This window comes from Sanguibacter hominis ATCC BAA-789 (assembly GCF_012396185.1).
GTDB classification, from domain to species: Bacteria; Actinomycetota; Actinomycetes; order Actinomycetales; family Cellulomonadaceae; genus Flavimobilis; species Flavimobilis hominis.
The window spans coordinates 228,319-285,989 of sequence record NZ_JAAXOW010000003.1; the positions used below are offsets into that span (position 1 = coordinate 228,319).

At 72.6% G+C, this 57,671-nt stretch carries 50 protein-coding genes (1 of these 50 running past the window's edge); 29 read left to right on the forward strand and 21 right to left on the reverse strand.

Annotation, left to right across the window (positions count from 1 at the left end; genetic code table 11):
* Positions 1 to 12 precede the first annotated feature (12 nt).
* The 4 genes from HF995_RS10730 to HF995_RS10745 all read left to right on the forward strand — a co-directional run bounded on the left by HF995_RS10730 (position 13) and on the right by HF995_RS10745 (position 3,113).
* A complete protein-coding gene (locus HF995_RS10730) occupies positions 13 to 339 on the forward strand; it encodes a hypothetical protein (protein ID WP_168447793.1) in 327 nt (108 codons plus the stop codon).
* 49 nt (positions 340 to 388) lie between these two features.
* The gene (locus HF995_RS10735; RefSeq protein ID WP_434060855.1) at positions 389 to 1,843 is read left to right on the forward strand and encodes a phosphohexomutase domain-containing protein; all 1,455 of its coding nucleotides are present in this window, start codon (positions 389 to 391) and stop codon (positions 1,841 to 1,843) included.
* A gap of 11 nt (positions 1,844 to 1,854) precedes the next feature.
* Positions 1,855 to 2,064: a Trm112 family protein gene (locus HF995_RS10740; protein WP_168447794.1), complete on the forward strand. Its 210-nt coding sequence runs from the start codon at positions 1,855 to 1,857 to the stop codon at positions 2,062 to 2,064.
* Positions 2,065 to 2,189: 125 nt separating this feature from the next.
* Complete coding sequence (locus tag HF995_RS10745) at positions 2,190 to 3,113, forward strand: cation diffusion facilitator family transporter (protein WP_168447795.1); 924 nt, start codon at positions 2,190 to 2,192, stop codon at positions 3,111 to 3,113.
* Here the strand turns inward: HF995_RS10745 and HF995_RS10750 are convergent.
* Entirely contained in the window at positions 3,074 to 4,207 is a 1,134-nt protein-coding gene (locus HF995_RS10750; RefSeq protein WP_168447796.1) for an acyltransferase family protein, read from the reverse strand. The genes HF995_RS10745 and HF995_RS10750 overlap by 40 nt on opposite strands.
* Positions 4,208 to 4,351: 144 nt before the next feature.
* Here HF995_RS10750 and HF995_RS10755 point away from each other — a divergent pair, with 144 nt between their 5' ends.
* Together HF995_RS10755 and HF995_RS10760 are read left to right on the forward strand one after the other, a co-directional pair.
* The gene (locus HF995_RS10755; RefSeq protein ID WP_168447797.1) at positions 4,352 to 5,641 is read left to right on the forward strand and encodes a CHAP domain-containing protein; all 1,290 of its coding nucleotides are present in this window, start codon (positions 4,352 to 4,354) and stop codon (positions 5,639 to 5,641) included.
* A 58-nt stretch (positions 5,642 to 5,699) separates the two neighbouring features.
* A complete protein-coding gene (locus HF995_RS10760; protein WP_168447798.1) occupies positions 5,700 to 6,965 on the forward strand; it encodes a CHAP domain-containing protein in 1,266 nt (421 codons plus the stop codon).
* A gap of 30 nt (positions 6,966 to 6,995) precedes the next feature.
* Here HF995_RS10760 and HF995_RS10765 read toward each other — a convergent pair whose 3' ends face one another.
* Complete coding sequence (locus tag HF995_RS10765) at positions 6,996 to 8,087, reverse strand: glycosyltransferase family 2 protein (RefSeq protein WP_168447799.1); 1,092 nt, start codon at positions 8,085 to 8,087, stop codon at positions 6,996 to 6,998.
* A gap of 81 nt (positions 8,088 to 8,168) precedes the next feature.
* Between HF995_RS10765 and HF995_RS10770 the strand changes: the two genes are divergently transcribed.
* The 5 genes from HF995_RS10770 (at position 8,169) to HF995_RS10790 (ending at position 17,860) form a co-directional block, all read left to right on the forward strand.
* A complete protein-coding gene (locus tag HF995_RS10770) occupies positions 8,169 to 11,027 on the forward strand; it encodes a CDP-glycerol glycerophosphotransferase family protein (RefSeq protein WP_168447800.1) in 2,859 nt (952 codons plus the stop codon).
* A complete protein-coding gene (locus tag HF995_RS10775; protein ID WP_168447801.1) occupies positions 11,024 to 12,859 on the forward strand; it encodes a hypothetical protein in 1,836 nt (611 codons plus the stop codon). Before HF995_RS10770 ends, HF995_RS10775 begins: the two co-directional genes overlap by 4 nt.
* An 87-nt stretch (positions 12,860 to 12,946) precedes the next feature.
* A complete protein-coding gene (locus tag HF995_RS10780) occupies positions 12,947 to 16,462 on the forward strand; it encodes a CDP-glycerol glycerophosphotransferase family protein (RefSeq protein ID WP_168447802.1) in 3,516 nt (1,171 codons plus the stop codon).
* Between the two features lie 60 nt (positions 16,463 to 16,522).
* Positions 16,523 to 17,068, forward strand: a complete 546-nt coding sequence (locus tag HF995_RS10785; RefSeq protein ID WP_168447927.1) for a polysaccharide pyruvyl transferase family protein — start codon at positions 16,523 to 16,525, stop codon at positions 17,066 to 17,068.
* A 90-nt stretch (positions 17,069 to 17,158) separates the two neighbouring features.
* Complete coding sequence (locus HF995_RS10790; RefSeq protein WP_168447928.1) at positions 17,159 to 17,860, forward strand: phosphocholine cytidylyltransferase family protein; 702 nt, start codon at positions 17,159 to 17,161, stop codon at positions 17,858 to 17,860.
* Positions 17,861 to 17,912: 52 nt separating this feature from the next.
* Here HF995_RS10790 and HF995_RS10795 read toward each other — a convergent pair whose 3' ends face one another.
* Positions 17,913 to 20,162: a glycosyltransferase gene (locus tag HF995_RS10795; RefSeq protein ID WP_168447803.1), complete on the reverse strand. Its 2,250-nt coding sequence runs from the start codon at positions 20,160 to 20,162 to the stop codon at positions 17,913 to 17,915.
* Between the two features lies 1 nt (position 20,163).
* Positions 20,164 to 21,588 carry an SDR family NAD(P)-dependent oxidoreductase gene (locus tag HF995_RS10800; protein WP_350308849.1) on the reverse strand — a complete coding sequence of 475 codons (1,425 nt, stop codon included), beginning with the start codon at positions 21,586 to 21,588 and terminating at the stop codon, positions 20,164 to 20,166.
* A gap of 349 nt (positions 21,589 to 21,937) precedes the next feature.
* On the opposite strand from HF995_RS10800, the gene HF995_RS13640 reads away from it, so the two are divergent.
* Positions 21,938 to 22,840 (forward strand): ABC transporter permease, encoded by a 903-nt coding sequence (locus HF995_RS13640; RefSeq protein WP_210727395.1) that lies wholly within the window; start codon positions 21,938 to 21,940, stop codon positions 22,838 to 22,840.
* On the forward strand, positions 22,833 to 23,684 hold the full coding sequence (locus HF995_RS10805) for an ABC transporter ATP-binding protein (protein ID WP_350308850.1): 852 nt from the start codon (positions 22,833 to 22,835) through the stop codon (positions 23,682 to 23,684). Before HF995_RS13640 ends, HF995_RS10805 begins: the two co-directional genes overlap by 8 nt.
* Positions 23,685 to 23,705: 21 nt before the next feature.
* On the opposite strand, the gene HF995_RS10810 is transcribed toward HF995_RS10805, so the two are convergent.
* Positions 23,706 to 25,613, reverse strand: coding sequence for a SpoIID/LytB domain-containing protein (locus HF995_RS10810; RefSeq protein ID WP_168447806.1), 1,908 nt, complete (start codon positions 25,611 to 25,613; stop codon positions 23,706 to 23,708).
* A 232-nt stretch (positions 25,614 to 25,845) separates the two neighbouring features.
* Here HF995_RS10810 and ahcY point away from each other — a divergent pair, with 232 nt between their 5' ends.
* Positions 25,846 to 27,333, forward strand: a complete 1,488-nt coding sequence (gene ahcY / locus HF995_RS10815) for an adenosylhomocysteinase (protein ID WP_168447807.1) — start codon at positions 25,846 to 25,848, stop codon at positions 27,331 to 27,333.
* Between the two features lie 79 nt (positions 27,334 to 27,412).
* On the opposite strand, the gene HF995_RS10820 is transcribed toward ahcY, so the two are convergent.
* Entirely contained in the window at positions 27,413 to 28,231 is an 819-nt protein-coding gene (locus HF995_RS10820; RefSeq protein WP_168447808.1) for an RDD family protein, read from the reverse strand.
* A gap of 68 nt (positions 28,232 to 28,299) precedes the next feature.
* Here HF995_RS10820 and HF995_RS10825 point away from each other — a divergent pair, with 68 nt between their 5' ends.
* Positions 28,300 to 29,286, forward strand: coding sequence for a stage II sporulation protein M (locus HF995_RS10825; RefSeq protein WP_168447809.1), 987 nt, complete (start codon positions 28,300 to 28,302; stop codon positions 29,284 to 29,286).
* A 48-nt stretch (positions 29,287 to 29,334) separates the two neighbouring features.
* On the opposite strand, the gene HF995_RS13930 is transcribed toward HF995_RS10825, so the two are convergent.
* The 6 genes from HF995_RS13930 to HF995_RS10850 all read right to left on the reverse strand — a co-directional run bounded on the left by HF995_RS13930 (position 29,335) and on the right by HF995_RS10850 (position 35,263).
* Positions 29,335 to 29,457 (reverse strand): hypothetical protein, encoded by a 123-nt coding sequence (locus tag HF995_RS13930; protein ID WP_286189531.1) that lies wholly within the window; start codon positions 29,455 to 29,457, stop codon positions 29,335 to 29,337.
* A 104-nt stretch (positions 29,458 to 29,561) separates the two neighbouring features.
* On the reverse strand, positions 29,562 to 30,854 hold the full coding sequence (locus tag HF995_RS10830) for a DUF58 domain-containing protein (RefSeq protein WP_168447810.1): 1,293 nt from the start codon (positions 30,852 to 30,854) through the stop codon (positions 29,562 to 29,564).
* Between the two features lie 40 nt (positions 30,855 to 30,894).
* Positions 30,895 to 31,971: an AAA family ATPase gene (locus HF995_RS10835; RefSeq protein WP_168447811.1), complete on the reverse strand. Its 1,077-nt coding sequence runs from the start codon at positions 31,969 to 31,971 to the stop codon at positions 30,895 to 30,897.
* Positions 31,968 to 33,224, reverse strand: coding sequence for a DUF4350 domain-containing protein (locus tag HF995_RS10840; protein WP_168447812.1), 1,257 nt, complete (start codon positions 33,222 to 33,224; stop codon positions 31,968 to 31,970). The genes HF995_RS10835 and HF995_RS10840 overlap by 4 nt, the downstream gene beginning before the upstream one ends.
* Complete coding sequence (locus HF995_RS10845; protein WP_168447813.1) at positions 33,221 to 33,949, reverse strand: DUF4129 domain-containing protein; 729 nt, start codon at positions 33,947 to 33,949, stop codon at positions 33,221 to 33,223. The genes HF995_RS10840 and HF995_RS10845 overlap by 4 nt, the downstream gene beginning before the upstream one ends.
* A 3-nt stretch (positions 33,950 to 33,952) precedes the next feature.
* The gene (locus HF995_RS10850; protein WP_168447630.1) at positions 33,953 to 35,263 is read right to left on the reverse strand and encodes a DUF7847 domain-containing protein; all 1,311 of its coding nucleotides are present in this window, start codon (positions 35,261 to 35,263) and stop codon (positions 33,953 to 33,955) included.
* Between the two features lie 107 nt (positions 35,264 to 35,370).
* On the opposite strand from HF995_RS10850, the gene mtrA reads away from it, so the two are divergent.
* From mtrA to secA, 7 genes are all read left to right on the forward strand, one after another.
* On the forward strand, positions 35,371 to 36,054 hold the full coding sequence (gene mtrA, locus HF995_RS10855) for an MtrAB system response regulator MtrA (protein ID WP_168447814.1): 684 nt from the start codon (positions 35,371 to 35,373) through the stop codon (positions 36,052 to 36,054).
* Positions 36,055 to 36,058: 4 nt separating this feature from the next.
* The gene (mtrB, locus tag HF995_RS10860; RefSeq protein ID WP_350308851.1) at positions 36,059 to 37,819 is read left to right on the forward strand and encodes an MtrAB system histidine kinase MtrB; all 1,761 of its coding nucleotides are present in this window, start codon (positions 36,059 to 36,061) and stop codon (positions 37,817 to 37,819) included.
* Positions 37,816 to 39,627, forward strand: a complete 1,812-nt coding sequence (locus HF995_RS10865; protein WP_168447815.1) for an LpqB family beta-propeller domain-containing protein — start codon at positions 37,816 to 37,818, stop codon at positions 39,625 to 39,627. Before mtrB ends, HF995_RS10865 begins: the two co-directional genes overlap by 4 nt.
* Before the next feature lie 108 nt (positions 39,628 to 39,735).
* Complete coding sequence (locus HF995_RS10870) at positions 39,736 to 40,491, forward strand: ComF family protein (RefSeq protein WP_168447816.1); 756 nt, start codon at positions 39,736 to 39,738, stop codon at positions 40,489 to 40,491.
* A 179-nt stretch (positions 40,492 to 40,670) separates the two neighbouring features.
* On the forward strand, positions 40,671 to 41,291 hold the full coding sequence (gene hpf, locus HF995_RS10875; RefSeq protein WP_168447817.1) for a ribosome hibernation-promoting factor, HPF/YfiA family: 621 nt from the start codon (positions 40,671 to 40,673) through the stop codon (positions 41,289 to 41,291).
* Between the two features lie 136 nt (positions 41,292 to 41,427).
* Positions 41,428 to 42,690: a winged helix-turn-helix domain-containing protein gene (locus HF995_RS10880; RefSeq protein WP_168447818.1), complete on the forward strand. Its 1,263-nt coding sequence runs from the start codon at positions 41,428 to 41,430 to the stop codon at positions 42,688 to 42,690.
* 154 nt (positions 42,691 to 42,844) lie between these two features.
* A complete protein-coding gene (secA, locus tag HF995_RS10885; RefSeq protein ID WP_168447819.1) occupies positions 42,845 to 45,616 on the forward strand; it encodes a preprotein translocase subunit SecA in 2,772 nt (923 codons plus the stop codon).
* 75 nt (positions 45,617 to 45,691) lie between these two features.
* Here secA and HF995_RS10890 read toward each other — a convergent pair whose 3' ends face one another.
* The gene (locus HF995_RS10890) at positions 45,692 to 46,315 is read right to left on the reverse strand and encodes an Rv3235 family protein (protein ID WP_168447820.1); all 624 of its coding nucleotides are present in this window, start codon (positions 46,313 to 46,315) and stop codon (positions 45,692 to 45,694) included.
* A gap of 13 nt (positions 46,316 to 46,328) precedes the next feature.
* Positions 46,329 to 47,249 (reverse strand): LysM peptidoglycan-binding domain-containing protein, encoded by a 921-nt coding sequence (locus tag HF995_RS10895; protein WP_350308852.1) that lies wholly within the window; start codon positions 47,247 to 47,249, stop codon positions 46,329 to 46,331.
* A gap of 243 nt (positions 47,250 to 47,492) precedes the next feature.
* Here HF995_RS10895 and HF995_RS10900 point away from each other — a divergent pair, with 243 nt between their 5' ends.
* Positions 47,493 to 48,047 carry a hypothetical protein gene (locus HF995_RS10900; RefSeq protein WP_168447821.1) on the forward strand — a complete coding sequence of 185 codons (555 nt, stop codon included), beginning with the start codon at positions 47,493 to 47,495 and terminating at the stop codon, positions 48,045 to 48,047.
* A gap of 21 nt (positions 48,048 to 48,068) precedes the next feature.
* Here HF995_RS10900 and HF995_RS10905 read toward each other — a convergent pair whose 3' ends face one another.
* Positions 48,069 to 48,278 (reverse strand): helix-turn-helix domain-containing protein, encoded by a 210-nt coding sequence (locus HF995_RS10905; RefSeq protein WP_168447822.1) that lies wholly within the window; start codon positions 48,276 to 48,278, stop codon positions 48,069 to 48,071.
* A gap of 150 nt (positions 48,279 to 48,428) precedes the next feature.
* Here HF995_RS10905 and HF995_RS10910 point away from each other — a divergent pair, with 150 nt between their 5' ends.
* From HF995_RS10910 to HF995_RS10920, 3 genes are read left to right on the forward strand one after another with little or no spacing between them, the layout of a single operon-like run.
* On the forward strand, positions 48,429 to 49,088 hold the full coding sequence (locus HF995_RS10910; RefSeq protein ID WP_168447823.1) for a CpaB family protein: 660 nt from the start codon (positions 48,429 to 48,431) through the stop codon (positions 49,086 to 49,088).
* A 20-nt stretch (positions 49,089 to 49,108) separates the two neighbouring features.
* Positions 49,109 to 50,557 carry a CpaE/TadZ family protein gene (locus HF995_RS10915; protein WP_210727396.1) on the forward strand — a complete coding sequence of 483 codons (1,449 nt, stop codon included), beginning with the start codon at positions 49,109 to 49,111 and terminating at the stop codon, positions 50,555 to 50,557.
* Positions 50,558 to 50,561: 4 nt separating this feature from the next.
* Positions 50,562 to 51,053 carry a DUF6912 family protein gene (locus HF995_RS10920; protein WP_168447824.1) on the forward strand — a complete coding sequence of 164 codons (492 nt, stop codon included), beginning with the start codon at positions 50,562 to 50,564 and terminating at the stop codon, positions 51,051 to 51,053.
* 31 nt (positions 51,054 to 51,084) lie between these two features.
* Here the strand turns inward: HF995_RS10920 and HF995_RS10925 are convergent, their stop codons facing one another.
* The 4 genes from HF995_RS10925 to HF995_RS10940 all read right to left on the reverse strand — a co-directional run bounded on the left by HF995_RS10925 (position 51,085) and on the right by HF995_RS10940 (position 54,930).
* Entirely contained in the window at positions 51,085 to 51,879 is a 795-nt protein-coding gene (locus tag HF995_RS10925) for an inositol monophosphatase family protein (RefSeq protein ID WP_168447825.1), read from the reverse strand.
* An 82-nt stretch (positions 51,880 to 51,961) separates the two neighbouring features.
* Positions 51,962 to 53,011 carry a ribosome small subunit-dependent GTPase A gene (gene rsgA, locus HF995_RS10930; RefSeq protein WP_168447826.1) on the reverse strand — a complete coding sequence of 350 codons (1,050 nt, stop codon included), beginning with the start codon at positions 53,009 to 53,011 and terminating at the stop codon, positions 51,962 to 51,964.
* Positions 53,008 to 54,357, reverse strand: a complete 1,350-nt coding sequence (gene aroA, locus HF995_RS10935; protein WP_168447827.1) for a 3-phosphoshikimate 1-carboxyvinyltransferase — start codon at positions 54,355 to 54,357, stop codon at positions 53,008 to 53,010. Before aroA ends, rsgA begins: the two co-directional genes overlap by 4 nt.
* 42 nt (positions 54,358 to 54,399) lie before the next feature.
* Entirely contained in the window at positions 54,400 to 54,930 is a 531-nt protein-coding gene (locus HF995_RS10940) for a DoxX family protein (RefSeq protein ID WP_210727397.1), read from the reverse strand.
* 107 nt (positions 54,931 to 55,037) lie between these two features.
* Between HF995_RS10940 and HF995_RS10945 the strand changes: the two genes are divergently transcribed.
* Entirely contained in the window at positions 55,038 to 55,724 is a 687-nt protein-coding gene (locus tag HF995_RS10945) for a sigma-70 family RNA polymerase sigma factor (protein WP_434060856.1), read from the forward strand.
* On the forward strand, positions 55,721 to 56,029 hold the full coding sequence (locus HF995_RS10950) for an anti-sigma factor (protein ID WP_168447829.1): 309 nt from the start codon (positions 55,721 to 55,723) through the stop codon (positions 56,027 to 56,029). The genes HF995_RS10945 and HF995_RS10950 overlap by 4 nt, the downstream gene beginning before the upstream one ends.
* Before the next feature lie 113 nt (positions 56,030 to 56,142).
* Here HF995_RS10950 and HF995_RS14210 read toward each other — a convergent pair whose 3' ends face one another.
* On the reverse strand, positions 56,143 to 56,217 hold the full coding sequence (locus HF995_RS14210; RefSeq protein ID WP_098459088.1) for a 50S ribosomal protein bL37: 75 nt from the start codon (positions 56,215 to 56,217) through the stop codon (positions 56,143 to 56,145).
* A 214-nt stretch (positions 56,218 to 56,431) separates the two neighbouring features.
* Between HF995_RS14210 and HF995_RS10955 the strand changes: the two genes are divergently transcribed.
* On the forward strand, positions 56,432 to 57,496 hold the full coding sequence (locus HF995_RS10955) for a type IV pilus twitching motility protein PilT (RefSeq protein ID WP_350308853.1): 1,065 nt from the start codon (positions 56,432 to 56,434) through the stop codon (positions 57,494 to 57,496).
* 73 nt (positions 57,497 to 57,569) lie between these two features.
* Here the strand turns inward: HF995_RS10955 and HF995_RS10960 are convergent, their stop codons facing one another.
* Positions 57,570 to 57,671: the end of a GDSL-type esterase/lipase family protein gene (locus HF995_RS10960; RefSeq protein WP_350308854.1), read on the reverse strand. It continues 504 nt past the right edge of the window; only the last 102 of its 606 coding nucleotides appear in the window; its start codon lies beyond the right edge, outside the window — the gene reads right to left on this strand; the stop codon is at positions 57,570 to 57,572.

The following is a 57,671-nucleotide window of genomic DNA, read 5'->3' on the forward strand; positions in this document are numbered from 1 at the left end:
GGCGGTAGCTCGATGGCGCGCGGCACACCGGGAGAGCGGCCTGCCACGGGCGGGCCTGCCCAGAGCGCGAGCGCCCCGCGCGGGCGCCGGCGCTCCGCCAAGACCCCCGACGTGGCGCCGCTCGGCTCGCTGAGCCAGTCCGCCCCCGTCCCTGTCGGCACACGCGGTTGCGTGTCGTGCGGCTCGCGCGACCTCACGCGGGTGCCCCTGCGCCTGACGGACGGGTCCGAGGTCGTCTTCGTCTCGTGCCACGACTGCGAGTCGCGCGGCTGGGTCGACACCGAGGGTGCTGCCGTGGCCGACGAGTACGTCCACGCGCGGTCGGGGCGCAAGTCCTGACCTCGCGCCGGGCGACCGTGACCCGCCCTGCTGCGGCTAGGGTTGTCAGGTGAGCAGCGTGCCGAGAGACCTCTCCTCCGTCGTGAACGCCTACGACGTCCGCGGCCACGTACCCGGACAGCTCGACGCGACCGTCGCCGCAGCCCTCGGCGCCGCGTTCGCGACGACCGTCGTCCTCCCCGAGGTGCCGAACGGCGAGAAGCCGCGCGTCGTCGTCGGCTATGACATGCGCCGCTCGGGCCCCGGCCTCGCCGACGCGTACGCGGCTGCGCTGACGACCGCGGGGATCGACGTCGAGATCGTCGGCCCGTGCTCGACCGACATGCTCTACCACGCGTCCGGTGCGGCGGGGGTCCCGGGGACGATGGTCACGGCGAGCCGTGAGCCCCTCGACCTCAACGGCTTCAAGCTGTGCCGCGCCGGCGCCCGTCCCGTCGGGCAGGGCAGCGGTCTCGAGGAGCTGCAGGCTGCCGCCGAGGGTTTTCTCACGGGTGGCCCTGTGCCCACGGCGGACGTGCCGGGCGGCGTGACGCGCCGCAGCACGCTGACCGGGTATGCGACCTTCCTGCGCGGGCTCGTCGACGTCGAGCACGTCCGGCCGTTGCGCGTCGTCGTCGATGCCGGGCACGGCATGGCGGGCCTGACGGTCCCGGCCGTGCTCGGTCGCGCGGCTGACCTGCCGAGGGTGCCGATCAAGGTGCTGCCGCTGCGGCTCGAGCACGACGGGGATCCTGACCGGCCCGTGAACGACCCGTCGGCCGAGGGCGGTCTCGCCGCGCTGTGCGAGGAGGTCGTCGCCGAGGGTGCCGACATCGGTCTGGCGTTCGACGCCGACGCGGACCGCGTCATCGTCGTCGACGAGAACGGCGTCCCGGTGAGCGCGTCTGCGCTCACCGCGCTCATCGGGCTGCGGCTCGTCGCACGCGAGAGCATGGAGCGTCGCACCGCGACCGTCATCCACGACCTCGTGACGTCGCGCGTCGTCCCGGACCTCGTCTCGGCGACGGGTGCCACGGCCGTGCGCACGCGCGTCGGCCACTCGTACGTGAAGGCCGAGATGGCCGCGCACGACGCCGTGTTCGGCGGGGAGCACTCTGCGCACTACTACTTCCGCGACTTCTTCTTCGCGGACACGGGCATGCTCGCCGCGCTGCACGTGCTCGCGGCCCTCGGCAGCCAGCCCCACCCGATGTCCGCGCTCGCCGAGATGTACGAGCCGTACAGCGCGGACGCGATCGACCTGCCGATGACGCCCGAGCAGATGACGCGGGCGCGCGAGCGCGTGGTCGACGCGTACGTGCACCAGCGTGGCGCGGGCGACGTCGAGGTCGACGAGCTCGACGGCCTCACCGTCTCCCACTGGGCCTCGATGCCCCAGTGGTGGTTCAACCTGAGGCCTGCGAACACGGAGCCCGTGCTCCGGTTCGTGGTCGAGGCGGCCGACGAGGACATGCTGACCAAGGTGCGCGACGACGTGCTGACGCTCCTGCGCGCGCAGGACTGACCGGAGGAACGATGAACCAGCCCCAGACCCCCGCCCCCCTCTCCGTCGAGCCCTGGGTCCGCGACATCCTGCGCTGCCCCGTGACGGGCGCGACGCTCGTCGACGGCGTCGGCCCGGGCGGCGAGCCCGAGCTGCACTCGACCGACCCCGAGCGCCCGCTCGCGTACCCCGTGCGCGACGGCATCCCGGTGCTCCTCGAGGACGACGCGCGCCCCCTGTGACGTGCGCGCCGTCCGACGCCTGGTCGGGCTGGTGAACCGCCGCGCGTCGCGGGCGGTCACGGCTTTACACTGATCCGCGCCCGAGCAGCCGCTCGGGCGCGGGAGACAGTCAGTCGGGAGGCACCGTGGCGCACGGTGGAGGAAACAAGGCGATCATCGCGGCGCTCGCCGCCAACCTGGGTATCGCCGTGACGAAGTTCGTGGCATACCTGCTCACGCACTCGTCGTCGATGCTCGCCGAGTCCGTTCACTCGCTCGCCGACTCCGGCAACCAGCTGCTCCTGCTGGTCGGCGGGAAGCGCGCCCGCCGCGAGGCGACCCCCGAGCACCCGTTCGGCTACGGGCGCATGCGGTACGTGTACGCCTTCCTCGTCTCGATCATCCTCTTCACGCTCGGTGGCCTCTTCGCGCTCTACGAGGCGTACCACAAGTGGCACGACCCGCACCCGATCGAGTCGTGGCACTGGGTCCCGATCGTCGTCCTCGTCTCGGCGATCGTCATGGAGGGCTTCTCCTTCCGCACCGCCGTGCGCGAGTCCAACCCGTTGCGCGGCACGCGCTCGTGGTGGCAGTTCATCCGGACCGCGAAGGCGCCCGAGCTGCCCGTCGTGCTCCTCGAGGACTTCGGTGCGCTGGTCGGCCTCATCCTCGCCCTCGGCGGCGTCAGCATGACGCTCGTGACCGACAACGGTCTGTGGGACGCGGCGGGCACCGCCTCGATCGGCGTGCTGCTCATCGTCATCGCGGTCGTGCTCGCCCTCGAGATCAAGTCGCTCCTGCTGGGCGAGGCGGCCTCGCCCGAGCACGTCACCGCCGTGCGCACGTCGCTCGTCGGCGAGGGCGTCGTCTCGGTCATCCACCTGCGCACGATGCACCTCGGACCCGAGGAGATTCTCGTCGCGGCGAAGATCGAGGTCGACGCCGCTGAGACCGCCGCCGAGGTGGCCCACGCGATCGACGCGGCCGAGAACCGCGTGCGCGCGGCTCTCCCCGGGATGGACGTGACGATCTACCTGGAGCCCGACCTGCGCCGCGCGCTCTTGTCCTGACGCTCTGCGAGGGCCCGGTCGGGGTCGACGAGCATGTGCACGAGCGGCGGCTCGACGAGCCAGCGCGTCGCTGCGACCACGGGCGCTGACGCGAGCAGGAGCGTCATCGCGACCGCGATCAGCGGGAGGACGACGCCGACGAAGGGCGCCGTTCCCCAGAAGTCCGGCCAGTCGAGGTGCCTCACGCAGTTGATGAGGACCGCGTGGAGGAGGTAGACGTACATCGTCTGCTGCCCCACGTAGGTCCACCACTGTCGTGTCGCCGGGGCGAGGGCGAGGACGGCCACGGTCCCGACGGCCCCGGTGACGAGCACGAGCACCCTGACCGCGATCCCCCCGGCGGGGGACAGGCCCATGGCGTCGTAGCTCAGGTCGAGCGTGAACAGCCCCTTCCGGAGGTCGTCACGCAGCAGGACGACGGCGGCCAGGCCCGCGACGAGGACCGCTGCACCGAGCCAACGTGCGGGGCGTGCACGCAGGAGCGCGAGGTGGTGGGGCTTGACGATCATCCCCGCGACGAAGAACGGCAGGAACGAGAAGAAGCGCGCGATCGTCATCGTCTGGTTCAGGTTGTCCATCAGGGGCATGAGGACCGCCAGCAGGATCGCGGTCAGGAGGGGCCAGCGCAGGATCTGCAGCACCGGGGTGACGAGACGCCACATCGCGAGAGCGAGCAGGAACCACAGCGTCCAGGTCGGCTTGAGGTACTGCACGGGGAAGTCGCCGTCGACCGTGACGAAGCGGATGAGCGCGTGGACCGTCTGGAAGATCACGTACGGGACGAGCAGGCCGCTGACGATCCGAGCGACCTGGTGGGGAGCCCCGCGGTACGACCGAGCGAGGTAGCCGGTGACGAAGACGAAGGCCGGCATGTGGAAGCTGTAGATCCACACCGAGAGGACCTTCGCGTAGGGTCCCGGTACCTGCGACAGGAGATGGCCCAGCACGACGAGCACGATGAGGATCGCGCGGGCGTTGTCGAGGACGAGGTCTCGACCCGCCGACGAGCCGGACGCAGCCGGGCCGGACGCAGCCGGGTTGCCCCCGGTGGGCTCGCTGCTCGGCGTCGTCGGAGCGGGAGGAGGAGAGATCACCGGACGACGCTAGCAAGAGTCCAGCGCCCCCGCGCGCCGCCGTGCGGAGTTGCCGCCCGCGCACTGCCGACCGATGGTTGAGGCATGGTCGACCCGCACCGCCGTCGTTCTTCCGTACCTGCCAGCGCCGCCGATGGGAGGGACATGATCCGTCGCCTCGAGCCGCCCGCCGCCACGGCGCTGGCCGCTCCCCGTGCACGGGCCGTGACCGTCCGTCGCGCGCTCGCGGCCCTCGTCGCGGCCGTCGTCTCCCTCCCTGCGGGCGCCGCCGTCGCGACCGCCCACGGCCCGGCTCCGGTCGGCTCGCAGGTCACCGCCTCGCGCGCAGAGACGTCGCTCTCGCTCGGCGTGAGCCACGACGTGGCGCGCAGGTACGAGGCCGTGTGGGCCACCGGCAGGGTGTCCGCAGCGGGAGCGGCCCTCCGCGACCGGAAGGTCACCGTCCAGGTCCGTCCCGCGACAGGCGGGTCGTGGACCTCGGTCGGCAGCGCGCGCACCAGCGCGACGGGACGCTACAGCGTCGCGCTGCGCGTGCCCGGGACGGTCCAGGTGCGCGCCAAGGTGGCAGCGACGGGCTCGACCGAGGCGGCCCGGTCGCAGGTGCGCGAGGTCGCGACCGTGACCTCCGACCGGACGCTCGGCGCTCGGCGGGCCGCACTGGCCTCCCGCGCCGGAGACTGGACCTCAGGGACGAAGAAGCTGACCAAGAAGGAACGGACGGCGACCAGGCTCAAGGGGCTCAAGGCCGTGCGGTACCGAGCTGTCGAGAAGGGGCTCCTCGTCGAGACCCGGACGTCGAAGGAGACGCGCACGTGGCGCGTCGCAGGCAAGATCCTCACGGCGTACCGCGCTGCCGGCGGACCGAAGGGACGCTACGGCGTCCCCGTCGGTGACGCGCGCTGCGGCCTGATGTCGGGTGGGTGCGTGCAGCGGTTCTCGCGCGGCGTCCTCTACTCGTCGTCGGCGAAGACGAAGGCGACGGGCACGGGCGTGCGCGGGGCACGCGGTGAGGTCGCTGCGGCAGCCGCGTCGCAGCTGGGCTACGCCAGACGAACGACCAACTCGCAGGTGCAGCACACCAAGTTCAACTCCTGGATGGGCTCGACCCGGCCCTGGTGCTCGATCTTCATGTCGTGGTCCTTCGCAGCGAGCGGCCACCGCAGCACCGTGCCGCAGGCCACGAGCTACACGAAGTTCCGCGCGGAGGTGCGTCGCACGATGCCCACGGGACGCACACCTCAGGTCGGCGCGCTCGCGTTCCTGGACACCCGGCCTCCGGCCGACGACAACCATGTCGCGCTCGTCGTCGCGCGCAAGGGCAAGAACGTCACGATCATCGAAGGCAACATGGGCGCTGGCTGGGGCAAGCGGGGTGTCGTCACCCGGACGATTCGCGCCTCGAGCGTCATCTTCTACGCCTACCCCTCGTACTGAGCCCCACCCCCGACGGGAGCGGCGCGGGTCGCACCCCTGAACCCCCGATTGCGAGCACATGCAGACACCTCGCCGCACGCTCACGACCCTGGCCGCCGCCGTCGCGCTCACCCTTGCCGTACCGGGGGCCGCGCACGCGGCACCCGCCCCGAGCGCCGCCGTGGAGGTGGTCACCACCCCGGTGGTCGCCTCCCCGAAGGCGACCGCGCGGTCGGCGTCGCGGATCTCCCTCAAGGCGAGCCAGGCGTCCGTGCGCAAGGGTGAGCTGGTGTGGCTCTCCGGCAAGGTCACCGGCGCGAAGCCGCACGGCCGCAAGGTCGTCGTCGAGCGCCGCAAGGCAGGCGGCGCATGGAAGAGGTACACGACCGCGACGACGAGCCGCGCCGGCTCGTTCTCCCAGTCCGTCCGTCCCACCGGCGTCTACCAGTACCGTGCGCGCGTCGCGGCGACGAGCAAGGCGACCGCGGCGGCGAGCCCCGCGCTCACGGTCACGTTCTCGAAGGGGAAGCGGACGCTCGCACAGCGTGCCGCGGTGATCGGCTCCGCGCGGCTGGGCGCGCCGGCCGCTGGCGTCGCAGCCCTCACCGGGTCCCAGGCTCGGGCGACCCGGGCCACGAAGGTCACCCGCGTGCAGCACCGTCAGTACGCGAAGGGCATGCTCGTCACCGTGGAGCGCGGCTCGACCGTGCGTACGTGGCTCGTCGCCGGCAAGATCCTCACGGCCTACCGCGCTCAGGGTGGTCCCACCGGGAGGCTCGGCGTCCCGGTCGCCGACCCAAAGTGCGGGCTCGTCGACAAGGGGTGCGTCCAGAGGTTCAGCCGCGGCACCGTCTACTCGAGCAAGGCCCACGCCCGGGCGACGGTGACCACCGTGACCGGGGCCGAGGGAGAAGTCGTGGCCGCCGCCCGGTCCCACGTGGGTTACCGGAAGAAGTACGCGAAGCAGAGCGTGCAGCACACGAAGTTCAACACGTGGATGGGCTCGACCGGCGCGTGGTGCAGCTTCTACCAGTCGTGGGCTTCGGCGGCGGCAGGCAGGGGATCGACCATTCCCAAGATCGCGAAGTTCTCCACGTTCCGTGACACGGTCAGGTCGCGCATGAAGACGGGCTCGAAGCCCAAGGTCGGTGCGCTCGTCTTCTTCAACACGTACCCGCCGGCTGGGGTCGCGACCCACGTCGGCCTCGTCACCGCGGTCAAGGCCGGGAAGATCACCGTCATCGACGGGAACACCCTCGGTAACCTGCCCGCCGGTACCCGCGGAGTCCTCGAGCGGACCTGGCCCGAGTCGCGCGCGCTGTACTACGCGTACCCCTCGTACTGAGCCGGCCGGCCCAGGGCGGCGCCCTGCCGATCAGGTCGGGGTGCCGCCTGTGGTCAGGCGGGACGTGTCGTGGGTCGTGTGCGCGCCGCGGAGCAGGCCGTTCCAGAACCCGGCGCCCCACGCGAGGTGCACAGACGGGAAGACGACGAGAGACCTGAGCCGGTCACCGAGCGTGCGTCCGCCTGCCGGGCTCGCGACGACCGCGAGCAGCGCGATCACGTAGAGCGCCGCACCGGCCCCGAGCGCCGCGCTGATCCAGCGCCACGCGCCGCCGAGGCCCGCGAGGCCCGTGACCGCGCCGACGACGACGGTCAGCGCGAGCCAGGCGACGAGCGCGGGCGGCACGAAGTAGCGCAGCCCGTTGCGCGACCCGAGGCGTCGAGCGAGCTCACCGCGCCACGACCCGGTCGCGAAGAACTGGCGGACGAGCTGGCCCCACGTCTCGCGGGGACGGTAGGTCACGGCGAGGCGCGGGTCGAACCACACCGTGTAGCCCGCCGCACGGATGCGCAGGTTGAGCTCCCAGTCCTCACCGCGCCGCACAGACTCGTCGTACAGGCCGACCTCGTCGAGCACCGCGCGGCGGAACACGCCGAGGTAGGCGGACTCCGACGGGCCTTCGTCGCCACCCACGTGGTAGCTCGGACCGCCGAGACCGAAGCGGCTCGTGTACGTGCGCGCGACCGCGCTCTGGAACGGCGAGAGGCCTTCCGCCTTCATGACACCGCCGACGTTCGCCGCGCGGGTGCGGGCGAGCGTCTCGAGCGCCTGCCGCGTGTAACCCTCCGGCAGCACGGAGTGCGCGTCCACACGGACGACCGTGGGGTACCTGCTCGCCCGGATCGCCAGGTTGAGGCCCACGGGGATGTGCGTCCGGGGGTTGTCGACGAGGACGACACGATCGTCGTCGGCGGCGATGCGCCGGGCGAGCTCGGTCGTCCCGTCGTTCGACGGGCCGAGCGCGAGCACCACCTCGCACGGCTCGGACGTCTCCTGCTCGAGGATCGAGCGCACCGCCGGCTCGAGGTACCGCACCTCGTTGAGGACCGGCATGACGTAGCTGACTCCGGCCCCGGGAGGGGGGACGTCGGCGGGGCGGGACGCGGGCGCAGGAGAGGACATGGTGCCTTCTGGTCGGGAGCGGCGATGTGCTGCCCCGATGATGGCAGATCCGCCGGGAACCCGGCTGATAGCGTTCCAGCCGTGCTCCGATTCACGTTCGCCCGCGGGAACGTCCGCAAGCTGTTGTCCCTCCCGGCCTACGGCGCGGGGCACCTCGCGAGCCGCGTGATCCGTCGGGACCCGAAGCTGTGGGCCTTCGCGAGCGGCATCGGCGTCGGTGAGGGTGCCCGCGTCCTGCTCGAGCACGTGCGTCGCGTGGACCCGGACGTGCGGGTCGTGTGGGTCGCGCGCCACGAGCGCGACGTCGCGGACGCGCGGCGCCTCGGCATCGAGGCGGTGCTCAGGTCGAGCCGCGAGGGCCTCCTCACGACCCTGCGTGCGGGCGTGCTCGTCGTCACGCACGGGTTCGGCGACGTCAACCGGTTCGGCACGAGCGGCGCGCTCGTCGTCCAGCTGTGGCACGGCGTCCCGTTCAAGAGCCTCCACCTGGACTCTCCCGAGGCGCTGCGGCTGCCGGGCCCGCTGGGTGCCGTCCCGGGCGCGCGAGCGCTCATCCGGTTCGCCTACCGCTGGGCGTCCCGGGGCATCGGGATCTTCGCGGTGGCGTCGGTCGAGTCGGGACGTCGCCTGCGCAGCGCGTTCGGGCTGCGCAGCGACCAGGTTGCGGTGACGGGCGACCCGCGCGACGACGTCCTGCTCGCCGGGGCCCCGGACGAGCTTGCGCTGGCGGCGCGCAGCAGGCTCGCCGACCTGCTCGGGGACGAGCGCCTCGAGGACCGTCGCACGCTCCTGTACGCGCCGACGTGGCGCGACGGCGCCCCCGACCCTGCGGTCCCGTCGACCGATGAGTGGGCGCGGATCGCGGCCTACCTCGACGAGACCGACTCGCTCCTGCTCGTGCGCTCGCACCCGCTCGGTGCTGGCAGCTACGCGGCCGCCTACGAGCTCACCGACAGGGTCCTCATGCTCGGGGCCGACGTCCAGGCGGACGTGACCCCGCTGCTGCCTGCCGTCGACGTCCTCGTGACCGACTACTCGTCGATCGCGATCGACTTCGCGCTGCTCGGGCGGCCCGTCCTGTTCCTCGCGCCCGACGCCGAGGAGTACGTCGCGCGACGCGGCACGTACGAGCCGTACGCGCGGCTCTCGGGCGGCAGCGACGTGCCGACGTGGGACGAGCTCCTCGCCCTGCTCGCCCGCGCCGACGCGGACGACGCGACGCACGACGCGCTCGTCGCGCACGCCCGCGCGCTGGCGCTCCGCTTCCACGACCTTCCCGACGGCCAGGCCGCTGCACGCGTGTACGACGAGGTGCGGCGTCGGCTCGCGGGCCTTGCGTCCGAGCGACTGCTGACCGGCGCCGAGCCGAGGCCGGAGCCCGAGGCGCGCCCCGACGACGGCGTCGTGGTCGACACGGTCGACGTCCGGCTCCCGGGCGAGGGGCTGCTCGACGCGACGGCGGACGGACCGGTCCTCGAGCTGGGCGGCGCCGTGGCGGAGGGCGCACCGTCGACCGTCGAGGTCGTCGGAAGCCGCTGGCGCGCCTCGGCACCCGTCACGGTCGAGGGCGAACGGTGGTGGGTGCACGTCCCGCTGCTCTCGTCGCGGTGGGGCGGTCCCGCGCTGCCGCCGCCATCGGGCGCCTACCGGGTCGCTGTGACGCGCGACGGCCACGGGCCTGCCGCGCCCCGCCCGTACGGCCACCTCGTGCCACGGACGCGGCTCGTCGCCGGCCTGTTCAGCGCGACCCTCCGCACGGAGAGCGGCCAGGTCGTGCTGCGCCTCGCCCCGCCGTTGCGCGACGACGAGCGCGGCACCCTCGCGCAGGCCCGCTGGGAGGCCTGGTACCGCCGCGACGCAGGCCCCGCGGCGGCTGCGGGACCGTCCGTGTTCTTCGAGAGCTTCTCCGGGCGCAACGCGTCCTGCAACCCGCGCGGGATCGACCGAGCGCTCGCCCGCGAGCATCCCGGCGTCACCCGGTTCTGGTCGGTCGTGGACGCCTCGGTCCAGGTGCCGCCCGGCGCGGTCGCGGTCGTCGAGGGCAGCCGGGAGTGGTGGGCCGCACGCTCGCGCGCGCAGGTCCTGGTCGTCAACGACTGGTTGCGCAAGCGGTTCCGCGCCCGGCCCGGGCAGACGGTCCTCCAGACGTGGCACGGCACGCCGCTCAAGCGCATCGCGCTCATGCGACCGGGCCTGCGCCCGGCCGCGGCGGTCGCGACGTGGCGCGAGAGCGGCCGCTGGGACGTGCTCCTCGCGCAGAACCCGTTCGCGGTGCGGATGCTGCGCCGCTCGTACGCGTTCCGCGGGAAGGTCTGGCAGGACGGATACCCGCGCAACGACGTCCTGAGCGACGGCGCGGGCGTGCGCGAGGCCGTGCGCGAGCGGCTGGGCCTCGCGGACGACGTCACGGCGGTGCTCTACGCCCCGACGTGGCGCGACGACCGCCTCGACCAGGTCGACCACCTCGACGTCGCGCGTCTCGCCCGTACGCTCGGCCCGCGCTTCGTGATCCTCGTGCGCGGGCACGCTCGCACGCTCGCCGAGGCTGACGACGTCCTCGCCGACGGCGTCCTGGACGTGTCGACGTACCCCGAGATCTCCGAGCTCTTCCTCGCGTCCGACGCTCTCGTGACGGACTACTCCTCGGTCATGTTCGACTTCTGCGTCACGGGCCGCCCGATGCTCTTCTTCGTCCCTGACCTCGCCGACTATCGTGACCGTCTCCGCGGGTTCACGTTCGACCTCCTGCCCGTCGCGCCGGGCCCCGTCGTGGAGGACGCCGACGCGCTCGCGGACCACCTCCGTGACCTGCCGCGGGTCGCCCGCGACCACGCCGACCGGTACGACGCGTGGCGGAACCGCTTCGCCCCGCGTGACGACGGTCAGGCCGGCGAGCGGGTCGTGCGCCGGCTGCACGCCGAAGGGCGGTTGCGGCCGTGACGGCCCACGCGGGCCGTGCGCGTGCCGACGCCCCGACGCCGAGCGTCGTCGTCGACGTGCCCGTCCCGCGGGTGCGGCGGGAGGACGCTCGCGCGTGGCTCCCGCTCGTCGAGACGGTCGCGCGCAGCGAGCCAACCGTCCTCGTCGCGCGCGACGCGCGGGCCGCGCGGGACCTGCGGCGGCTCACGTCGCTGCGCGTGGTCCGGGCCCGGACGACCGACGAGCTCACGGCTGTCTACGACGTGCTCGGTGCCGCCGTCGTGCTGCACCCGCTGACCGCACGCCGCACGTTCCAGGCGTTGTCCTACCGGCGTGCCCTGCACGTCTACCTCGGGTCGCCCGAGGCGGCGGGGGAGGACGGGACGTCGCGGCTGCTCGTCGCCTTCGACCGGGTCCTCGTGCACGACGACGCCCAGGTGCGCCGCGTCCTGAGCGACCTCCCGGCGATCGATCGGCACCGCGTGGCTACCGTCTCGGCGCGATCGGTCGCGGACGAGGTCGCGCGGGTCGTCGCCGACCGGGAGGTGCTGCTCCGTTCGGCGCCCGACCTGCCCGAGCCCGCCCGCACGGCGGCAGCGCTGCGCGACGCCGGGGTTCGCGGCCGCGCGGTCGAGCTCGCGCTCGCCCTCGCGGAAGGGCCAGGGCGCCGCGCCCGGTCCGCGCTCGTGCGCGTGCGCTCGCGGGGTGCTGCCCCGCAGGTGCAGGCGGTCGACGGCCGCGCCGACGTCGTCCTCTACGTCGCGGACGACCCGGCACGGCTCTACCAGTCCGGCCAGTGGCTGCGGGTGCTCGAGGCCCTCGACGGCCTCGAGGTCGCGGTCGTCGCGCGGCACCCGGGGTCGGCGGCGGCGCTCCGCAGCGCCACGTCCCTCCCGGTGCACCTCGCCGTCAGCACGGCCGCGCTGCGCACCGCATACCGGGAGCTGGGCACCCGCGTCGTGATGTACCCGAGCAACTCGGTGCGCAACGTCGACTCGCTGGGCGCACGCTCCGTGCGGCACGTCCACGTCGGCCACGGCGAGTCGGACAAGGCGTCGAGCGTCGCGCGGCAGTCCTTCGCGTACGACCTCGTGGTCGTCGCCGGCCAGGTGGCGATCGAGAGGTTCCGTCGGGGGCTGCTCGACGGCGACCGTCTGCCCCTGGCCGCGTGCGGGCGCCCCCAGCTCGACGTCCTGCCGGCGCCGACGCTCGACCGGGTGCCGGGCCGACGCACGGTGCTGTACGCCCCGACCTGGTTCGGCGAGAGCCAGGACAACAACTTCACGTCCCTCGACGTGCTCGGCGAGGCGATCGTGCGAGCGTGCGTCACCACGCCGGGGGTCCGTGCGGTCTACCGGCCGCACCCCCGGACGCTCGCGGCCCCGCCCGGGGCCGAGCGGGACGCGCACGAGCGCGTCCTGGCGGTCCTCCGTGAGGCGGGCGAGCGCGACCCGGGCGCGGGTCACGTGTGCTCGGTCGACGGCGACGTCACCGGCTTGTTCGACGCCGTCGACCTGGTCGTCGGGGACGTGTCCTCGGTGCTGATCGACGTCCTCGTCCTGCGGCCCGACGCCCCGGTCGTCGTCACGGACCGCCGCGGCGACCGCGCCGCGCTCGTCGCGCGCTCGCCCCTGGCCGGGGTCGTGCCGGTGCTCGAGCCCGGGAGCGGGGCGACGGTCAGCGCCGTGCTCGCAGAGCAGCTCGACCACGACCCGGCGCGGTCCGACCGCGAGCGGCTGCGCGACCGCTACGTCGCGTACCCGCCGGGGACGGCGACCGCGGCTCTGCGGGCGCTCCTTCTCGACGAGGTCCGCGCCTCCGGCAGCGCCGAGGAGCCAGGCGTCGCGGGCTAAGATCGTCAGCGCCGACATCGCCCGACCTGGAGCTCCTCACATGCGCGTCACCCTCCTTCGCCCGTCCACCTGCGGGGAGGTCGCACCGTGCTGACGCTCGACCTGTGGACCAGGCTCGTGCGCGGCGTCGTGACGGCGCTCGTCGCGACGGTCGCGGTCGCGACGTGGTCCGGCTCCGTCACCCCCGCGTGGGGCGCCGCCGTCCTCGTCGCCGGGGCCGTGGCGGTCGTCGTCGTGGCGCTGCGGGACCCGGTGGGTCTGAAGGCCCGCCCGCGCGGCGGCGCCGCGACGCTCGTCGTCGCCCGCACCGCACTCGTGGTGCTCGGTGGAGGTCTCGTCGTCGACGAGGTCGGGACGTCCCTGACCGCGTCGCTCGTGGCTGTCGCGGTGCTCGTCGTCGGTGCGGAGCCGCTCGTGCTGCGGGTCGCGCGCGCCCGCCGTCCCTGGGCCGCGCACCTGCCGGGCGTCCCGGACACGACGTCGCGAGGCTGGGGTCTCGTCTGGCTGCTCCCCTCGAGCCTCGTGGGGCCGCTCACCGCAGCGGCGGTCGTTCTCGGTGCCCCGGGCGCGACGTGGTGGGTCGCGACGCTCCTGGGCATGGTGCACGTCGTGGCGCTCACGGTGCGCGGCGTCGTGACGCAGGTGCGCAGCCCGCGGCTGCGTCGTGCGGTCCTGCGCGCCGTGCGGAAGTACGACCCGGAGTTCATCGTCTACACCTCCCGGCCCGACGACGCGTCGTACCAGGTGAAGATGTGGCTGCCGTACCTCGAGCGGACGGGCCGACGCTACGTCGTCGTCGCGTGGACGCCCGAGGCCGCGGGGCCGCTCGCGGAGCTGACGACCGCACCGGTCGTCGTACGCGCGTCGAACAAGGACCTCGACGGCATGCTGAGCAAGAGCCTCGGCGCCGTGTTCTACGTCAACGCGAGCTCGGGCAACAACGCGATGGTCCGCTACAGCCAGCTCACGCACGTCTACCTCGGTCACGGCGACTCGGACAAGCCGCCGTCCTACAACCCGACCCACGCCATGTACGACCAGGTGTTCGCGGCGGGCCAGGGCGCGATCGACCGCTACCCGGCGCACGGTGTCCACATCTCGCCCGAGCGGTTCGTCGTCGTGGGTCGCCCCCAGGTCGAGGACATCGACGTGATCGACCCGCACGCGGCGACCCGCGGTGGCACCCCGACCGTGCTCTACGCGCCGACCTGGCGGGGCCACGTCGCGGAGACCGCGCTGCAGTCCTTGCACCTCGGTGAGCGCATCGTCGCTGCGCTCCTCGAGCGCGGCGCGCGCGTGGTCTTCCGCCCGCACCCGTTCAGCTACGCCTTCCCGGAGGACGCGGCGACCATCGAGCGCGTGCACACCATGCTCGCCGCGCACCGCCAGACGACCGGCATCGAGCACCTGTGGGGTTCCGCGGCGGAGAAGGAGCGCTCGATCGTCGAGTGCATCAACGAGTCGGACGCGATGGTCTCCGACGTCTCGTCGGTCGTGTCGGACTACCTCTTCTCCCGCAAGCCGTTCGCGATGATGGCGATCTCGGCACCGGTCGACCGGTTCGTCGACGAGTACCCGGTGGCTCGCGGCGCCTACGTGGTCGACGCCGAGCTCGAGGGGCTCGAGGCCGCGCTCGACGCGATGCTCGGTCAGGACCCGCTCGCGGAGCAGCGCACGTCGGTGCGCAACTACTACCTGGGCGACTTCGAGCCTGAGGGCTACGCGGACCACTTCGTGCAGGCTGCCTCGCGAGCGATCGACAACCGCGTCGGCGCGTCGCGGGGCGACGAGCGCGACGAGGAGCCGAACGACACCGACGACGCCGCTGCCGACGACGCCGAGGCGGGAGTGGCAGCCGAGGCCGCGACGCCGCAGAACGAGCTCGTGGCGCGTGTGCGCGGGATCCTCACGCGGCCGAGCACCAAGCGAGCGGTCGACCCGGTGCGCAACGTCGTGCTCGCGGCGCTCGCCGCCTGGCTCCTGCTCGTGGACGCCCCCGTCGTTGTCGTGCTCGTCGCCGCGCTGCTCGCGGCCACCGCGATCCTCGAACGTCCTGTGACCGGTCTCGTCACCGACGTCCCGTTGCGGCGTTCTGTGGGGGCCGACGCCGGTGCGTGGGTCGTCCTGCTCGCGGCTGCGGCGCACCAGGTCGAGGCTGGCGCGCCCGCAGCCTGGGGCATCGCGCTCGCCGCGCTCGCCGCAGCGACCGGCGCGGAGACGCTCGCGCTGCAGCTCTGGCGCGGCGCGGACGCCAAGAACCTCCCCGGGATGCGCGTGGACATGCAGCAGGCGCCGGCGAGCTCCGCTGTCGCGGTCGTGCTCGCGGTGGTCGCTGCGCTCGTAGCGACGTTCGCCTCGGTCGCCGCCGCTCCGCTCGACGGGACGACGGGCTGGCTCGTCCTCGCCCTGGGCGTCGCTGCGGCGGCCTCGGCCGTCGTCGCGTTCGTCGCGGCCGCGCTCCAGGCGTTCCGCAGCCGGGCAGACGGCGAGCAGCTGCGCGAGCTCGTCATCGCGTACGCGCCGCAGTTCGCGGTCTACTTCGCCTCCAACGGAGGCGCGCGATACCAGTACGGGATGTGGGAGGACTACTTCCGCCGGATCGACCGGAAGTACGTCGTCGTCACGCGCACGCCCGCGATGGCCCGCCAGATCGCCGAGCTGACGGACGCCCCCGTGATCTACCGGCAGACCCTGCGCAGCCTCGACGACGTCGACGTGCCGAGCCTGTCGACCGTGTTCTACGTGAACAACGCGACGCGCAACACGCACATGGTCGAGCGCCCGGAGCTGACGAACGTCTGGCTCAACCACGGCGACTCCGAGAAGCCGGCGTGCTTCAACCCCGTCCACGGGATCTACCACTACATCTTCGCCGCAGGTCAGGCCGGCATCGACCGCTACGCCCGCCACGGGGTGAGCATCCCGCGAGAGAAGTTCATGATCGTCGGGCGGCCCCAGGTCGAGCTGATCTCGGCCGCACGCGGACCGGTCGCCGGTCTGAGCGACCGCACCGTGCTGTACGCGCCGACGTGGGTGGGCCCGTACAAGGACACCGAGGTCTACTCGCTCCCTGTGGGGGAGGAGCTCGTCCGCCGCCTCCTGCAGCGCGACGTCCGCGTGATCTTCCGTGCGCACCCGCTCAACTACGGGCAGGACGAGGGGCGGGCGCTCGTCGCCAAGGTCCAGCAGATCCTCGCGCAGGACGCGCGCGAGACCGGTCGCGAGCACCTCTGGGGGCCCGCTGCCGAGGAGGACATGTCCGTCGAGGACTGCTTCAACGCGTCGGACGCCATGGTCTGCGACGTGTCCGCGGTCGTGTCGGACTACCTGAAGTCGGGCAAGCCGATGGCGATCATGTCGATGGACCGCACGGTCGAGCAGATCATCGAGGAGGTGCCCGCCGCCCGAGCCGCGTACATCGTGCCCGGCGACCTCGCCGGCCTCGACGAGCGGCTCGACGAGCTGCTCGGCGAGGACCCGCTCGCGGGTGCGCGCACCGAGATGATGAAGTACTACCTCGGCGACTTCCCCGACGGCGACTATGCGTCCGGGTTCCTCGAGGCAGCACGTATGCTCATCGACCGGGGCCGTCGCCGATCCTGACCGGCGCGCCTCGACCCACGCCACCGTGCTGCCCCAGCCTGCCCGTCTTGCCCCAGCCCGCTGGACGCGACCTACCTCGCCGTCCGCGGGCCGCTCACCCGCGCGCGCCTCCTGAGCCACGGCATGTCCTGCCCCGAGGTGTACGGGGACCCTGCGCTGCTCGCGCCGCTGTACTACTACCCCGAGGTCAAGAAGACCCACGAGATCGGCGTGATCGTGCGCTGGTCCGAGCGCAAGTGGCAGAAGGTCGAGCCCGGTCCTGGCGTCCGGCTCATCGACTTCGGCACCGACCGGATCGAGGAGACGATCGACGCGATCCTCTCCTGCGAGCGTGTCGTGACCTCGTCGCTGCACGGCCTCATCGTCGCGGACGCGTACGGCATCCCCAGCGCCTGGCTCGCGTCTACCACGCCGAAGGGGCGGGACTTCAAGTTCCACGACGACAACCTGTCGGTCAACAAGCACCGCACCCCGAAGAAGTACGACCTCGCGGCACACCCGCTGACCGTCGAGCAGCTCGACAAGGTCTTCGACTTCGACGGTCGCGCTATCGAGTTCAACTACCGGCCTCTCCTCGACGCGTGCCCGTTCCTCGAGCGCGTCTGACACGGGCAGGGGCGGCGCTCTCGCGGGTGCTTTCCGATAGTCTGCCGTGGTGACCGCACCGGTCAGCACCGACGACGGATGACGAGGAAGTTGATGGTTCAGGTAGCGATTCTTGCGGCTGGCATGGGGACGCGGCTCGGCAAGCCGTTCCCGAAGTCGCTCACGCCGCTGCGCGACGGGCGCAGCATCATGGCGCAGCAGCTCGAGAACATCAGCGTCGGCTTCGGCGACGCGCAGGTGTACATCGTCGTCGGCTTCAAGCTCGAGATGATCATGGAGGCGCACCCGCGCGCCCTGTTCGTCTACAACGAGGAGTTCGACCGCACCAACACGTCGAAGTCGCTGCTGCGCGTCCTGCGCGCGTCGGGCCCCGGCGGTGTCATCTGGATGAACGGCGACGTCGTCTTCGACCCGCGGATCTTCGAGCGCTTCGCACCGCTCATCGAGGCCGACACGTCGGTCATCGCGGTCAACACCTCGACCGTCGCCGAGGAAGAGGTCAAGTACACGGTCGACGCCGACGGTCACGTCAAGCTGCTCTCGAAGCAGATCCCGACGGACGAGGCGCTCGGCGAGTCGGTCGGCATCAACTACGTCGCCGCGAAGGACAAGGAGACCCTGATCCGTCGCCTCGAGGAGGTCGGCGAGCAGGACTACTTCGAGCGGGGCATCGAGGTGGCGATCGAGAAGGACGGGATGGTCGTCGAGGCGATCGACATCTCCGACCTCTACGCGGTCGAGGTGGACTTCGCCGAGGACCTGGCCCGGGCGAACGAGCACGTCCCTGAGTGACGGGTCTCGACGACCGCTGACCTGACGCCGCGCACCCCTCGGGTGCGCGGCGTCAGTCGTCGGTGCCCGCGGTGCGCGTGGCGGGGATGGGCGTGGCCGGGATGCGGCGGCGCGTCGTCACGTGAGCGAGCCCTCGTCGCGTGTGCAGCTCGAACGTGAGGTCGTCGTGCTCGATGGTCACAGGCAGCTCGGCTGCCAGGACGGGCGAGACTGCGAGCGGCGTCCCCGAGGGGTCCGTGAGTGCCGTCGTCGGTGCGGCGTCGAACGGGTTGCGCTCGACCTCCTCCGCGCGGGTCAGGCGTGCGCGCAGGTCGGCGATCGGGACGGCCGTCTCGTCGGGGTGCTCGCGGTCCTCGCCTGAGCAGGTGAGGAGGAGCACGTCCGGGGACGTGCCCAGTGCGAGGAGCAGGGGCGGGGCCGGCACGAGGACGCGCACGGTCGAGCGGGGTCCTGGGCGCAGAGGGTCCACCAGGAGGGCCGCCGTGGCCTCGTCGACACGCACGCGCACCCAGCGCTGCGCGACCTGCGCCTCGATGACCCAGGTGCCGTCGCCCAGCGGCGGGAGACGCCACGCGCCGTCCCGAGGTGCTGCGGCTGTCTGGACGTCGGCGTTCCGTGCACGCACGGCCGTCACGTTGCCGGTCCCGCCCGTCGGACGGACCTCGAGGGTCGTACCGTCGGGGGTGCTGTGCGCGGAGACGAGCGTCGCAGGTGCGTCGAAGAACCTCAGCCCGAGCCCGTCAGGGAGCTCCTTGGCGGTCGTGAGCGCTGCGACGCGCGCGGGTGTGCCGGGCAGGAGCGTGCTCGGGCGGTGCGAGGCGCCCGAGCCCGGGGCGACGGCGAGCGGGGCGGTGCGCGACCACTCGCCGACGCGGACCTCGACCGTCAGGTCGACGTCCGGCGGTGTCGGACCCTGCGCAGCCGCCGCGGGGTCGATCTGTGCGCGCACCCCGAGCGTCGTGCCGCGGGGAGCGCGGGCGCCGCCCGTGCGCACCGACGGGTCCACGGAGGCGGGGAACCGGTGCGCCCGGCCGTCGGGCTCGGTCGCGACGATCGTGCACACGACGTCGTCGGCCGGCACGTGGACGCCGTGGACCCGTGCAGCGAGCTCGACGTCGAGCGAGCCGTCCGGGCGCCACCGGGTGCGCAGCACCCGTGCGGACAGCCGCGACTCGTGGGCGGACACGGCCCGCAGGTCGTCGGGGAGATCAGGGGCGTCCGTCGCGACCGGGCGGGCCGGCAGGCGCGCGACGCCGCCGTCGAGCACCGCGAGGACGGGTGCGGCGCCCGGGGCGACGAGACCGCCCAGAGCCTCCCAGTCGCCGTGGGCCACGAGCCAGGCGGCGACCGTGTGCGGGGCGTTGACACGGTTGAGCGCGCCGCTCGCGCGGGCGGGCTCGAGGTACGTCGTGACGGTGCGGCGCAGGACGTCGCGGTACTCGTCCGAGGCCTCCACCGCGAGACGGTGGTAGAGCGGCAGGTCGAGGTCCAGGACCCGTGCGAGCCAGAGCCTGCGCTCGAGCTCGGTGCCCTCCGACGTGAGGAGCTGCCAAGCGTCGTCCTTGGCCTGCGCGCGGTCGAGCAGGTTCTGGAGGTCGGCCTTCTGCTGCGAGGTGCCGGTCGCGTTCTGCCGCCAGAGGTACGTGACGTCGGTGAGCACGTCGAACCGCGCGCCGTGCAGGTAGGCACGCAGCATCGGCACGTGGTCCTCGTAGACGACCCCCTCGGGGAAGCCGCCGACCTGCCGGTCCCAGAACTCGCGGCGGTAGAGCCGGTCGCACGCGAGGACGTCGAGCATCGCGTCCGGGCACGTCTCGAGCGTCGCGCCGTCCATGGGGCGCGCGTGCGCGGCGCGCACCCAGTGCGGCTGCCACTCTCGCTCGCTGTGGAACCTGCGCACGGCGCCGACCACGAAGTCCGAGCCTGTGCGCTCGAGCGTGTCGACCATCAGCTCGTACGCGTGGGGCGGGATCAGGTCGTCCGCATCCATGAAGGTCACGTAGCGGCCGGTCGCGTGACGCAGCGCGAGGTTGCGTGCCGCACCCGGCCCGCTGTGGGGCTGGTGGAGGACAGTGAGGCGGGCGTCTGCGGCCGCGGCCCGCGCGAGGATCTGTGCGGACCCGTCCTGCGAGCCGTCGTCGACGAGGACGACCTGCAGGTCGGTCAGGGTCTGTGCGCGCAGGCTCGCGAGGGCGTCGTCGAGGTAGTCGGCGGCGTCATGGACCGGGACCACGACGCTCAGCGTGGGCGCCGTGCGCCGCGTGCGGCCGAGGAGCCTGCCGAGCTGCCCCCGCAGGGTCATGTCAGACCTCGTCGGAGGTGCTCGTCCCGGACCCGTCCGCCTCGTTGCTCAGGGCGGCGTCCTCGCGGCGCACGTCGACGACGAGCCCGGTGATGGCGGACGTGATCACGTCGAGCGACGTGGTCGCGACCGCCTCGGCGGACAGGAGGGTGCCGGGCGGCTCCTCGCCGAACGCCTGCGTGCGCATCGGCGTGGCCGTGCGCTCCGGGTTGATGACGTTGACCTTGATGCCCTGCGCGGCCCACTCCTCGGAGAGCGCCTGGGTGAGGTTGACGACGGCGGACTTCGCGGACGAGTACAGCGCGTAGTTCTCACGGCCGCGCGTGTAGGACGACGAGGTGAAGAACAGCAGGTGGCCCTGCGTCTCCTTGAGGTACGGGTAGGCGGCCTTCGCGACCTGGACGGGCGCGACGTAGTTGACCTGGATCGACTCGACGACGTCCTCGTCGGACGCGTCGGCGAGGCGGCCCGTGCGCAGCACGCCCGCGGTCAGGACGACGGCGTCGATGCGCCCGTGCTCGCGCGCGGCCTCCGCGAACGCTGCGGCGATCTGGCTCGGGTCCTGGACGTGCACGCCCGTCGTCGAACGGCCGTGCGCGACGACGTTCGCGCCCGCGGCGGCGGCCAGCTGTGCGATCTCCGCGCCGATGCCGTACGAGCCGCCGAGGACGACGATCGTCTTGCCGCGCAGCGCCACGTCGCGCGACGCGCGGTCGGCGTGGCCCGGGGCCGCGTGGGACGCGAGCTGGAAGAGCTTGTCGGCGATCGAGAGGTCGACGGGGTGGGTGACCTTGAGGTTGTGCTCGGCACCAGGGACCGTCTTGATCGGCACCTCGGGGAGGTACTTCAGCACGACGCCGCAGTCGTCCGTCGCGGAGAAGCCCGGGTCCTCGTGCGCCTTGGCGTAGGCGGCCTTGAGGACGGAGAGGTGGAACGCCTGCGGCGTCTGCCCTCGGCGCAGCGTGCTGCGGTCCGGGATGGACGTGATGACGTCGTCCTCGTCGACGGCGACGATCGTGTCGGCCGAGGGGATCACGACGTCGACCGCCTGGTGGGTGTCGAGCGCAGCGACGCAGTCAGCGATGATGCGCTCGTCGATGAGCGGGCGGACTGCGTCGTGCAGGACGACCTTGCACTCCTCGTCACCGAGCGCGTCGAGCACGCGCCGCGTCGTCTCGTTGCGGGTCGAGCCGCCCTCGAGGATCCGGGTGAGCTTCTCGTACCGGCTGCCGAGGAGCGTGGCAGTCTGCTCCGACCAGCCAGGCGTGATCATGACAATCAGCTCGTCGATGTGCGGGGAGCCGTTGAGGGCGGCCACCGTGTGCTCGAGGATCGTCTTGCCCGCGACCTTGACCATCTGCTTCGGGACGTTGAGCCCCAGCCTGGCGCCGACACCTCCGGCGAGCACGACTCCAACGGTTCGCACCTGTGACCATCCTCCTCGAACGGGACGCGTGGGTGGGCCGCCCGACCGTGCGGTCGGGCTCTCGTGGCGGATCAGGGAGCGACGGCGTCGTGGACGACGGCACGACCTGGTCCGGGCGCCGTCCGTCAGTCTAGTGGCGCGCCCGTGCGTGGTCCTGGGGCGTGAGCGGCACCGGGGTGAAGATCTCGCAGACATCTGTGCTGGCTGTGCACGATTCACTGGCTGGACAACCGCGGGCTTGTAGGATGAAGCGCTGGTCGGTGCCTGGTCCTGGGCGCCGCCGCCCACCGTCCCCGCCGATCGGAGCGCAGTGCCAGGCACACCCTCGAGCCCGCCGTCGGTCACGCCCATGCTGTCCCAGGAAGAGGTCCTGGCCGACGCCGCGGCGCAGGCCGAGCTCCACGGCCTCCACCGCATGGGGGTGCGTCCGCCTCTCGGTCAGTACATCCGCTCGACGTGGGAGCGGCGACACTTCGTCCGGTCGCTCGCGACGTCGAAGGCGTACGCGGAGAACCAGAACACCTACCTCGGGCAGTTCTGGGCGCTGCTGAACCCTGCGCTCAACGCGGCCGTGTACGTGATCATCTTCGGGTTCCTCCTGGGAGCCCGGGGCAACATCCACAACACGATCGCGTTCATCGTCGTCGGCACGTTCATGTGGCGGTTCGTGAGCGACTCGGTCACGGGTGGCGCCAAGTCCGTCTCGAGCAACATGAACCTCGTGCGGTCGCTGCACTTCCCGCGGTCCGTGCTCCCGCTCTCGGCCGTGCTGTCCCAGCTCGCGTCGCTCCTGCCCGCGCTCGTCGTCATGGTGCTGTTCACGATCGCCTCGGGGTTCTTCCCGGACAACACCACCGTCCCGATCACGTGGCGATGGTTGCTCATCATCCCGGCGACGCTCCTGATGTTCGTGTTCAACTCGGGTGTCGCGTTCATGGTGGCGCGCTGGAACGCGATCGTCCCGGACCTGGTCAACGTGCTGCCGTTCCTGCTGAGGCTCGGCATGTACGCCTCGGGCGTGATCTTCCCGGTGACGCACTACGTGAAGAACGCCGGCCCGGTCCTCCATGCCGTGCTCGAGTACCAGCCCTTCGCGGTCATGCTCAACCTCGCTCGGCAGGCGCTCCTCGACGAGCCCCAGATCCCGCTCGACGCGAAGATGTGGATCGCCGCGGTGGTGTGGGCCGTGGCGACGTTCGTGGTGGGCTTCATCATCTTCTGGCGTGCGGAGGCGAGGTACGGACGTGAGTGACGTCAGCGCTGAGGAGATCGACTTCGAGGTCGACGCCGACGACCTGCCCGAGCATGCGCCACAGACCGTGCTGGGCGCACCGTCCGTCATCGTCGACGACCTGCACGTCCACTACCGGGTCTTCGGTGCGGGCAAGGCCGTCGCGCCGGGCAGCTCGTCGTCCGTCGCGCGGCGTCTGCTCGGGAAGGGACGCCAGGAGCAGAAGGGCATCCGCGAGGTCAAGGCCGTCCGCGGGGTCTCGTTCGTGGCGCGGCACGGTGAGTCGATCGGCATCGTCGGGACCAACGGGTCCGGGAAGTCGACACTGCTGCGCGCGCTCGCGGGCCTCATCCCGCCCGCAGGCGGCAACGTCTACGTCTCTGGCACGCCGTCGCTCCTCGGGGTCAACGCGGTCCTGATGAAGCAGCTGACGGGCGAGCGCAACATCATGATCGGCGGGCTGGCGCTGGGCCTGACGACGAAGGAGGTCCGGGCGAAGTTCGACGAGATCGTCGACTTCTCCGGGCTCGGCGACTTCGTCTACCTGCCGATGCGCGCTTACTCGGCGGGGATGTCAGCTCGTCTGCGGTTCGCCATCTCGACGGCGGCGACGCCGGACATCCTGATGATCGACGAGGCGCTCGCCACGGGCGACGCAGCCTTCCGGCAGAAGAGCCGTGAGCGCATCGACGCGATCCGTGAGCAGGCGGGCACGATCTTCCTCGTCAGCCACTCGCTCGCCTCGGTGCGAGCGATGTGCAACCGCGTGATCTGGATCGACAAGGGCCTGATCCGGATGGACGGCGACGTCGACACGGTCACCGAGGCGTACCGCGAGTTCACCAAGGACCGCCCCAAGCGCTGAACCGCCGGGCTGGTCGTCGCGTCAGCCTGGGGCGATCGACGTGACCCAGGAGGCGGGCAGGCTGAGCAGCGAGCGCAGCCGGTCGGCCTTCTGCGTCACGCTGACCTTCGTGCCGTTCGTCGTCGTCGCGGTGAGCGTCTTCATCTGCCCGCTCGAGTAGGTCGCGGTGACGGCGACGCTGACGATGTCCTTGACGCCGAAGATCGACTGCGCCTTCGCCTGGGTGAGCGTGCGGGTCCATGCCCGCATCGAGTTGCCCGTGGCGGCGAGGCTGTACGTGTCGGGGACGGACTTGAGGTAGCTGACCGTCGCAGACCAGACGTCCTCGCTGTTGGCGGTGCGGCCACCGCTCGAGGAGAAGTAGTAGGCGTTGACCAGGGTGCCTCCCGCCGTGAGTACCTGAGCGGACGTGGACGAGGTGACCGTCGCGTCGACGGCGGCGGTCCAGCGCTTGCCCCACTGGGCGTTCGTGCCCTCGCTCTCCTTCTTCCACCCGGTGAAGTTCTGGGACCGGGTGTCGTCGTAGACGTGGCAGTCGCACGTCGCCGAGCGGGCCTTCGCGGCGGCGGTCGAGGCGTAGTTGCGTCCGGCGATCACCTGCGCCTGGAGGGCTGCAGGCGTCCACGAGGACGGCATCTCGCCGAGGCCGTAGAGGTACTCGGTGTTGAGCAGCAGCTCGTTGACGATGTTGAGGTGGCCGTTGATCACGCGGACAGTCATCCGGCCGTGCCGGTAGGTGCCGTGCGTGCCGGAGAGGCTCGCGACCGCCTGGGCGCCCGTGGCGGAGTAGTACCGGGTGCCCGTCCAGTGCAGCCGGAGCACGGACCGGTCGCCTGTCCAGCTCGCGCTCGGGTAGGTCGTCCCGCCCACGACGGCGACGGGGCGGCCGTCGACGACCTTGAGCGTGACCGGCGAGGACTTGTCCCCGGTCCGGAGCGTCGTGCCCTCGCCGCTGCGCAGGCGCCAGGACCCGGTGCTGACCGAGAAGGTCGTGGTTGCGGCGTCGGAGGCGCCGAACACCTGCACGGCGACCTCCTCGGGCGTCGTGGCGGTCGTGACCTTCGCCCCCGTGTAGTAGTGGCTGAGGATCTCGGCGGCGGTGCGACCCTCCTGCGCCATGCGGTAGGCCCCGTACTGCGACATTCCGATGCCGTGCCCGTACCCGGAGCCACTGACGGTGAACGAGGCTGCTGGTGCCTTCGGGGTCGTGCTCGTCGGCGGCTGGTTGCCGTCCTGCGGGGTGCCCCCGAGAAGCGCGGAGACGGTGACCTTGACGGTCTTGCTGCGCACCCCGAGCCCCGTCGTCGTCACGCGGTACGACGTCGTCGTGGCGGGCTTGACCGTGAAGGTCGCCTTGCCGGACGTGACCGCCGCGCGTGAGAGGGTGACCCACCCGGCCGTCGTCCTGTGCTGGAGCTGGACGACGCCCTTCGCGACGAGCCTGCCCTGCGCGCGGTGGGTCGCGGTGATCGTGCTCGCCTGGCCGGACGTGACCGTCGGTCGCGACGCCGTGACGGCGATCGCCGAGCGGACCGTGACCGTCCTGGTCGCGGAGCGGGTGTTGCCGCTCATGGTGACGAAGCGGTAGCGCGTCGTGACCTTCGGGTTGACGACGACGCTCGCCTTCCCGTTCTTCGGCTTCACGGTGCGGACGTTCTTCCAGCCGCCGGTGGTCTTCGACTGCAAGCGCACGGAACAGCACGTGATGGGCTTCGTGCCCTGCCGGTAGGCGACCTTGAGGGTGACCTTGCCGCCTCGGTCCACCGTCGTCGCGCTCTGGGTCGCTGTGAGCGTGACCCTGGCGGCGGCGTCGGCCGTGGGAGCGGCGACGACCCCGAGGGTGCCGAGCAGCGCCGCGAGGACGACGGCGAGGGAGAGCCGGGAGCCCGGGCGGTGGCGTGGGGCGGTCGGCGGGGGAGCGGGGCGCATGGAGACAGTGTGCAGAATGGGCGGCGCTGATAAAAGACCGTGGCCCAAATTCACACCTGCCTCAGCAGTCACCCGGGGGTGCATCGTGGTCAAACCGGGCAGGCCGGGCGCGACAGGCTCTCGCGAGGGCGGTTCCCGGCCGAGGTCGGGCGCTCCTCGCGGACGGGCCGGGAGCGCGCCGCAGGCGCGCGATAGCCTTGGGGGACCCGTCCCGCCCACCCTGGGGAGAAGAATGTCCACGTTCGACGAGGTTCCTGGCCGCTACAAGGTGCGTTCGCTCGCGCTCGCCGAGGCCGGGCGCCACCAGATCCGCCTCGCCGAGCACGAGATGCCCGGGCTCATGGCGCTGCGCGCCGAGTACGGGCCGAGCCAGCCGCTCGCGGGCGCCCGCATCGCCGGCTCCCTGCACATGACCGTCCAGACGGCCGTCCTCATCGAGACGCTCGTCGACCTCGGCGCGCAGGTGCGCTGGGCGTCGTGCAACATCTTCTCGACCCAGGACGAGGCCGCCGCGGCGATCGCCGTCGGCCGCGACGGCACGCCAGACGCGCCCGCGGGCGTGCCCGTCTTCGCGTGGAAGGGCGAGTCCCTCGAGGAGTACTGGGACTGCACCGAGCAGATCATGCTCTGGCCGACCGACGACGGCGGGCCGCAGGGCCCCAACATGATCCTCGACGACGGTGGTGACGCGACGATGCTCGTCCACCTCGGCGTGGATTACGAGGCCGAGGGCGGCGTTCCTGCCGACACTGCGGAGGGCGATCTCGACCACTCCCACGAGATGAACGTCGTGCGCGCCGTGCTGCGTCGCTCCCTCGAGACGGACCCGCAGCGCTGGACGCGTATCGCCCCGGCGATCGTCGGCGTCACCGAGGAGACGACGACGGGCGTGCACCGCCTGTACCACCTCGCCGAGAAGGGGGAGCTGCTCTTCCCCGCGATCAACGTCAACGACTCCGTGACCAAGTCGAAGTTCGACAACAAGTACGGCATCCGCCACTCGCTGCCGGACGGCATCAACCGCGCGACCGACGTCCTCATCGGCGGCAAGGTCGCGTTCGTGGCCGGCTACGGCGACGTCGGGAAGGGCGCCGCCGAGGCGTTCCGCGGGCAGGGCGCGCGCGTCATCGTCTCCGAGGTCGACCCGATCTGCGCGCTCCAGGCCGCGATGGACGGGTTCCAGGTCGCCCGCATCGAGGACGTCCTCGACCAGGCTGACTTCTTCATCACCACGACCGGCAACTTCGGTGTCATCACCGCCGAGCACATGGCGGCGATGAAGGACAAGGCGATCGTCGGCAACATCGGCCACTTCGACAACGAGATCGACATGGCCGGGCTCGCACGCATCCCGGGCGTCACCCGCACGGAGATCAAGCCTCAGGTCCACGAGTGGACGTTCACCGACGGCCGCTCGATCATCGTCCTGTCCGAGGGCCGCCTGCTCAACCTCGGCAACGCGACCGGTCACCCGTCGTTCGTCATGAGCAACTCGTTCGCCAACCAGGTGATCGGGCAGATCGAGCTGTTCACGAAGGCGGGCGGCCCGGACGCGTACGAGACGGACGTGTTCCGGCTCCCGAAGGTCCTCGACGAGAAGGTCGCGAGGCTCCACCTCGACGCGCTCGGGGTGCGCCTGACCGAGCTCAGCCAGGCGCAGGCGGACTACCTCGGCGTCAAGGTCGAGGGCCCCTACAAGCCCGAGCACTACCGGTACTGACGCGAGCGCCGTCGCTGCAGCGCCGGAGCCCGGGCCCTCTCGGGGCCCGGGCTCCGCTCGTCCCTGCGCTCGCTCCGGCTCAGCTGAGCGGGTCCGGCACGCCGTACGGCAGCCGGTGGATCATCTCCTCCTGCTCGCGGGCGAGCGCCCGTGCCCGCTGCGCGGCAGCCCACTCGCGGTCCCGGCGCGCGGCGAGCACCGCCATGAGGAACGCCTCCGGGTGCGTGCCCCCGGGCGGCCCAGGAGCCACGAGCTCCTCGACCTCCGCCGCGAGCGACATGCCCAGCCGAGCCCGGGACTGCACCGCGAGCCTCGGGGCGCGGCCGAGGAACTGGCGCACCGCGAGCGCGAGGCCGTCAGGCAGTCGGCGGATGTCGGCCTGCGCCGCCCATCCGGCGAGCTCGGGCGGCATGACGATCGTCGCGTTGTCGACAGCCCCGCCGCGCGAGCGCACGGCGTGCGTGCCTGCGAGCAGGTCGCCGACGCGCTTGCCCGAGGGGTGCGCGAGCGACACGATCAGCGCGACCGCGCCCATCGTCAGCCAGACCTCGCCCACGCCGACGAGCGCACGGACGAGCGCGTGCCGCAGCCGCACCGGGCCGCCGTCGTCCCGCACCACGCGGATCCCCATGACGACCTTGCCGAGCGACGCGCCGCGGCTGAGGGTCTCGATCGTCGTCGGGATCACGACGAGGAGCAGCACCATCCCGGCGATCGCCACGATCGTCTCGGCGTACGGCGTCATGAGACCGTCGGCGAGCCCCACGATGACCACGCCCGCGATCGCGAGGAGGGCGAGGGCGACCATGTCGATCGCCGCGCCCACCGCTCTCGTCGCGAACGATGCAGGTCGAGCGTCGACGACGACGCCCTCGCCGATGATGATGCCCTCGCGCACGTGCTCCCCCGGCTGGTCCGTCGGATGTCGCCACCCGTCAGCGGCGCACTCTCGATAGGGTAGCGCCCGTGGACCTGGACGCCTTCAGCGAGACGCACGCCCCTGAGTGGGACCGCCTGGCCGAGCTCACGCGACGGCGCGTGCTCGACGGTGCCGAGGCGGACGAGCTCGCACGGCTCTACCAGCTCACGGCGACGCACCTGTCGATGGTGCGCTCCGCCGCCCCGGACCCGGCGCTGATCTCGCGGCTCTCGACGCTCGTCTCGCGTGCCCGCGCGCGTATCGCCGGCGCGCACGAGCCCGCCTGGTCGGACGTCAAGCGGTTCGCGCTCGTCTCCGCTCCTGCGGCGCTGTACCGGATCAGGTACTGGACCTACGTCGTCACGGCCGTGTGCGTCGTCATCGGGGTCGTTGCCGGCGTCACCGCCGTCAACGACCCTGACGTGCTCGCGATCCTCGGCACCCCGTCTCAGCGCGCGAGCTACGTCGAGGAGCAGTTCGCGTCCTACTACGACCCGGGCATCGGGTTCGCGGGGCGCGTGTGGACCAACAACGCGTGGATCGCGGCTCAGTGCGTCGCGTTCGGGATCTCCGGGGTGTGGCCCGCGTTCGTCCTGTTCAACAACGCGGTCCAGGTGGGCGCGATGGGCGGCCTGATGGCCGAGGCCGGTCGGCTCGACATCTTCTTCTCGCTGATCCTGCCCCACGGTCTGCTCGAGCTGACGGCGGTCTTCGTGGCCGGCGCGGCGGGCCTGCGGCTCTTCTGGACCGTCGTGTCGCCGGGGCGGAGACCGCGAGGTCTCGCGCTCGCTCAGGAGGGGCGTGCGCTGTTCACGGTCGCGGTGTCGCTCGTCGTCGTCCTGGGGGTCTCCGGCCTCATCGAAGGTTTCGTGACCGGCTCCGGGCTGTACTGGTGGCTCAAGATCGCGATCGGGGTCGTCGCGCTCGCCGCGTTCTGGACCTATGTGATCGTGCTCGGCCGCCGCGCCGCCGCGGACGGCGAGACGGGCGACCTCACCGAGGACCGCGCGGGAGCGGCGCTGCCCTACGCGTGACCAGCGCTGACGCTCGCACCTGACCGCGGCGCGGAGGTACGCGGCGCGTCAGAGGAAGAGGATGCCGATCGCCGGGAGCGCGACGGCGGCGAGCATGGAGACCGCGACGACGAGCGCGACGCGGCGCTGGTGCCGCTCGCGGGCGGCGGGGCTGGAGTACCTGCGCATCATGGCCCCAGTCTGCCAGGGACCGCGAGGCGAGCGTGCCACGGTCCCCGTCAGCGCGCCGTGCCAGGCCGCCGCCGCGTGGCCACAGCCCCCGGCGGCCCGGAGCGTCAGAGCCGTCCGGCGGACTTGAGCGCCAGGTACAGGTCGGCGAGGGCGGGCGCGAGCGACTCGGGCACCTCGTGCAGGACCTCGGCGCCGTGCCGCCGCAGCACGACGGACGCTGCGGTCCGTTCGAGCTCGGTGCGCTCGACGGCCGCGGCGTCGAACAGCGCGGCCGAGTCGGTGCGGTCCGTGCGCAGCTCCTCGAGCTCCGGGTCCCGCACCGACGCGACGACGACGACGTGATCCTGCGCGAGACGTCCGAGCACCGGCAGGAGCCCTGACTCGACGGGGGCGGGGTCGGTCGTCGTCAGCAGGACGACGAGCGCGCGGTGGGACAGCCGCTGCCGGATCGCGCCGACGAGCGCGGGCCAGTCCGTCTCGAGCAGCTCGGGCTCGACGGGGGCGAGGGCGTCGGCGAGCGCGGGCATGAGGCGCGGTCCCTGCGCGCCCGCCACCCGGGCGCGCACGCGGCGGTCGAACGCCATGACCTCGACGCGGTCGCCCGCGCGGGACGCGAGCGCGGACAGCAGGAGGGTCGCCTCGATGCTCGCGTCGAGGCGCGGCTCGTCCCCGACACGCGCCGCGGACGTGCGGCCGGAGTCGATGATGACCATGACGCGACGGTCCCGCTCGGGCCGCCACGTGCGCACGACGACCTCGCTGCGCCGTGCCGTCGCACGCCAGTCGATCGAGCGGACGTCGTCGCCGATCACGTACTCGCGCAGCGAGTCGAACTCGGTCCCTTCACCGCGCACCTGGACCGCGGCCCGGCCGTCCATCTCGCGCAGCCGCGCGAGGCGCGGCGGCAGGTGACGGCGGGAGCGGAACGGCGGCAGGACGCGCAGCCGTGCGTCGACGGCACGGGTCGACTGGCGCCCGGCGAGCCCGAGCGGGCCGATCGACCGGACGGTGACGCCGGCGGCGTCGCGGTCGCCGCGGCGCGTCGGGACGAGCAGCGTGCGCAGCCGGACCGACTCGCCCGCGGGCAGCCGGAAGGGGTGCACGGGCTCGACGGCGCCTGCCGAGGGCTGCCACGCGTCGCGCAGCCGCCCTCGCGCCGCGCGGCGCGACTCGTTGGTGAGCGTGACCGTGCACGTCGCATGCTCGTCGAGACGCACGGCGTCGGGCACCGCGCGGCGCACCGTGAGGCGCGGCGTCGGCACGGCGAGCAGCGCGTCGAGGACGCAGAGCGCGACGACGGCGAGCAGCCAGGCGACGACGGTCGAACCGTCCGGCCGCAGGACGACGGCGATCGCTCCGAGCGCGGCCAGCGCGACCGCACGGCCCGTCACGACCACGGGGCCTCCCGACGCGAGCGTGCGGCCAGGTGGAGCGAGGTCATCGCGGCACCGGGACGTTCGCGAGGACGGTCGACAGCACCGTCTCGGCGGTCACACCCTCAAGCTCGGCCTCGGGCCGCACCTGGACGCGGTGCCGCAGCGTCGGGTGCGCGAGCGCCTTGACGTCGTCGGGCGTCACGTAGTCGCGGCCCGAGAGCCACGCCCACGCGCGGGACGTCGCGAGCAGCGCCGTCGCACCACGCGGCGAGACGCCGAGCGAGAGCGACGGGGACATGCGCGTCGCGCGGCACAGGTCGACCGCATAGCCGAGCACCTCGGGCGCGACCTGGACGTTCGCGACACGGTCGCGTGCGGCGTCGAGCACGCCACGGTCCGCGACAGCGCTCACGCCTGCGCCCGCGAGGTCGCGCGGGCTGAAGCCGGTCGCGTGGCGGCGCAGCACCTCGATCTCCTGGTCGCGCTCCGGCAGAGGCAGGACGACCTTGAGCAGGAAGCGGTCGAGCTGGGCCTCGGGCAGCGGGTAGGTACCCTCGTATTCGACGGGGTTCTGCGTCGCGATGACGAGGAACGGGTCGGGCAGCGGGCGCGGCGTGCCGTCGACCGAGACCTGACGCTCCTCCATGGCCTCGAGGAGCGACGCCTGGGTCTTCGGAGGCGTGCGGTTGATCTCGTCGGCGAGCATGAGGTTCGTGAAGACGGGGCCCTCACGGAAGGAGAACTCCGCGCTGCGCGCGTCGTAGATGAGCGAGCCGGTCACGTCGCCGGGCATGAGGTCGGGCGTGAACTGGACGCGCGACGTGTCGAGGTCGAGCGAGGCGGACAGCGTCCGCACGAGGAGGGTCTTCGCGACGCCGGGGACCCCTTCGAGGAGGACGTGCCCGCGGCACAGGAGCGCGATGAGGAGGCTCGTGACGGCGGCGTCCTGCCCGACGACGGCCTTCGCGACCTCCGCGCGCACGGCCGCGAGGGCCCCGCGCAGACGGTCGTCCTCGGACGTCACGGCCGGTGCCGCGGGCGCCGGCGGCGCGACGGTAGCCGGAGGTGCCGGGGGAGCCGCGGGCGCCGCGCCCTCGGACGGGTGGTCGGGCGTGGCGGGGAAGGGCTGGTCGGTCACGTGCGGTCAACCTCACTCTCGAGCTGGTCAAGCATCTGGGTCAGTCGGACGAGCGCCGCGTCGTCGGCGGGCGGGGGGCCGTAGAGGAGCTCGCCGACGTCGGCGGCGCGTCGACCGGTGGCCCGGCAGACGGCGTCGACGACCTGCGGCCCGGACGCCGACCTGGGCAGGCCGGTGCGTCGGGCGAGGCGGTCGGCGGTGCCGGCGCGCAGCGCGGCGCCGGCGTGCCCGTGCGCCCGGCCGCGCCGGTAGAGCCGTGCGCGGCCACGCGTCGCCTCGCCTGCGTGCACGACGACGGGCAGGGGTTCCGCGACGACGGGGCCGAGCTGACGCCCGCGCCACACGATCGCGACGCCGAGGACGCCTGCGGCGAGCCACAGGAGCTGGGCCGCGGGGCCGGGCAGGAGGTCGAGGATCGAGACGTCCGCGCCGTCGGCGGTGTCGTCGACCGCGAGCGGCTGGTACCAGACGAGCGACCCGGTCCTGCCGAGGACGCGCAGCGCGAGGGCTGCGTTGCCCTCGTCGATGATCTCGGCGTTCGTGAGGAGGTCGGCGGAGGAGAGGGCGGTCACGCGCGATCCGTCGGGCCGCGTGGCCGAGGCGACGGCGTGGAGCGGCTCGCCCGCGCTCCCCGTGGCACCGGTCGGGAAGCAGAGCGAGGTCGAGGGGTCGCCGGTGAACCCGCGGCCGCCCGCGCGGATGGGCCCGGCGGCTGCCGCGTCGGGGTCGGTGCACCCGGCGTCGAGGACAGTGGCGGGGATCGACTGGTTCGGGCGGGTGATCCGGCCGTCGCTCGCCTCGGAGACGAGGTCGCTCTGCGGGTCCGCGAGCACGAGGTCCGCGCCCGACGCGAGCAGGACCTCGCGTGCCTCGGGCGTCATGAGGTAGTCGTCGAGGACGAGGACGGTCGTGCCGGTGCGCGCGCGCTGCTCCAGGTCGGCGGTCGCGCGGACGTGCGAGACCTCGACGCCCTCGCCTCGCAGCACCGCGGCGAGCGCCATCGCGCCGCCGGGGTCGGGGTTGTCGGGCGCGTACGGGGTCGACGACGTCGAGGGGGTCACGAGGAGGAACACGAGGCTGCCGACGACGAGCGCGCCGACGACGGCGAGCGGCCAGCGCGCACGGGAGAGACGGGCGCGCCACGTCGTGCGTGCGGCCGGGACGGGCGCGGCGTCGTCCGTGGGGAGCCCAGGCGTCATGTCGTGGAGCAGCGGGGCCTCGGCGACGGGCGCGTGCGGGGGCGGGACGGTCATCGCTGAGCCCCCGTTCCGTCCGTGCCGGACGGCGCGCCTGCGAGGACGCTGGCAGGCGGTTCGTCGTGCGCGCGCACCGGGCGTGTCTGCGCGAGGGTCTCGTCGAGCGTGGCGACGCCCGCGTAGCCCGCCTCGTCGACAGCGCGGTGCCCGTAGAGCACCGCGTCGAACAGCCGGGCGGCGGTGAGGATCGACTGCGCGTACGTCGGGAAGAAGACGCCTGCGTCCGCCGCGGCCTCCTCGGCCGTGCGGCTGGGCACCTCCTCGAGGAGCGCGCGCTCCTCGAGGGAGCGGACGACTGCGCGGAACCTCTCGACGGTCGCGAGTGCGAGGTCGCCGCCTGCGACGGCTGCGACGGCGCTCGCGCGGATCTGCGCGGCTGTCCGGGCGTCGTCGCGGCCCAGGACCGCTCCGCCGGTCGTCCGCACCGCACGGCGGCGACGCACCGGCCCGGCGACGACGAGCGCGATCGCGGCGACCACGAGGACGACCGCCATGACGATGATGGCGATCCACGTCCCGCTCAGGTCGCCGCTGAGCGACCCGAGCTCGGAGAGCCTCTCACCGACCCACTCGAGGAGACGTTGCAGGAGGCCCTTGGTCTGGCGGTATGCGGGCTTGCCGAGCTCTTCGACGACCATGCGCCGAGCTGTCTCCCGGTCGGGGTCGACGGGGATGCTCGCGAGCAGGTCCGCCGCGGGGTGCCGCAAGATGCCTGGGACCATCCGTCAGCCGTCCTGGAGCCGCGCGGCGGCCGCGGTGAGCTCGACGTCGAGCCCCTCACGGCGCATCCGCACGTCGATGTAGAGGAGGGAGACGACCGAGGCCAGGAACGAGATCGTGATCGTGTAGACGAGCGCGTAGAGGACGCCCTGCGCGATCGAGAGCGCGAGGATCGACGTGGTCGAGAACATGACGACGGCGAGCCCGAGGGACAGCGGGACCGAGAGCACGCCCGTGACGACCTGGACGATGATGTTGGTGAGGATGTAGAGCCCGAGGAGCCGCCAGAACGCACCGCGGCTCAGGAGCCAGCCGCGCTTGAGGGCGACGACCGGGCCGAGCCTCTCGAGGACGAGGGCCGGTGCGGCGAGCATCGTGCGGACCGTGAACCAGACGAGACCCACGGCTGCGGCGAGCCCGACGAGGATCCCGGTGATGACACCGAGGCCGACGGACACGGTGTCGCCGAGGAGGTAGGCCCCGAAGATGCCCGCGCCGCCCGCCGCGACGATGAGCGTCGAGCCGAGCCCGACGAGCAGCGTCAGGAGGAGCAGCCACCCGAGCCGGGACCTGCAGGCCTTCCACACCTCGGCGACCGTCGCCCGCTGGCCGAGCACCGACCGGCTGACGGAGTAGGTCAGCATGCCCGTGATCATGGGTGTGACGAGGACCATGAGGAGCGCGGACGTGATCTGGAAGAACACCCCGGCCTCGTCCTCCCCGGAGATGAGGATGACGGACGGGTCGGACGCGGAGGAGGTTCCTGCAATGTCCTTGACGATGCCCGGGAGGAACTTGGCGACGGCGAGCTGGACGAGGACGGCGACGACCATCACGGCGCTCATCGCGATTGCGGTGAGGCCGAGCATGACGCGCGGGTTGGAGCGCAGCGCGCCGAACGAGCCGTCGAGGAACTCGCCGACGCGCATGGGCCGCAGCGGGACGATGCCGGGGCGCGCTGCGGTCGTGTGCCCGACGTAGGCGCCCTGCGCGCCCGTGAAGCCGGTCGGCGCCTGCGGCCCGCCGGGCTGCCCGTACTGCGGCTGCCCGTACTGTCCTTGGCCGTACTGGGCCTGCCCGTACTGGGCCTGCCCGTAACCCGGCTGGCCGTACGGGGGCTGCCCGTACGTCGGCTGTCCGGGGGCCGGCTGGCCGTAGGCCGGTGGTGCGGGCGCGGGCGGAGCTCCTGCTGGCGCCGTCTGCCCGTACCGGGGAGCCGGCGGCGCGGGTGGCGGAGGTGGTGCGTACTGCCCGTAGCGCGGAGCCGGCCGCTCGTCGGGCGACGGAGCGTCGTCGCGGTCGTCCGGGCTCGTCATCAGGGCTTCCTTCCCAGGTCCAGGCACGCGCCGCCCCCTGCGGCGCACCAGGCGCCATCGTGCCACGAACGGGCCCTCCGGCGCAGGAATGGTGGCACACTGTCGGCATGAAAGAACGAGTCCTGGTGGTCGATGACGACACCGCGCTTGCGGAGATGATCGGGATCGTCCTGCGCGGCGAAGGATTCGAACCGTCCTTCTGCGCGGACGGCGACTCGGCGCTCGCGGCCTTCCGCTCCGCGAAGCCGGACGTCGTGCTCCTCGACCTGATGCTGCCCGGCAAGGACGGCAACGAGGTCTGTCGGCTGATCCGCGCCGAGTCTGGCGTGCCGATCATCATGCTGACCGCCAAGTCGGACACCGTCGACGTCGTCCTGGGGCTGGAGTCGGGCGCGGACGACTACATCTCGAAGCCGTTCAAGCCCAAGGAGCTCGTCGCGCGCATCCGCGCACGCCTGCGCCGCAACGACGACCCGGAGCCGGAGCGCCTGACGATCGGCGACCTCGAGATCGACGTGACGGGGCACCGGGTGACGCGTGCCGGCAACCCCATCCTGCTGACGCCGCTCGAGTTCGACCTGCTCGTCGCGCTGGCACGCAAGCCCTGGCAGGTGTTCAGCCGCGAGGTCCTGCTCGAGAAGGTGTGGGGCTACCGCCACGCCGCCGACACACGCCTCGTCAACGTCCACGTGCAGCGCCTGCGCTCCAAGATCGAGCACGACCCGGAGAAGCCGGAGATCGTCGTGACGGTGCGCGGCGTCGGCTACAAGGCCGGCGTCTCGGTCTCGTGACCCCGTGAGCACTCCCACGCGCCCGCTCGTCGCGCGCGTCCGGCGCAGAGCGACGCTCGTCGCCGAGGGCGTGCGGCGCGGTGCGCGCCGCTGGCGCACCTCGATGCAGCTCCAGGTCGTCACGACGTCGCTCGTCGTGGGGCTGCTCGCCGTCGGCGCGCTCGGGGCGTACCTGACGACGTCGATCCGCGACGGCGTGTTCGACCAGCGCCTCGAGGAGATCCTCATGGAGAGCGCACGGTCGACCGAGCAGGCGCAGGCACAGTTCGACTCGGCGACCGCGGGCACGGGCACGCAGGTCCAGCAGCTGCTCAACGACATGCTCCCGCGCCTGCGCACGAGCGGCGCCGGCAGTCGTGAGGTGTTCTTGTGGCGCCCGGAGAACAGCACCGCCTCCGCGGCGGTCATCGACCTCACGACCGCGCCCGCCCTCAACGGGCTCGTCAGCCCCCAGATGCGCGCGCAGGCGGTGCGCGGGGAAGGCCAGGTGTGGCAGTCGGTCGCCATCCCCGAGGACCCGGGCGCGGAGGTCTCGGGCGTCGTCCCCGGGATCGTCGTCGGCTCCCTCGTGGAGGTGCCGCTCGCCGGGCCGTTCGAGCTGTACTACGTCTACTCGCTCAAGGGAGAGGCCGAGACCCTCGGGTTCATCCAGCGGATCCTGGGTGCCGGTGGCATCACCCTCGTCGGAATGCTCGGCATCATCACGTGGATCACGACGCGGCAGGTCGTCCAGCCGGTGCGCAACGCGGCGCTCGTCGCCGAGCGCCTCGCCGACGGGCACCTCGACGAGCGGCTCACGGTGCGCGGCCAGGACGAGATGGCGACGCTCGCCCGGTCCTTCAACGAGATGGCCGCGAGCCTGCGCGACCAGATCCGCCAGATGGAACAGCTCTCGGCGCTGCAGCGCAGGTTCGTCTCCGACGTGTCCCACGAGCTGCGCACGCCGCTCACGACGATCCGCATGGCGAGCGAGGTCATCCACTCGTACCGCGAGGGCTTCGACCCGGCCGTGCGTCGCTCGGCGGAGCTGCTCGCGCTCCAGCTCGACCGCTTCGAGGACCTCCTGGCCGACCTCCTGGAGCTCTCGCGGTTCGACGCCGGCGCCGCGACGCTCGACGCCGAGCGGCGCGACCTGCGTGACGTCGTCGACCGCGCGACGGACCAGGCCGTGGCCCTGGCCGAGCGCAAGGGGGTCTTCCTCTCGGCGGAGTACCCGCCGGAGCCCGCGATCGCCGAGTTCGACCCGCGACGGGTCGAGCGCATCGTGCGGAACCTGCTCGTCAACGCGATCGAGCACGCGGAGGACGGTCCCGTCGAGATCACGATCCGCCACGACCGTGAGGCGGTCGCGGTGACGGTCCGGGACTTCGGCGTCGGCATGACGACCGAGGCCGCGTCGCACGTGTTCGACCGCTTCTGGCGCGCCGACCCGGCACGTGCGCGCACGTCCGGCGGTACCGGGCTCGGCCTGGCAATCTCTCTCGAGGACGCGCACCTGCACGCGGGGTGGCTCGAGGCGTGGGGACGGCCGGGCTCGGGTGCGTGCTTCCGCCTGACCCTGCCTGTGCGCGCCGGGATCGTGCTGACGACGTCGCCGCTGCCGCTCGTCCCTGAGACGTCGCGTCCGCGTGCTGGCGGCTCGACGGGACCCACGACGGGGCAGGTGCCGGTCGTCGTGATCGACCGGCACGGCCCGAGCGCTCTGCCGGACCTGGAGGCGCTCACGGCGGACAGCGGGCCCGACCGACCTCAGGAGGTCTCATGAACCGCACGGTCCTGGTCCACGGCGACGGTCGCCGTCGGGCGCCTCGCGCGGTGCCGGCGGTGTCGCTCGCTGCGGTGACCGCGCTCGCCGTCCTCGCGGGGTGCGCCGCGATCCCCACCGAGGGGCCGGTCGCCCAGGGAGACGTCGTGCTCACCGAGAACGACGCGCTGTTCCTCCAGGTCTACGGGCCGGACGCAAACGCGACGCCCGAGCAGATCGTGCGTGGCTTCCTGTCCGCGCAGGCGGCAGGAGTCAACGAGGTGTTCGCGACCGCTCGCGAGTTCCTCACGGAGCGTGCCAGCCAGGAGTGGGACCCCTACGGCCAGGTGACCGTCTACTCGGGCGACCTCGGCCTGACGATGAGCCACGCGCCGTCGGCCGACGGCGACGCGGAGGACGCTGCGCCCGCGACAGAGCAGCCGGCGCCCGACCTCGCGACCGTCGACCAGGTCGTGCTGTCAGGCCCGGCGAACGTCGCGGGTGTCGTCGACGTCGCCGGGCAGTATGTCGAGGCGTCGAAGGACGCCCGGCAGGACGTCTCGTTCGTGCTCACGAAGGACGACGCAGGGCAGTGGCGCATCGACGAGGTTGCCGACGGCGTCCTCGTGTCCCAGCCGAACTTCGCGTCCGTCTACCGCTCGACCCCCGTGTACTTCTTGTCGCAGGACCTCACGACGCTCGTCCCCGAGCTGCGGTGGTTCCCGCAGCGCAACATCGCGACGAACGCGGTGCGGGCGCTGCTCGCGGGGCCGTCCGAGTGGATGCGTGACGCGGTCGTGTCGGGCGCCCCGGCGGGCACCTCGCTCTCGGTCGAGGCCGTCGCGGTGGACTCGGCGGGCACCGCGAGCGTCGACCTGACCGGCCCTGTGCTTGCTGCCGACGAGGACCAGCGTGCGCTGCTCTCTGCCCAGCTCGAGGCGACGCTGCAGCGGATCTCGGGCGTGTCGGACGTCGCGCTGACGGTGGGTGGCGCCGCCCTGACGGTCAAGCCGCACCCTGACCTCGAGCGAGACCCGGCACCCGCGGGGCCTGCGCTCGGTGTCCGTGAGGGGACGGTCGTCTCCCTCGACGGCCGCCAGCTCTCGCCGGTCGTCGGGATGCCGTCGCTCGTGTCGCTCGACCCGACCGCGATCGCGGTGCGCGACGGCGTCGTCGTCGCGAGGCTGGGCCGGGACCGGCTGGCGCGCCTGGCGACGGGGGGCGAGGTGACGGACCTCCTGGCGGAGCCTGGCGTCGTCGCGCCGTCGGTCGACAGGTTCGGCTGGGTGTGGACGGCGTCCGAGCGTGCCGACGGCGGCCTGATCGCGGTCCGGGCGTCGGACGGCATGCGGATGGACGTCGTCGTGGACTGGTTGGCGGGACAGGTCGTGCGTCAGGTGCGGGTGTCCCGGGACGGCGCTCGCGTGGCTGTGCTGTCGGCGGGGCCGGAGGGCACGCAGGTCGAGGTCGCGGGGATCGTGCGCGACCCGGACGGCGGCCCGCAGCGGGTCAACGGGTCCGTCCCGGTCGGTGGGTCGCTCGCGTCGGCGTCGGACGCGGCGTGGGTCGACGAGGTGACCGTCGCGGTGCTCGGTGACCCGTCGGACGGGCAGGCGCCTGGCGTCGCGACGAGCGTCTCGCTGGTCCCTGTGGGAGGCCAGACGGAGAGCTTGCAGCCGGTCGAGTCGGCGGACGGGATCGCAGCAGGGCGGGGGAAGCGCGCGGTGTACGTGCGCACGGGCAGCGGCGACCTCTTCACGCGCTCGACGACGGGGACGAACTGGTCGCTCGTGACGGCCGGGGTCGAGCTGTTCACCTTTCCGGGGTGAGATGACGCCTGGGGGCAGGCCTGCCCACAGCCTCGATGCTTCGCAGCACTGCCTCCGGGGTGCGCGTCGCGCGCCCCGTGCACGGGCCGCGCGCGACACTCTCGCAGGATGCTGCGAGAGGTCGTGCGGCTCGTGCTGCCGCTCGAGTGCGCGGGGTGCGGGCGCCCCGACGTCGTGCTGTGCCCCGCGTGCACGGCGCTCGTCGCCGGGCCCCCTCGGCGTGTCGACGCGGACGCGCCGCGGCTCGACCTCGCAGGACGCGAGGACCGTCTGCCCGTGTGGGCGTTCGCTGACTACTGCGGACCCGTCCGTGAGGCGGTCGTCTCGTGGAAGGACCGCGGGCGCGCCGACCTGGACCCCGTCCTGACCGCCGCCCTGCGCGCCGGCGTCCGCGAGCTCGTGCCGACCGTCCGGCTCGCTGCTGGTCCCGCGACCGAGCTTCTCGTCGTGCCCGTGCCGTCGTCTCCGCTCGCCTCGTTGCGTCGTGGACGCTCGCCCGTCGGCGTCCTCGCCGGTGCCGTCGTCGACGGCTTGCGGTCCGCGGGCGCTCGCGCGCGGCTGTGCACCGCACTCGTCGGCCGTGCGTCGGCCCGGGACCAGGTGGGGCTCGGCCAGCGCGCGCGGCAGCGGAACGTGAGCGGGCGCATCGCCGTGCGGGGCGCTCGCCTGGCGCGCGCTGTCGGTCGCGAGCACCCGACGGCGATCGTGCTGGTCGACGACGTCCTGACGACCGGGGCGACGCTCGCCGCGGCCGACCGTGCCCTCGGTGTGGCGCGCGTCCCGGTGCTCGCTGCGCTCGTCCTCGCGGCCACCCCGGCTCCGGGAGGGACTTTGGTGCTGCCGCTCGGGCCGTGCGCGGGATAGTCTGGCTGCGAGCCAGTTCACCGGTGGTTCGCAGCAGGACGGTTGTGCCCGAGGCCCCGTTCGCTCGGCCACCGACGATCGTGGGGAGGTGATCGACACTCGTGGCCCAGGTGGCCCACCCCCTCTGATTCATGCCGGGCGGCCGGAGCGCCGCCCCACCACCCACGTGGAGGCTCAAAATGGAGATTGCCATCGTCGGACGGCACACTGAGGTGCCCGAGAGGTTCCGGCGTCACGTTGAGGAGAAGCTCGCCAAGGTCTCGCAGCTCGCGCCGAGCGCGCAGCGCATCGATGTCGAGGTCACGCACGAGAACAACCCCCGGCTCTCCGACGTGCGCGAGAGGATCGAGCTCACGGTCCGCGACAAGGGCCCGGTCATCCGGGCCGAGGCGTCTGCTGACGACCGGTTCGCGGCCCTCGACCTCGCCACCACCAAGCTGCTGGAGCGTCTGCGCAGGTCCCGCGACCGTCGCAAGGACCACCGTTCGAACAACCCCATCCCGCCCGTCGACGTGAGGCCGTACGAGCCGGCACCCGAGCCCGAGCCCGAGGCGCGCGGCCCGCTCGCCCCGGGCGAGGAGATCGAGGTACCGCTCGGCGACTCGCCGGTCGTCATCCGGCAGAAGGTGCACGCAGCGAAGCCGATGACGATCGACGACGCGCTCTACGAGATGGAGATGGTCGGTCACGACTTCTTCCTGTTCGTGAACCGCGAGACAGGTCGCCCGTCTGCGGTCTACAACCGCAAGGGCTGGAGCTACGGCGTCCTCGAGCTGGACGTCAGCGCCGAGACCGCGTAACCGACCTACCGGCCTTGCCGGACGCTCGCACAGGACCCCGGCTGCTCACGCGGCCGGGGTCCTGCCGTGCGCTGTCTGCGCCAGACGCGCGGCGCGGTGGCGCGCGGGTGTCGGTGGGTCGCGGTGGAATGGTGCGGTGGCGATCACCCGGGAGACCCTGTCCTTGTCGGAGGCGCGTCGCGTCGCGCTCGCAGCGCAGCGGCTGCACCGGGCTCCCGCGCCGGGCCGGGCTCCGGCCGGCGGCGCCGCGGTCGGCCGCCTCGTCGAGCAGATGGGCGTACTGCAGATCGACTCGGTGAACGTCCTCGCACGCGCGCACCTCATGCCGGTCTACTCGCGTCTCGGCCCGTACCCGACGACGGCGCTCGACCGGGCCGCGAGCCGCAGGCCCCGGCGCCTCGTCGAGGCGTGGGCGCACCAGGCGTCTTACATCCCGGTGCAGACATACCCGCTCCTCGCGTGGCGGCGTCGCGAGTTCGAGCGCGAGGCGTGGGGGAGCATCGCGTCGGTCGCGTCCGCGCACCCGCAGACGCTGCAGCGTGTCATCGAGATCGTCGCTGCGGACGGTCCGGTGACGGCGACGCAGGTGCAGGCGGAGATCGAGCACGAGCACCCGCGCGGCAAGGCCGAGGACTGGGGCTGGAACTGGTCCGCAGCGAAGATGTGCCTCGAGCACCTGTTCTTCGTCGGCCGCGTCGCGGTCGCGGAGCGCAACGCGTCGTTCGAGCGGCGCTACGACCTCACCGAGCGGGTCCTGCCCCCCGAGGTGCTCGCGTCGCCGGACGTGTCGGAGCCCGAGGCCGTCCGGGCGCTCCTCGAGATCGGGGCGCGTGCCCACGGGGTCGGGACGCTGCGCTGCTTCCAGGACTACTTCCGGCTGCGCGGGCCTGCAGTGCGCACGGCGCTCGACGAGCTCGTCGAGGAGGGTGCGCTGCGTCCTGTGCGGGTGCGGGGCTGGGACCGGCCGACATATCTGCACCGCGACGCCCAGCTGCCGCGCAGCGCGACAGCGGTGACGTTCCTGAGCCCGTTCGACCCGCTCGTGTTCGAGCGGCGCCGTCTCCAGGAGCTCTTCGGCGTCGACTACCGGATCGAGATCTACACGCCCGCGCGCAAGCGGGTCTACGGCTACTACGTGCTCCCGCTGCTCGTCGGTGAGGCGATCGTCGCGCGGCTCGATCTCAAGGCCGACCGTGCGGCGGGTCGGCTCGTCGTCCGGTCGGCTGCCCAGGAGCCCGGTGTGACGGGCGACGTCGTCGCGGCGGCACGCGGGGAGCTTGCCCGGCTCGCGGGCTGGCTCGGGCTCGGGACGGTCGTCGTCGAGCAGGACGCGCGGGGCGAGCTCGCGGGGCGGCTGGTCGGCGGCGCGAGCGGGGTGGAGGCAGTCGTGCGGGCGTGAGGCCGGCGCCTGCTGCGCACGTGCAGGGTCTGGTGCGGTCCTGAGGTGGACCGTGATGTGACTCGGCGCACCCTGGCGCGCATAGGATGGTGGAGTATGTCGCCTGGGCACGAGGCTCGGGGCGGCCAGTGACCCAGACGATCAGGAGTGACGCGTGGCTGCGATCCTCGAGAAGGTCCTTCGCTTCGGCGAGGGGCGCATCCTCAAGAAGCTGTCGAATGTGGCGAAGCAGGTGAACGCCCTCGAGGAGAGCTTCCGGGAGTTCAGCGACGAGGAGCTGCGCGAGGAGACGGCACGCTTCAAGGCGCGCCTCGCTGACGGCGAGACGCTCGACGACCTCCTGCCCGAGGCGTTCGCTGCGGTCCGTGAGGCGTCCCGCCGCACGCTCGGGCAGCGGCACTTCGACGTCCAGCTCATGGGTGGGGCGGCGCTCCACCTCGGCAACATCGCTGAGATGAAGACCGGTGAGGGCAAGACGCTCGTCGCCACGCTCCCGGCGTACCTGAACGCGCTGTCGGGCAAGGGTGTCCACGTCGTCACGGTCAACGACTACCTTGCGCAGTACCAGAGCGAGCTCATGGGGCGTGTCTTCCGGTTCCTCGGCCTGACGACGGGCTGCATCCTGTCGTCGATGACGCCTGCGGAGCGCCGGGAGCAGTACGCCGCTGACATCACGTACGGCACGAACAACGAGTTCGGCTTCGACTACCTGCGCGACAACATGGCGTGGTCGACCGACGAGCTCGTGCAGCGCGGACACAACTTCGCGATCGTCGACGAGGTCGACTCGATCCTCATCGACGAGGCGCGCACACCGCTCATCATCTCCGGCCCCTCCTCGGGTGACGCGAACAAGTGGTACAACGAGTTCGCGAAGATCGCCCGTCGCCTGAACGCGGGCGAGGACTACGAGGTCGACGAGAAGAAGCGCACGGTCGGCGTCCTCGAGCCGGGCATCGCCAAGGTCGAGGACCACCTCGGGATCGACAACCTGTACGAGTCGCTCAACACCCCGCTGATCGGGTTCCTCAACAACGCGATCAAGGCGAAGGAGCTGTTCAAGCGCGACAAGGACTACGTGGTGCTCAAGGGCGAGGTCCTCATCGTCGACGAGCACACCGGGCGCATCCTGCCGGGCCGTCGCTACAACGAGGGCATGCACCAGGCGATCGAGGCGAAGGAGGGCGTGGCCATCAGGGCCGAGAACCAGACGCTCGCCACGGTCACGCTGCAGAACTACTTCCGCCTGTACGGCAAGCTCTCGGGCATGACCGGCACCGCCGACACCGAGGCGGCCGAGTTCCAGGGCACGTACAAGCTCGGCGTGGTGCCGATCCCGACGAACCGACCGATGCAGCGCATCGACCAGTCGGACCTCGTCTACAAGACGGAGGCCGGCAAGTTCAGCCAGGTCGTCGCCGACATCGTCGAGCGTCACGCGAAGGGCCAGCCGGTCCTCGTCGGGACGACGAGCGTCGAGAAGTCGGAGCTGCTGTCCGGCCTGCTCAAGAAGCAGGGCGTCCCGCACGAGGTTCTCAACGCGAAGCAGCACGAGCGTGAGGCGCGTGTCGTCGCGATGGCTGGCCGCAAGGGAGCGGTCACGGTCGCGACGAACATGGCTGGTCGAGGCACCGACATCATGCTCGGTGGCAACGCCGAGTTCCTCGCGGTCGACGAGATGGAGAAGCGCGGGCTCGACCCGGCGGAGAACGTGGAGGAGTACGAGGCCGCCTGGCCCGAGGTGCTCGAGGCTGCCCAGAAGGCGGTCGAGGCGGAGCACAACGAGGTCGTCGGCCTCGGAGGTCTGTACGTCCTCGGCACCGAGCGTCACGAGTCTCGCCGCATCGACAACCAGCTGCGCGGCCGTTCCGGCCGTCAGGGTGACCCGGGCGAGTCCCGGTTCTACCTGTCGATGGAGGACGACCTGATGCGCCTCTTCAGCTCGGGCCTGGCCGAGCAGATGATGACGCGCGCGGGCTTCCCTGATGACATGCCGCTCGAGTCGAAGATGGTCAGCCGCGCGATCGCGTCGGCGCAGGGCCAGGTCGAGGCGCGCAACTTCGAGATCCGCAAGAACGTCCTCAAGTACGACGACGTGCTGTCCCGCCAGCGTGAGGTCATCTACGACGAGCGTCGTCGTGTGCTCGAGGGCGAGGACCTGGGCGACCAGATCCAGCACTTCATCGATGACGTCGTGACCGGGTACGTCGACGCTGCGACTGCCTCGGGCACGAACGACGAGTGGGACCTCGAGACGCTCTGGACCGCGCTGCGCGGGGTCTTCCCGATCTCGATCACGGTCGACGAGGTTCTCGGGGAGGTGGGCGGCAAGCACATGCTGACGCGTGACCGCCTGCTCGAGGAGGTCCTCTCCGACGCTCACGTCGCGTACACGAAGCGCGAGGAGATGCTCGGCGCGGAGAACATGCGTCAGCTCGAGCGTCGCGTCGTCCTGTCGGTCCTCGACCGCAAGTGGCGTGAGCACCTCTACGAGATGGACTACCTCAAGGAGGGCATCGGCCTGCGCGCGATGGCGCAGCGTGACCCGCTCATCGAGTACCAGCGCGAGGGTTTCCAGCTGTTCGCGGCGATGACCGACGGGATCAAGGAGGAGTCGGTCGGCTTCCTCTTCAACCTCGAGGTCAAGGTCGCGGACGAGTCTGACGACGAGGTCGAGCTCGAGATCGACGTCGAGGGCGCGGTCGAGGGTGCCGGCGAGGACGTCGACGTCGAGGAGGCGCCGCGCAAGAAGGCTCCGAAGCTTGTCGCGAAGGGTCTGGACGGTCCCGAGCGTCGCGTGCCGCTGCAGTACAGCGCGCCGTCGGTCGACGGCGACTCGGCTGTCGCCGAGGAGGCGAGCGGTTCGGCGTCCGGGAACCGTGAGGAGCGTCGTCGCGCGGCTCGCGAGGCCAAGAAGAAGCGCTGACCCGCCAGGCATGACATGACGGCGGCCGCCGTACCGGGATCGGTACGGCGGCCGCCGTCGTCGTGGCGGGTTGCGTCAGCCGAGGACGAACGCGACGACGCGCCACGCGCCGCGGTGGTGCTCGAGACGCAGCGCAGCCGCGCGGATGCGGTCGAGGTCCTCGATGACGACGGTCGCCTCGACGGCCCGGTCCGAGACGCGGTGCACGCGTGCTCTACGGATCCGGGCGGGACGGGTCGAACGTGGGCCGGCGGCGAGGGTGAGGCGGCTGCGCGTCAGCAGCGCCTCGTAGACCTCGGGCGCGAGCCACTGCACGAGCTGCGAGACGGGACGGACGCCGCGCAGGGACTCGACGGCTGCCTGGGTGATCGAGCAGCACAGTGCGGTGGGGTCTGTCGGGGCCGCATCTCGTCCGGGTACGGGGACGCCGGGCCGGCGTGCGTCCGCACGTGAGGGTGCGATCGCGGTGAGCGTCGAGGCGACGCGGTACGTCGTGCGGCTCGGCACCACCGCGCCGGAGCGTGCGGAGGAGGCTGACGGGCTGCGGTCTGCTGGACCGCTCGCCCGTACTGCCACCCGCGCTGCCTTGGTACCAGCGCCGGGCGCCTGCGGTGCGTTCCGGGTGAGGTGGCTCGTGCGGTCGCGGTGCGGACGGGTCGCCGGTGCGGTGCGCGGGTGGGTTGTGGTCGTGACGGTCATCGTGACTCCTCTGTCAGCCGCGCGCGGCGTCGGTCGTGGTGGGGGTGGTCTTCGTGGGCTGGTGGGTCGGCACGGTGAGGATCTCGCCCGGCCGGATGAGGTGCGGATCGTCGCCGATGAGGTCGCGGTTGGCGTCGTGCCAGCGGGGCCACTCGTGGGCGATCCGCGCGTTGGTCGCTGCCGACCCGAGCGACCGTGCCGCCAGCGCCCAGAGCGTGTCTCCCGACCGCACGGTGACGGTCTCGCGGCCGGGGCTCGTCGTGGCTCGCGTCGACGGCTTCCTCTGGCCTGCGACCGGTGCGTCCTTGCGCGCCTGGCTGCCCTCGGAGCGCGCCCGTTCATGAGGAGACGTCGCGTCCTGGGCCGCTGTGACCGACGCGCGAGAGGTCGAGGGAGACGAGGTCGACGCACGGGAGCGGGGCGCGCTCGGCGTCGAGCTGCGTTGTGGCGCCGGGGACGGCACCGTGACCTCGGCTCGTTGCGTGCCTGTCGTCCTGGGGCCCGCAGCGTCGGGCGTCGCGGACGGGAGATGGGCCTCGCGGGACGTGTCTGCAGGGCCGGTGGGTGCGGTGCTGCTGACCTGCCAGCCGACGTCGGCGACCGGCACCGGCTCGGAGGCGTGGGCGGGCAGGGCGCCGACGGCGATGGTCGCCCCGAGCGCGGCGGCGACGAAACGCCGCGCGACCGCTGGTGCGATGCGCAGCGCCGTCCGTTCGAGGGTGTCCCGTCGCCGTCCCGCCCGCGCGGCGACGACGCAGGTGAGCGTGAGGGCGAGCCACGCCGTCGTCCATGCTGCGGCACAGGTGCCCGCCGCGAGCACGCCCGCGCCGACCGCGGCGTCGATCCGTTGCGTCGCGTCCTGCGCGAGCGGGAGGCAGGCCGCGCCGAGCGTGACGGCTGTCGCGAGGCTGAGCACCGTCAGGAGGGCGAGCACGGGGGCGCACGACCTGCCCGTGGCGTGCCTGGCGGCGGCTCGATGGTCTTCGGCGGGGCCGAGCGCGGCTCGGCCCATGCATGGTGCGGGCAAATGACCCTCCTTGGGCCGCGTCGGTCTCACTCGATGCGGTTTGACGGGATTTGATGTGGCTACATCACACCTGACGATCCGCACGCTGTCCACCGGAACGGGCTGATGGGGACAAGTCGCGCCGGGGAGCCGGCGCGCTAGGGTGTCGACGTGCGCTGGACCCGACTGTTCGCTGACCTCGACGCCCGCATGGACAACGCAGCAGCGCAAGAGCGGGCAGACACCGTCGCCGAGCTCGTCCGGGCGGAGGAGGCCGGCGTCGCTCTCGTCGACCGGCTCAGGGCAGGCTCAGGGGCGAGCATCGTGATCCGCACCCACGACGGCGCGTCCGTCACGGGGGTGGTCGCCCAGGTCGCGGACCAGTGGGTGCTCCTCGAGACTGCAGCCGGCGCGAGCACGCGTGACGTCGTCGTGCCGACGTCGGCCGTCGAGACGGTCGGCGGGCTGGGACGCCGGTCGACGGCGCCCCGCGAGGACATCGCCTCTAGGCTCACGTTTGCGCACGCGATGCGCCGGCTCGCGCGGGACCGCGTCGTCGTCGAGGTGCGCACCCGCAGCGGCAGCTGCGTCGGCCGGGTCGACAGGGTGGGCTCCGACCACCTCGACGTGGTCCCCGCCTATGGCTGGGGAGAGCGCGGAGCGCGCGAGACGCACGGCACGACGGTGCCGTTCAGCGCGATCGCCTCGGTCGCCGAGTCGGTCTAGGACGCCTGAGCGCCCCGACGGTCAGGCGCGGGACTTGTCGCGGGCCTGTCGGGCCTCGGCGTACTTCCGCTCGATGAACTTCTCGAGCTCGTCGACCTCGACGCGCCACTGGTTGCGTCCGCCGATCTGGATCGCCGGGAGCTCGCCCGAGCGCACGAGCGCGTACGCCTGGTCGGACTTGATGGCCAGCTGCTCGGCCACGTCGGCGAGAGTCATGAATCGCGGGCTCATGGCCCCATCAAACCACGCTGGCGTGCACGGACATGGATCTCCACAGGTAGGACGCTCGACGCGCGCGAACGCGCGATCCGCGCCAGGATGTCCGCCGGGGGCGACCGGCACGGGGTCCGCGTCGCACACGAGAGGCAAGGAGCAGGGGAGATGACAGGGGTGCTCACAGGGACCAGGGAGCCGCTGCCCGCACCGGCCGCGCCGCGGCTGCGCCGACCGGGATGGCGCGACCCGAGGCTCGTGCTGGGGGTCGTGCTCGTCGCCGCGTCCGTCGGGCTCGGCATCGCGGTCGTCGACGGCGCCCGGACCACGGTGACGGTCCAGGCCGCGGCACGAGAGCTCACCCCCGGCACGACGCTCGTCGCGGGCGACGTGCAGCTCGTCGAGGTCGCAGCCGACGAGAGGGCATCGCTCTACGTCGGTGCCGACGCGCTCGAGGAAGGGACGGTCGTGCTGCGCGGCGTGGGTGCGGGCGAGCTGATCCCGAGGTCTGCGCTCGGAGACGCCGCAGCCGTCGGGGTCCGCCCCGTGGCTGTTCCCGCCGGCCCGCACCTGTCGGCCGCCGTCGTCGCGGGCAGCTGGGTCGACCTGTGGCACGTGCCCGAGCAGACCGACGGCGCCGGCGCGCCCGCACCTCTCGTCACGGGGGTCGAGGTCGCCGAGGTGGATCGCGGCGGTTCTTCCCTCTCAGTCGCGCAAGGCGCAGTCGTGCACGTCCTGGTCCCGGCGGGTGACCTGCCGACGGTGCTTGCCGCTCTCGCCGGACCTGGCCAGGTCACGCCGGTCGCTGTGCCGGGCGCCGCCCGATGAGACCGGGCGAACCGTGCGAGGTGATCGGGGCCGTCCTCGGTCCGAGCGAGACCGCGGTCGCGGAGGCGCTCTCCGCACGTCGCGGCCCCGCGCGGCTCGTCCGTCGCTGCGGTGACCTCGCAGAGCTTCTCGCCGTCGCCGAGGCCGGGTTCGGTCACGTCGCGCTCGTGAGCGTGGACCGGCACGCCCAGGACCGCCTCGACCTCGAGACCGTCGCGCGGCTGCACGCCGACGGCCTCGTCGTCCTCGCCGTGCTCGACGGCGCCTCGCCGGACGAGGAGGACGCCGCACGCGCGCTCGGTGTCGACGGCGTCGTCCGCCCGCCCTTCGACGCCGAGGCGCTCACCGCTCTCGTCCTCGCGGCGCAGGCGGCCGGACCGGGCGGCGTCTCGGCCGGACGCGGCGGCCGGGATGACGAGGGCCCGGACCCGGCGGGCGTTGCCGAGCCCGGAGCGTCCGGAGCCGTCCCGGACGTGCCTCCGCCCCCTCGGGACGGCGTGCTCGTCGCCGTCTGGGGACCTCCGGGAGCGCCAGGGCGGACGACGCTCGCCGTCAACCTCGCGGCCGAGCTCGCGCGGCCGCCCGCGGTCCGTGCCCGCGGTGCGCGGGAGGTCGCCGTCCCGGGGGTGCTGCTGATCGATGCGGACACGCACGCCCCGGCCGTCGCGCAGCACCTCGCTCTGCTCGACGAGTCGTCCGGGCTCGTGCTGGCCGCCCGGGCCGCGACCCAGGGCCGCCTCACGGCGCACGCTCTCGCCACGCTCGCTCCCGTCGTCCTGCCGCGACTCCGGGTCCTCACGGGGATCGGACGCGCCGCTCGATGGGGCGAGGTGCCGGCGTCGACCCTGCCGACCATCTGGGCGGCCGCACGGCAGGTCGCGGACGTCGTCGTCGTGGACTGCGCAGCGTCGCTCGAGCAGGACGAGACGCTCGTCTACGACACCCGTGCGCCCCAGCGCAACGCCGCGACCCTCGCCGCGCTCGCGGCCGCTGACGTCGTGGTCGTCGTCGCGGGCTGCGACCCGGTCGCGGTGCAACGGCTGGTCGTCGCGCTCGACGACCTCCGTGAGGCGGGCGTCGCTGAGCGCGCCCGTCGCGTCGTCGTGCTCAACCGCGCCCGAGGGACGGTCGCGGGTGGTCGCCCGGCTGCTGTCCTCCGCGACGCTCTCGAGCGCTTCGCGGGCACGACGCCCGACGTGATCGTTCCTGAGGACGGTGCGTCCGTCGACGCTGCGCTCCTCGCGGGACGTGTCCTCGCGGAGGAAGCACCGGGCTCGGCCGCACGCAGAGCTGTCGTCGAGCTCGCCGGCACCCTCGGGCTGACCCCTGCAGCGGCGGACGAGGTGCGCGCCACCGTCGAGCCCGCAGCGAGCTCGGGCCGGGCAGGGCGCCCGGGCTGGCTCGCGCGCCTGCGTGGCAGCCGGACCGGCGAGCGTGCCGCGGCGCGCGCGGGTGCGGTGGTTGACTGAGCCCATGCGGATCTACCTCCCGGCGACGCTCGACGAGCTCACCGCCCTCGCCGAGTCGACCAGGCGCCCCGCCTCGCTCGATCTTGAGCCGCGCGGCGCGCACGCCGTGACGGCCGCGCTCGCGGCCGCCCTTCCCGACGAGGACGAGGAAGGGCTCGAGTACTCGGCGCACCTCGCTGCTGCCGACGACACGCTCGCGCTCATCGCGGCCTCGCCGACCGCCGACCGCCGTCGGCTCGTGCTGACGGTCGAGGTCCCCGACGACGCGGTCGTGGCCGCGGCAGGGGACGCGACCGTCATCTCGCCCTCGGCCGTCGACATCGTGGTGCCCGTCCCGGGCGCGGTCGTCGTGTGCGGTCACATCGACGAGACCGACGCCGTGGCTGACGTCGAGGCGACCCTCGCAGGCGACGACGCCGCCGTCGAGCGGCTCGTCGAGCGCGACCTGCTCTGGTACGACGCGAGCGAGCTGCCGGGCCTCGTCGCGCGCGGCTGACGCGCCGAGACCCTCGGTCAGCTGCGCCGGCTCACGGCCGGTGGAGGTAGCTGCGGACCTCGTCGTGCAGCAGACCGTTCGACGCGATCGCATCGCCCCCGAACGGCCCGTCCTCACCCGCGAGCGACGTGAACCGCCCACCGGCCTCCGTCACGATCGGGACGAGCGCCGCCATGTCGTGCAGCGCGAGCTCCGGCTCGGCGGCCGCGTCGACCGCACCCTCGGCGACGAGCATGTACGACCAGAAGTCGCCGTAGGCGCGCGTGCGCCAGACCGTGTCGGACAGCTCCAGCAGGCCGGGGAGCGCACCGCGCTCGTCCCAGCCTGTCAGGCTCGAGTACGAGAACGACGCGTCCGCGAGGTCGCGGACTCCGGACACGCGGATCCGCGTCGCGCTACTCAGGCTCCGGCCGGTCCACGCGCCCGTCCCGCGCGCCGCCCACCAGCGGCGCCCGAGCGCCGGGGCACTCACGAGCCCGACGACCGGGACGCCGTCGTGCAGGAGCGCGATGAGCGTCGCCCAGACGGGGACGCCGCGCACGAAGTTCTTCGTCCCGTCGATCGGGTCGACGACCCACTGCCGGGCCCCGTGGCCCGTCGCCCCGGACTCCTCGCCGAGGAACGCGTCGCGGCCGCGCGCGCGGGCGAGCTGTCCCCGGATCTGCTCCTCCGCGGCGCGGTCCGCGTCGGAGACGGGAGTGTGGTCCGGCTTCGTCTCGACGTGCAGGTCGAGCGCCTTGAAGCGCGACATCGTCAGCGAGTCGACCTGGTCGGCCATGACGTGCGCGAGGCGGAGGTCGTCGTCGTAGGACTCCTGGAGGGTCATGGCCTCCACGCTAGCGTCCGCGCCGTCCGTGCAGGTCCCACGTCCGCGGCGCGGCGCGCACCGGGGCTCGCCCCGGTCGGTGTCAGTCGCCGCGTCCCGCAGGCTCGGTGCGTGCGCTCATGACGCGGCGGAACGACTCGAGGCGCGCGGCGCGCGCCGGGGCGGTCTCCCGGTCCTCGGCGGCCCACGCGTCGAGCTCGCAGTCGGGTGCGCCGTCGAGGTGCGTGCAGCCGCGCGGGCACTGCTCGGCCACCTCGGCGAGATCCTCGAACGCGGCGAGGATCGTGCTCGGCTCGACATGGGCGAGGCCGAACGAACGCACGCCCGGGGTGTCGATGACCCAGCCAGCCTGCCCGGGCAGGCGCAGCGCCACGGCGGACGTGGAGGTCTGCCGTCCGCGGCCGGTGACGGCGTTGACGTGACCGGTGGCGCGGTGCGCGTCCGGCACCAGGGCGTTGACCAGGGTGGACTTCCCGACGCCGGAGTGGCCGACGAACACGCTCGTGCGGCCCACGAGCTCGGCGCGCACCCGCTCGACCGAGTCGGCGTCGAGCATCGCGCCGTCCTCGCCGCGCCGCGAGACGACGACCTCGACCCCGAGGGGCCGGTAGAGCGCGGCGAGCGGCTCGGGGTCGGCGAGGTCCGCCTTCGTGAGGCAGAGCAGGACACGCATGCCCGCGTCGTAGGCGGCGACGACGCAGCGGTCGATCATGCGGGGCCGCGGCTCGGGATCGGCGAGCGCGGTCACGATGACGAGCTGGTGCGCGTTCGCGACGATGATGCGTTCGTACGGGTCCGTGTCGTCGGCTGTGCGCCGCAGGACCGACGCGCGCTCGGTGATGCGCACGATGCGGCAGAGCGCGCCGTCGTCGCCCGAGATGTCGCCGACGACGTCCACGCGGTCGCCGCACACGACGCGCGACCGCCCGAGCTCGCGTGCCTTCATCGCGATGATGACGCGCTCGTCGGGCAGGCCCTCGTCGACAAGGAGCGTGTAGCGGCCACGGTCGACGCCCGTGACGAACGCCGTCTGCGCCTCCTCGTGGGCGGGCCGCTGCTTGCTGCGGGGACGGCTGCCGCGCTTGCTGGGGCGCGACCTGAAGTCGGACTCGTCGCGGTAGCGGGCGCTCACGCGGTCGCCCCGCCCGGGGTGCCGGCGCTGCCGATCATGCGCGCCCACATCGTCGGGAACTCGGGGAGGGTCTTGGCGGTCGTCCCGACGTCGCGGACCTGGACGCCCGGGACGCGCAGCCCGACGAGGGCGGCGGCCATAGCCATGCGGTGGTCCTGGTAGGTGTCGACGACGGCGCCGTGCAGCGGCGCGGGCGCGATGACGACTCCGTCCGACGTCTGCTCGCAGCGCCCGCCGAGGCGCGTGATCTCGGTCGCGAGCGCGGTGAGGCGGTCGGTCTCGTGGCCTCGCAGGTGGCTGATGCCCCGCAGGCGGCTGGGGGAGTCGGCGAGGGCGGCGAGCGCCGCGATCGTCGGCGTGAGCTCGCCAGCGGTATGGAGGTCGACGTCGATGCCGTGGATCGTGCCGTCGCCCGTGACCGTCATGACGTCGCCGCGCTGGCGGACCTTGCCGCCCATCGCGGCGAGCAGCTCGGGGGCCAGCGCGCCGGCCTGGGTGGTCTCGGTGGGCCAGCCGGGGACCGAGACGGAGCCGCCGGCGACGAGCGCGGACGCGAGGAAGACGGCGGCGTTGGACAGGTCGGGTTCCATGCGGACGTCGCGCGCGGCGATCGGTCCGGGCTCGACGATCCAGATGGCGGGCCGCGAGTCGTCGATCTTGACCCCGGCGTCGCGCAGGACGGCGACGGTCATCTCGATGTGGGGCAGGCTCGGGAGGGTCGGTCCGACGTGCCGCACCTGGAGGCCGCGGTCGAACCGGGCGGCCGCGAGCAGCAGGCCGGAGACGAACTGGCTCGACGCGCTCGCGTCGAGGTCGACGGCTCCGCCGACGACGCCGCCGTGCCCCGCGACCGTGAAGGGGAGGGTGCTCGGGCGGCCGCCGTCGTCGTCGGTGACCTCGACGCCGAGCGAGCGCAGCCCCGCGAGCACGGGCCCCATGGGCCGCAGGCGAGCGGCCTCGTCGCCGTCGAACCGGACGTCGCCGTCAGCGAGCGCGGCGACTGCCGGGAGGAAGCGCATGACGGTGCCGGCGAGGCCGCACCGGATGGTCGCGGGCCCGGTGATCGGGCCGGGCGTCACGCGCAGGGAGCTCGCCGCGCCGTCTGTCTCGATGCGAGCGCCGAGGGCGCGCAGGGCGTCAGCCATGAGGTCGGTGTCGCGGCTGCGCAGGGCCCCCGAGATCGTCGAGGGTCCGTCGGCGAGGGCCGCGACGACGAGGTGCCTGTTCGTGAGGGACTTCGAGCCGGGGACGTCGACGGTCGCGTGGAGCGTCCCGACCGCGGTGGGCGCTGCCCACGTGTCGCCGGGGGTGGGGCGCACGGGAGAGCCGAGCGAGGGTGACGTCATGGCTCCAGGGTATCGGGGTGCGTCCGTCCTGCCCTGTTCTTGTCAGCCGATCGAGGCCTTGCGTCCGAGGCGCTTGCCCGTCGAGCTCGCGGACGAGACGACGGTGTCGACTGCTTCCGACGCCTGGGCGGCCAGGTTGCCGCGTGCCTGGCGGACGCGCCAACCGAATGACGGGCTGCCGGCGGTGTCGGCGCCCGCGAGGAGGGCTGCGCCGAGGGCGCCGAGCGACTGGGCGAAGGGCGTGACCTTCTCAGGATCGAGGTGGCGGCCGGTCCACGGCTGGTGGACGAAGGCGAGCGGCGCCGTGAGCGCGGCGAGCGCGAGCCCGCTCGAGCGTGGGGCTCGGCCGACCGCGAGGTTCGCCGCGGCGACGGCCGTCGCGACGCCGTGCACGCGCACCGCGATCTTCAGCTCGCGGTCGGTCAGCGTGCGGCGCAGACCGGCGGCGCTCGCGACCTTGTCGGCGAGGGGACGGGCGGCGTCGACGTGGGGCGCGGGCTTGCGGACCGCGTCGACCCCCGTGACGAGGTACCAGGACGCGAGCAGGGGACGGGCAACGCGGCGGACCAGCATCGGGATCTCCTTCGACCGGGCTTTTCCTCCCACCGTATCGCCAGGGACGTCGGTCGGCCTTGCGCGGCGCCGGGAATGATCGCGCGCCGGAGCGTGTTCCTCCTGCTGTGACCTGCCAAGCACCGCCCGCCCCGCGAGCCCGTACCGCCCTGTCAGGGCTAGGCTCGTCGGTGATGACTGAAGACACGGACCGCGCGCCGCAGACAGAGACAGACGTCGAGAGGCGCCTGCGGTTCGAGCGCGACGCTCTCGAGTTCCTCGACCCCCTCTACGCGGCCGCGCTGCGCATGACGCGGAACCCGACGGATGCCGAGGACCTGGTCCAGGAGACGTTCACGAAGGCGTTCGCGGCGTTCCACCAGTACCGGCCGGACACGAACCTCAAGGCGTGGCTCTACCGGATCCTGACGAACACGTTCATCAACGGGTATCGCAAGAAGCAGCGCGAGCCGCAGAAGGCCGCAACCGACGAGATCGAGGACTGGCAGATCGCCCGCGCGGCGTCGCACACGTCGACCGGGCTGCGGTCCGCGGAGGTCGAGGCGCTCGACGCGCTCCCGGACTCTGACGTCAAGGAGGCGCTCGCGGCACTCCCGGAGGATCGCCGCATCGCGGTGTACCTCGCCGACGTCGAGGGGTTCCCCTACAAGGAGATCGCGCAGATCATGGGCACCCCGATCGGGACCGTGATGTCGCGGCTGCACCGTGGCCGTGCACAGCTGCGCGACCTCCTGGCCGAGTACGCAGCGGACCGGGGGCTCCTCCCGGCGCGCACGACGAAGGACGAGTCATGAACACCGATCCCTTCCTCGGGAGCCCCGGGGACGAGCAGCCCGAGGTCCCGGCCGCGCCTGCGCTGGACAAGGACGAGTGCGCGGAGGTCATCGGGCACGTCGAGGAGTTCCTGAGCTCTCCGATGTCGCCCGACGACGCGCGGGACCTGCGGCACAACGTCGCCGGCGCGCTGCCTGGCCTCGCCGACCTGGAGGTCGAGGAGATCATCCGTGTGATCGTGAAGCGTTCGTGCTGCGAGCGTGCCCCGGAGGCGCTGCGCGTGCGCGTGCGCACGCAGATGGCGGTCTGGCGGCTGGAGGGCTGAACCCTGGTGCGTCCCGTTCGGGGGCGCCTCTGACATGCACGAAGGGCCTCGGTGCACAGCACCGAGGCCCTTCGTGTGCGCCGGGACGAACCGGCGATGTCGTGTGCGCCTGCTCAGGCGTTGGGACGACGGCCGTGGTTGGCGGCGTTGCCCTTGCGGCTGCGACGCTTGCGTCCGCGCTTGCTCATGGTGACTCCTGTCGATCGTGCGGGTCCGGGGTCGTGGCACAGGGCGCCACCGGACCAGAGGTCCGCGCACGCTCTCGGCTCACGCGCCCACCATGATCCCACACCTGCGCGTCTCGGGGAAACTTGGGGGTTTCGACCCTGCAGTCGGTGGCGCGGGGTCAAGTCGGCGGGGGATCGTTCCGATACCTCTGACGTGAACGCTACGCCTCAGTCCGTGATTCCCCTGCTGCACGCCGTCGTCAAGGCCGGGGCGTCCGACCTGCACTGCAAGGTCGGTTCGGCGCCGCGCGTGCGCGTCGACGGCCGTCTGCGCCGTCTGCAGGTCCCGACGCTCGAGCCGGTGGACACGGACCACATGCTCTACGAGGTCCTCCCGGCCGACCTGGTCGAGGACTTCGAGCGCACCCACGAGGCGGACTTCGCGTACTCGGTCGCCGGCGTCGGCCGCTTCCGTGTCAACGCCTACCAGGCCCGCGGCACGACGGCGATGGTGTTCCGTCTGGTCTCGGTCGTGTCGTCGTCGATCGCCGAGCTGGGCCTGCCGCCCGTCGTGGGCGACCTCGCCCTCGAGCCGCGCGGCCTCGTGCTCATCACGGGCCCGACCGGGTCGGGCAAGACGACGTCGCTCGCGGCGATGGTCGACCTCATCAACACGTACCGCGAGGTCAACATCATCACGATCGAGGACCCGATCGAGGTCCTCCACGAGGACAAGAAGGCGATCATCTCGCAGCGTGAGGTGCGCCAGGACACCCGGACGTTCGCGACCGCGCTGCGCGCAGCGATGCGTCAGGACCCCGACGTGATCCTGGTCGGCGAGATGCGAGACATCGACACCGTGCGTGCGGCCCTGCAGGCCGCGGAGACCGGTCACCTCGTGCTGTCGACGCTGCACACGCTCGACGCGCAGGAGTCGATCAACCGTGTCGTGGACTTCTTCCCGCCGCACGAGCAGACGCAGGTGCGCAACGCCCTGGCGCAGACGCTGCGCGGGATCGTCTCGCAGCGCTTGGTCCGCACGGTCGACGATGGCCGCTGCCCGGCGGTCGAGGTGCTCGTGAACACGGGGCGCACGGCGGAGGCGATCGTGGCGCCGCTCGACAACCCGCCGCTCACGGACCTCATCGCCGAGGGCGAGTACTACAAGATGCAGACGTTCGACCAGCACCTGGGCGGGCTCGTCCTCGAAGGACGCATCTCGTACGACGAGGCGCTCCAGACGGCGTCGAAGCCTCAGGACCTCACCCTGGCCCTGCGTGCGGCTGGCATGCAGGTCTGACGGCGACTGTGCCGCTGGCCGTGCCCTGCGGCCCGCTCCCGGGGGACGGGTCGCAGGGCCCTGGTTCTGACGGTCAGGCGCCGGCGTCGGGGACGCCGAGCCAGCCGTGCCAGCCGGAGTGCAGCACGAGCCACGCCATGAGGCCGTACCCGGCCTGCGCGGGCAGGTCGTCGCC

Bases quoted from the DNA above. Each gene is read 5' to 3' on its own strand.
- HF995_RS10760 (WP_168447798.1), top strand. From the start codon at position 5,700: ATGCAGACACCTCGCCGCACGCTCACGACCCTGGCCGCCGCCGTCGCG.
- HF995_RS13930 (WP_286189531.1), bottom strand. From the start codon at position 29,457: ATGATGCGCAGGTACTCCAGCCCCGCCGCCCGCGAGCGGCACCAGCGC.
- HF995_RS10845 (WP_168447813.1), bottom strand. From the start codon at position 33,949: ATGGTCCCAGGCATCTTGCGGCACCCCGCGGCGGACCTGCTCGCGAGC.
- HF995_RS10905 (WP_168447822.1), bottom strand. From the start codon at position 48,278: ATGAGCCCGCGATTCATGACTCTCGCCGACGTGGCCGAGCAGCTGGCC.
- ahcY (WP_168447807.1), top strand. From the start codon at position 25,846: ATGTCCACGTTCGACGAGGTTCCTGGCCGCTACAAGGTGCGTTCGCTC.
- HF995_RS10950 (WP_168447829.1), top strand. From the start codon at position 55,721: ATGAACACCGATCCCTTCCTCGGGAGCCCCGGGGACGAGCAGCCCGAG.
- HF995_RS10890 (WP_168447820.1), bottom strand. From the start codon at position 46,315: ATGACCGTCACGACCACAACCCACCCGCGCACCGCACCGGCGACCCGT.
- HF995_RS10925 (WP_168447825.1), bottom strand. From the start codon at position 51,879: ATGACCCTCCAGGAGTCCTACGACGACGACCTCCGCCTCGCGCACGTC.
- aroA (WP_168447827.1), bottom strand. From the start codon at position 54,357: ATGACGTCACCCTCGCTCGGCTCTCCCGTGCGCCCCACCCCCGGCGAC.
- HF995_RS10940 (WP_210727397.1), bottom strand. From the start codon at position 54,930: ATGCTGGTCCGCCGCGTTGCCCGTCCCCTGCTCGCGTCCTGGTACCTC.
- HF995_RS10795 (WP_168447803.1), bottom strand. From the start codon at position 20,162: ATGACCCTGCGGGGGCAGCTCGGCAGGCTCCTCGGCCGCACGCGGCGC.
- mtrA (WP_168447814.1), top strand. From the start codon at position 35,371: ATGAAAGAACGAGTCCTGGTGGTCGATGACGACACCGCGCTTGCGGAG.
- HF995_RS10765 (WP_168447799.1), bottom strand. From the start codon at position 8,087: ATGTCCTCTCCTGCGCCCGCGTCCCGCCCCGCCGACGTCCCCCCTCCC.
- HF995_RS10850 (WP_168447630.1), bottom strand. From the start codon at position 35,263: ATGACGAGCCCGGACGACCGCGACGACGCTCCGTCGCCCGACGAGCGG.
- HF995_RS10810 (WP_168447806.1), bottom strand. From the start codon at position 25,613: ATGCGCCCCGCTCCCCCGCCGACCGCCCCACGCCACCGCCCGGGCTCC.
- HF995_RS10920 (WP_168447824.1), top strand. From the start codon at position 50,562: ATGCGGATCTACCTCCCGGCGACGCTCGACGAGCTCACCGCCCTCGCC.
- HF995_RS10840 (WP_168447812.1), bottom strand. From the start codon at position 33,224: ATGACCGTCCCGCCCCCGCACGCGCCCGTCGCCGAGGCCCCGCTGCTC.
- HF995_RS13640 (WP_210727395.1), top strand. From the start codon at position 21,938: ATGCTGTCCCAGGAAGAGGTCCTGGCCGACGCCGCGGCGCAGGCCGAG.
- HF995_RS10865 (WP_168447815.1), top strand. From the start codon at position 37,816: ATGAACCGCACGGTCCTGGTCCACGGCGACGGTCGCCGTCGGGCGCCT.
- HF995_RS10740 (WP_168447794.1), top strand. From the start codon at position 1,855: ATGAACCAGCCCCAGACCCCCGCCCCCCTCTCCGTCGAGCCCTGGGTC.
- HF995_RS10910 (WP_168447823.1), top strand. From the start codon at position 48,429: ATGACAGGGGTGCTCACAGGGACCAGGGAGCCGCTGCCCGCACCGGCC.
- HF995_RS10755 (WP_168447797.1), top strand. From the start codon at position 4,352: ATGATCCGTCGCCTCGAGCCGCCCGCCGCCACGGCGCTGGCCGCTCCC.
- HF995_RS10730 (WP_168447793.1), top strand. From the start codon at position 13: ATGGCGCGCGGCACACCGGGAGAGCGGCCTGCCACGGGCGGGCCTGCC.
- hpf (WP_168447817.1), top strand. From the start codon at position 40,671: ATGGAGATTGCCATCGTCGGACGGCACACTGAGGTGCCCGAGAGGTTC.
- HF995_RS10870 (WP_168447816.1), top strand. From the start codon at position 39,736: ATGCTGCGAGAGGTCGTGCGGCTCGTGCTGCCGCTCGAGTGCGCGGGG.